Here is a 54872-nt window from a genome sequence, read left to right on the forward strand (position 1 = left end):
CGCGGCTTTGCCGTGGTAGCCGATGAAGTGCGTAGCCTGGCATCGCGCACTCGTCAGGCCACCGACGAGATCTCCGGCATGATCGCCAGCATCCAGCAGCAGACCGGCAACGCCATCAGCACCATGCAGCAGGGCAACGTCCTGATGCAGGAAGGCCTGTCGCGTAACGCCAAGGTTGCCGCTGCACTGGCCCAGATCGACGAACAAAGCCGCTCCGCCGGTCACCAGTTCGCGGCGATCACTACCGCCACGCAAGAGCAGAGCAGCACCGCGACCATGCTCAGCAGCAACCTGCAAAGCATCGCCATGGCCAACAGCGAACAGCGCGAAGTGGTGTCCAACCTGGCAATCACCGCCGAAGAGCTCAACTCGCTGGCATCTGAATTGCGCCTGGAAGTTGACCGCTTCCGCTGATACCTGAAAGCGCGTCAGGACCTGCAAGAGCCCCGGCTCGCCTCTTCATGACATGTTCATCAAGAGGCAACCGGGGCTTTTTCATGCCTGTAACAAGCTCAGGCCGCCATCAACCTGCGGGCTGAGTCTTGAAGCGGCTGCGACCGTACAGCACGGCAATCGCCAGCAATGCAACCGCCTGCGCGCTGAGCGAATAGGCATCGGCGTGAATCCCCAGCCAGTCGAACTCGAAGAACGGCACTGGCCGGGTGCCAAAGATACCGGCTTCCTGCAGCGCCTTGACGCCATGCCCGGCGAATACCACCGACAACGCACACAGCAGCGCAGCGTTGATCCCGAAGAACAACGACAACGGCAGTTTTGCCGAACCACGCAGGATCACCCAGGCCAGCCCGACCAGCAGCACCAGCGCCGTGGCGCCCCCGGCCAATACCGCGTTGTGCCCGGCGGGACCGGCCTGCAGCCACAGGGTTTCGTAAAACAGAATGACCTCGAACAACTCGCGATAAACCGAGAAGAACGCCAGCACGGCGAAACCGAAACGCCCACCGCCGCCGACCAGACTGCTTTTCACGTAATCCTGCCAGGCCGCAGCATGGCGACGATCATGCATCCAGACGCCCAGCCACAACACCATGACGCTGGCAAACAACGCCGTCGCGCCTTCCAGCAGTTCACGCTGGGCGCCGCTGACATCAATCACGTAAGCCGCCAGCGCCCAGGTCGCCAGGCCGGCCAACAGCGCCAGCCCCCAACCGACGTTGACGCTACGCACTGCCGATTGCTGACCGGTGTTGCGCAGGAAAGCCAGGATCGCCGCCAGCACCAGAATCGCTTCCAGCCCTTCGCGCAGCAGAATCAGCAGGCCGGAAATGTAGCTCAGGGAAACACTCAGGCCATCGCTGCCCAGCAGGTCGGCGGACGCCTTGAGCCTGGCCTTGGCCACTTCCAGCTTCTGCGCCGCCTGCGCCAGCGGCAGACCGTCCTGCAAGGACTGCCGGTAAGCCATCAGCGCCTTTTCAGTGTCCTTGCGTACGTTGGCATCGACGTTGTCCAGCGAGCTTTCGACCAGCTCGAAGCCTTCCAGATACGCGGCAACCGACAGGTCGTAAGCCTGTTCATGATCGCCGGCAGCGTAGGCCGCCAGACTCTTGTCCAGCGTGGTGCCGGTGTAGTCGAGCAGTTGCGCCGGGCCGCGCTGGACCTGCGGCGGTTGTGCCCGCTGGGCACGGAAGGTCGCGGCAGCCTCAGGGCCTTCTGCGGCACTGACTTCCGCTGGAGTCTGGCGAGCCAGATCGGCGAGATTGAAAGTCTTGGCCGGCGTACTCAGCGGCTGCGCACTGAAACCGGCAATGTAGGTGGCGATATCCCAACGCTGGCGATCATCCAGCTGGTCGGCAAACGCTGGCATATCGGTGCCGGTTACCCCAAGCCCGAGGGTGTTGTAGATATCGTAGAGACTCAGGCGATCCAGCCGCGCCGCATCCCGCAGATTGGCGGGTGGCGGTGTCAGGCCAATGCCTGCCGGACCATCGCCCGCGCCGGCATCGCCATGGCAGACCGAGCAATTCTGCGCATACAACGGCGCGCCCCGCGCCGGATCAGGCGTAATGACCGGTGCCTGGCTGACTTCATAGGCCACCGCCAGCTTCGCTCCCAACTGACGAGCCTGGCGAGCGACCAGCGCACCATCCTGGCGCTGGTTCACGGCGTCCTGCAGAGCGGCGATGCCCTGCTCCAGCGATTCACGTTCCGCACGCTGTGGCAGGGTGACGATCAGGCCCTGCAAGGCACCGAGAAACTCCACCTGCTCCCGATACTCAGACTCATCAATGACTTTGCCGTCCGCCACCGTGGCCGGGTAATCGGCGCCAATATAGTCCAGCAGATGCAGCGCCTGGGCGGCGCCATCGACGGGGTCGGCCAACAGGATGGAACTGCCCAGCGCAAGCAGGGGCAGCAACAGCCAGGCCATGAAACGGGAACGCGAAGGCATGGGTAAATCTCGACAGGAATGCAATGCGCTGCATTGTTCCCTTCCCTCTGCCTCGACTCAATACTCGGCCCGCATATTTGTGACAAAACATTACTAACAGCTTGAAGCTGAACAGCAGGCTCGCCGTAACGCAATCGCACCCAATGACATCAAAATGACATTGCAAGCCCGAACACGAAGCCTATAATCGCCCGGCTTTTTCGAGACACATACTTATGTAGCACCTTGCTGCATGTCCAAACGGACTTAATTAGCCCTTCCCGGCTATCGATTGACGGAAATAATCCCATGCCCCTGCGTTTCTTGACCGTGCTGGCGCTGATCGCCTCTGTCCAGCTGGCCGGTTGCTCCGTGTTCCGCAGCTATGACTCGGAGTTGAAGGAAACCAGCCAGCAACTGTCTGGCGGCAATGTCGATGCTGCCCTGGGCACCCTGGAAAAGAACAACCAGGGCGAAGACAAAGACCTGCTCTATTACTTCGAGAAAGGCGAACTGCTGCGCTCCAAGGGTGATTTCGCCGGTAGCCAGGCCGCCTGGCGTACAGCCGATCAGGTCGTATTCCGGTGGGAAGAATCGGTCAAGCTCGACACCGACAAATACCTCGCCCAGTTCGGCAGCTTCCTGATCAACGACAAGGTGCGTCGCTACGAAGGCTATGACTATGAAAAGGTCATGCTGACCACGCAGATGGCGCTCAACCTGCTGGGCCAGAATGACTTCGACGGCGCCCGCAGCGAAATCAAGAAAACCCATGAACGGGAAGCGGTGATCGCCGACCTGCGCGACAAGGAATACCTCAAGAGCGAACAGGCCGCCGAAAGCAAAGGCATGAAAACCCGGTTCATCGACCTCAAGGGTTACCCGGTCGAGTCGCTGGATGCCCCGGAAGTCGTCGCTCTGAAAAACAGTTACCAGAGTGCGTTCAGCCATTATCTGGCCGGTTTCGTCTACGAAGCGCTGGGGGAAAAAGACCTCGCGGCGCCGGGCTATCGCAAGGCTGCCGAATTGCGCCCCAATACCCCATTGCTGGAAAAGTCCCTGGCCGACCTTGATGCCGCCGCCAGCAAGGATGGCAACAGCGAAGTATTGTTGGTGGTCCAGAGCGGCTTCGCTCCGGCGCGTGACTCGGTGAATATTCCATTGCCACTGCCGATCAGCGGCAATCTGGTCATCACCCCGCTGTCGTTCCCGGTCATCAAGCCCGATACCGGCACCCCGGTATTCAACCAGATCAGCCTGGATGGCCAGCCGCTCAACCTGACGCTGCTCAACAGCACCACCGACATGTCACGCCGTGCCCTGCGCGACGACATGCCGGGCATCATCCTGCGCACCACGGTGCGTGCCATCAGCCGTGGCGTGGCGCAGAAGCAGATCAACGACGTCAATCCGCTGGCCGGCCTGGCCCTCGGTATCGCCTCGGCGATTACCGAAGGCGCCGACACCCGCACCTGGCGCACCCTGCCGGACAACACGCTGGTGGCGCGACTGCGCCTGACCCAGGGCAAGCATCAGGTCGTATTGCCCAGCGCTCTGGGCGGTACCCACGTCGAGGTAAACGTCGATCAGCGCTATCAGGTCGTCACTCTGCGTGCGCTGGGCAATCAGGTCTTCACCAATGGCCTCGCCGCTCATGTCATTCCAACGAATGTTCCGCAAGCCCTTGCCACTACCAAACAACCCTGAACGGAGATACCCCATGCGTATCAAGATCTTCGGCGCGCTGGCCCTTGCCCTGCTCGCAGGCTGCGCGACACCGCCACCTCCGGCACCGGGCAGCGCTGCCAGCAAGGTAGTAGTGCTGGGCGACAAGGACAACATTGAAGTCGGCGCCATCCGTGTGGCTCGCGAAAACGGCTTCCTGACCGTCAAGGTCCAGTTGACCAACACCAGCAGCCGTAACAGGACGATGTACTACCGCTTCGCCTGGCTGGGTAACGACGGTTTCCCTGTCGCGGACGAGGAAAGCTGGAAAAGCCTGATGCTCTACGGCACGCAAGGCACCACCCTGCCAGCTATCGCGCCGGTTCCGCAGGCCACCGATTTCCGCATTGAAATCAACACGCCTTGATCCGCTCCCTGCCCAGCTCAGCCAAAAAGAGTCCAGACATGCTGCTTATCCGCATTTGCTCCATCGCCGCCGTCGCCCTTCTGGCCAGCGGTTGCGCCAATAACTCTCCGGTTCTTGGCAGCAAGAACATCAGCTACGGCGACACCAAGGCCGTGGAAACGATTACCAACGAATTCGGCTCCACCGACCTGCACATGATCGCCGAGAGCATGACCCGCTCCCTGGCGCAGTCCGGCATCCTGCAGGGTCGTCCGGTGGTTCAGGTCTACGACGTGAAGAACAAGACCAGCGAGTACATCGACACTCGCGAAATCACCACCTCCATCAAGACCCAACTGATGAAGAGCGGCGTGGCCCGCTTCGCCAGCGACAACACGGCCATGCAGAACCAGGTCGATCAGTTGAAGCTGCAGAACCAGAGCGGCCTGTACAAGCAGAGCACCGTCGCCAAGACCGGCAACATGATCGCGGCCAAGTATCGTCTGGAAGGCTCGATCAGCTCCATCGTCAAGCGCAGTGAGGATTACAAGGACGTCTTCTATAAATTCAGCCTGCAATTGATCGACGTCGAGAGCGGTCTGTCCGAGTGGATGGACGAGAAAGAAATCCGCAAGACCACGGAGCGTTAAGTGATGCGTGCATGGATTGGCATTATCGGCATGGCCTGCGCCTTCGCCGCGCAGGCAGCGCCAAAAATCGCAGTGACCGGCATGGCCTATCAGGAACGTGTGGAGCAATACATCCACACCGTTTCGGCGCACAGCAACTCGAAGTCGAGTTACTACAGCGAAAGTGGCTCGTCGAGCTATGAAGAGTACGAAGCACGCACCAGCTACATCGAACAGAGCGAGCTGCAGAAATTCAGTGGCGACATCAAGGGCGAGATACTCAAGTCCGGGCTGTTCCAGCTGGTGCAGGGCACGCCCTACAAGACCGGCGCGAAAGAAGACGTCTACGACGTCATCGCCCGCATCAAGAGCGGCAGCTTCAAGGGCGCTGACTACGTATTGTTCGGCACCCTGTCGGACATCGACTTCCGTCAGGACGTGGGCGAGATTGCCAATACCGACAGCTATTCGGCAATCATGGGGCTGACCGTCGTCGGCGACTTCAGCCTGATCAACACCCGCACCTACGAAATCACCTCGGCGTTTACTGCCATGGGTGAAGCGCAGGACACCAAGCTGGTCAACAGCCGCGACGTTAAGATCACCCTTAACCGCGGTCGTGTGGTGCGTGATGCATCAAAGTCGATCGGTGTCGATGTAGCGCGTCAGCTACGCGAGCAACTGCGCGGCGAAGTGGAATACACCGGCCAGAGCACGCCACAGAATCTGCCAAGGGATGAAGCACCGCGAATCCTGCGCTAAGTACGCCCCCGTCGCAGATCCGCGTAGTAAGCAAATTCATTCGCGAGAGGCCGGTAAAGCCGATAAATCCTTACCGGTCGCCTCACGTTTGAAGATTTCAGGCGCGATGCAAAGTCGCCAGAAAACCCGCAGCACCGACGAACAGGCTGGCAAAGGTACGGTTCAGACGACGTTGCTGCTTTGGCGTTTTCAGCAGGCGCAGGACCCGGGACGCCAGCCCGGTATAGCCGGCCATCACGATCGAATCCACTGCCACCATGGTCAACGCGATGATCACGTACTGCGCCAGCAGAGGTTCGGCGGGATCAATGAACTGCGGCAGGATCGCCAGCATGAACACCAGCGCCTTGGGGTTGCTGATGTTGACCAGGAAACCGCGAAACACCAGGCTCAGCGGCTTGCCGATGGGACGAATGGCCGACTCATCGGACAGGTCGCCAGGCAGCGCCCGCCATTGCTTGATGCCCAGGTAAACCAGATAGGCCACGCCAAACCATTTGATCAGGTTGAAGGCCAGCTCGGAGGCACCCAATACCGCGCCCAGACCAGCCGCGACAATCGCGATCTGCGCCACCAGCGCGATTTGCAGGCCCAGCGCATTCCAGTAGCCGCGCCAGAAACCGTATTGCAGGCCACAGGACATCGACGCAATCGCGCCGGCCCCGGGCGAAAGACTGATAATCCAGCAAGCGGCAAAGAAAGCCAGCCACGTTTCGAGCGCCATCACACACCTCAAGCCCAGCAAATCCAATGACCGCTAACTTAGTGCCTAACGTGAATGATGACTAATTATTTCTGCTCGCCCAGCGGCTTTTCAACAATCATCTGCGGAATCACATCGCTGCCACGCCAGCGGCGAACGGCCTTCTGAAAGAACTGGCTGTTCGGTACCTGCACCAGCGCACCACCCGCCTCGGGCATTTCGATCAAGGTAGTGAACATCAGGTTGATCGCCACGACCCGGCCTTTGACGCCCGGCTTGTCCAGGGTATCGACCAGTTCGACCACATCGCCGATGCGGAAAGGGCCGATGGTGAAGATCAGGATCGCGCAGAGCAGGTTGGAGAGCACACTCCACATGGCGAAGAACGCCACGGCCGCTACCGCGACAAAACCCGACAGCGCGGTCCACAGCACGGTAGCCGAAACACCGAGCCGGCCCAGTACGACAACGAACGCGCTGCCCATGATCAACCAGCGCAAGCCGCCCCTGACCGGCACAAGCAACTCTGGCGGCAGCGGATAACGCTCGCCAAGCCCGGTCAGAAAACGCCCTATCAAGCGCTGTAAAACGTAACCCGCCAGCAGGATCAACAGGATCTGTATGCCCAGCCAGAGCGGCTCGATCCAATAGGCCGTCAGTGGCAACCCGAAAAATTCCATCGACTCCTCACTTCTCTTACGACAATGCTTCCAGTTCGGCCTGCATTGTCTCCAGCAGTTCCAGCGCTTCCATCCACGACTCTTCCAGCTCGGCCTCACGCGCCTTCAGCCTGGCCTGTTCGGCCAGCAGATCGCGCAGCTTGTCCTTGCTGGCCGCTTCGTAGTTGGCACTGTCGGCCAGTGCCGCTTCGACCTTGGCAAGTTTCTCGTGCAGGGTTCCCAGCTCTCGTTCGAGCTTGTCGGCTTCACGCTTGTGCGGAGCCAGTTGCTGCCTCAAGGCTGCCGCTTGCTGGCGCTGGGCTTTCTTGTCGGTCTTGTCGGCATTGACCGGCGTGTTGCTGACCGGCGCATTGCGCAGGCGGTAATCGGCCAGCCAGCGCGTGTAGTCGTCCAGGTCGCCATCGAACTCCTGCACGCAACCGTCGGCCACCAGCAGGAAGTCATCGGTAGTGCTTTTGAGCAAATGACGATCGTGGGAAACCACCAGTACCGCGCCACTGAATTCCTGCAGGGCCATGGTCAACGCCAGGCGCATCTCCAGATCCAGATGGTTGGTCGGTTCGTCGAGCAGCAACAGGTTGGGTTTTTCCCAGGCAATCAGGGCCAGCGCCAGACGCGCCTTTTCGCCACCGGAGAAATTCACTACAGGCTCATCCAGGCGCGCGCCACGGAAATCGAAGCCGCCCAGGAAATCGCGCAAGGTTTGCTCACGCTCGGTAGGCGCCAGACGCTGCAAGTGCAGCAACGGGTTGGCCTTGGCATCCAGCGAGTCGAGCTGATGCTGGGCAAAATAGCCAACCGTAAGGTTCTCGCCGCGCACCAGACGCCCACTCAGTGGTTCAAGCTCGCCTGCGAGATTCTTGATCAGGGTCGACTTGCCCGCACCGTTGGGGCCGAGCAGACCGATCCGCGCACCCGGCGTCAGTTGCAGCTTGACCTTCTCCAGGATGGTCTTGTCGCCATACCCCAGACGCGCTTCGGACAAGTCCAGCAACGGGCTGGAGATCTTGTCGGACTCACGGAAAACGAAGTTGAACGGCGAGTCCACATGCGCGGCGGACAGCTCTTCCATGCGCTCAAGTGCCTTGATCCGGCTCTGGGCCTGGCGAGCCTTGGTGGCCTGGGCCTTGAAGCGTGCGATGTATTTTTCCATGTGCGCACGCTGCACCTGCTGCTTCTCGTAGGCCTGTTGCTGCTGGGCCAGTCGTTCGGCGCGGGCACGCTCGAAAGCGCTGTAGCCGCCACGGTAAAGCGTGATCTTGCGCTGCTCGACGTGGGCGATGTGATCGACCACCGCGTCGAGGAAGTCACGGTCGTGGGAAATCAGCAGCAAGGTGCCGGGATAACTCTTGAGCCAGTCTTCCAGCCACAGGATGGCGTCGAGATCCAGGTGGTTGGTCGGTTCATCGAGCAACAACAGATCCGAAGGACACATCAGCGCTTGCGCCAGGTTCAGGCGCATCCGCCAGCCGCCGGAGAAGCTGCCGACCGGACGTTCCATCTGCTCGTTGGTGAAACCCAGACCGGCGAGCAATTTGCGGGCGCGGGCATCGGCGGTATAACCGTCGGCGCTGTCGAGCTCCGCATGCAGGCGCGCCTGGGCCGCTCCGTCCTGAGCCGCTTCGGCTTCGGCAAGCAGACGCTGAACCTCGCGCAGGTGCAGGTCGCCGTCCAGAACGTAGTCCACGCCCAGCCGTTCAAGGGTATCGACCTCTTGACGCATGTGCGCGATACGCCAATCGGCAGGCAGCAGGCAATCGCCGGAGTCGGGCGTCAACTCGCCGCGCAACAAGGCAAAGAGGCTGGATTTACCGGCGCCGTTGGCACCGATCAGGCCGGCTTTCTGGCCGGCGTGCAGGGTCAGCTCGGCGTCTTCTAGCAGACGTTGCGGACCACGCTGTAAGGTAAGGCTTTGAAGTCGAATCATAATGGCGGCGGAGTCTACCAGCTTCGTCTCAAACAGGTAGATCACTATGCCTTCTGACCTTTGGAGTTTCACCCTCGATTTCTATGCAAGGCCCGGTGTCGAGGAAGCCTGTTTGCGCCTGCAAGGCAACGGGGCCAACGTGTGCATGCTGCTGTGTGGCGTCTGGCTGGGCAAGCGTGGCGTCAAATGCGATACGCAGCGATTACAGGAAATCGGACAGTTGGCGACGCCATGGCACGATGAAGTGGTGCGTCCCTTGCGCGAGCTGCGCAGCCAATGGCGCAGCGCAGCCCAATTCGATGCCTCGTTGGGCTCGTTGCGTGAGCGCGTGAAAGCACTGGAACTGGAAGCCGAGCAGACATTGCTTGAAAGGTTGCAGGCACTGACTCAGGACTGGTCAGGCGAAGGTGCGGATGATTTGCCCAACTGGCTGCAAGGACTGGCCGCAGAAGCCGCCGATAAGGACCGCGACGCGCTGCATGTGCTGCGCGTCGCGGCGGATCAAACCACTAACCGGACTTAGGAAGCGCTGGTTGGCGTAGCGCCATTGGCTGGCGATGCAGCAACTGGCGCGGCGGCCGCAGCAGGTGCTGGAGCAGGCTTGGCAGCAGGCGTCGGCGTTGCCGGCTTGGCGGCGGTCGGCTTGGCAACTGCCGGTTTTGCAGCAGGTTTAGCCGCCGTCTTTGCCGCTGGCCTGGCAGCAGGTTTCGCTGCAACCTTGGCTGGCGCTTTCGCTGCTGGCTTGGCCGCGCTTGCCGCAGCAGGTTTGGCCGCTGCAGTTTTAGCCGCTGGCTTGACCGCAGCTTTTGCCGCTGCCGGCTTGGCGGCCGCAGTTTTAGCTGGCGCTTTTACCGGTGCCTTGGCGGCTGCTGGTTTGGCGGCAGTTGCCCGTGCGGTAGTCGGCGCTTTCGCGGCGGCTGGCTTGGCCGCTGGTTTTGCGGCAGGTTTGGCAGCGGCAGATGCAGCTTTGGCAACCGGTTTGGCTGCAGGCTTGGCGGCAGCTTTGGCAGGGCCCTTGGCAACTGGCGCTTTTGCTACGGCTTTGCTTGCAGCAGGAGTCTTGGCTGGCGTCGCTGGTTTGGCAGCGCGGGAGGTCAGCACCTTGCTGACGGCTTCCTTGACGCGACCAACACCCTGGGCAAGCTTCAGGCTCTCTTGTGCATCACGCTTGAGTTGCAGAATGTAGGTGCGGGTTTCGGTCTGGCGATCCTTGAGTGCGTCGAGCAAGTCTTCCAGCTCGGCTACGGCACTCTTGGCCTTGGTTTGGGCCTTGGACTTGCCGGCAGTGGCAGCGTCCTGCAGTTTGGTGCGGGACTTGTGCAGTTTTTCCTGCGCTTTACCACGTTGTTTTTCGAGCTTGGCGAGCAGTTTCTCGGCATCGGACAAGGCTTGGGAGCAGGCGTCTTCCAGATGTTCGAGCAAGCTGCCCGAAAGTTGTTGGAGCAAATGCAATGGAGTGTTTACTGGCTTCTTTTTGGCCGACATGACTTACCTCCTGGCTGACGAAATTGCGGCCCATACTAGACCTCTGTCCGAAGCGCCGCTAGGGCATCTTGACAGCGTAAGGTGCACCCTGTTGCATACGACAACAAATGATTAACGCAACTGTTGCGGGAGCAATACGAAATTCACTTGCCCAGAGCCATCACGGCACGCCCTTGCACTGGCATAATCGCTGACTTCCCAGGCCGGAGAGCATTCATGTCGCGCTACCTGTTAACGTCGTTGTTCTTCTTGCTACCCCTGGCACACGCCAGCGAAACCGCTCCGGGGAAAGACTCCCATGATCTGGCTTACAGCCTGGGCGCAAGCCTGGGTGAGCGCCTGCATCAGGAGGTTCCTGACCTGGACCTGACGGCACTGATGGAAGGGTTGAAGCAGGCCTACCAGGGCAAGCCTCTGGCACTCAAACAAGAGCGCATCGATCAGATTCTTAGAGAGCATGACGCGGCCCTGACGCAAGCCGAAGCATCAGGCACCGACGCACAGAGCGAAGCGGCGCTGAGTGCGGAGCGGCGCTTCATGGACAGCGAAAAAGCCAAGCCCGGCGTGAAGACCCTGGCCGACGGCATTCTGATGACCGAGCTGACCGCAGGGACCGGCCCCAAGCCTGAAGCCAATGGCCGGGTAGAAGTACGCTATATCGGACGCCTGCCCGACGGCACGATCTTCGATCAAAGCACCCAGCCGCAATGGTTCCGGCTCGACAGCGTGATCAGTGGCTGGACCACGGCCCTGCAAGGGATGCCGGTAGGCGCAAAATGGCGGCTGGTGATTCCTTCGGCGCAGGCGTATGGCGCTGAAGGCGCAGGCGACCTGATCGATCCGTTCACACCGCTGGTGTTTGAAATCGAGCTGGTCGCTGTTTCGCAATAAGCCGACACCGAACGCAGATCCAGAAATGCAAAAGGGTGCAAAAGCACCCTTGGCAATACACACGTTTCGACAACAACAAGGATGACTCAGGCCTGGGAAGTGGCCTCTTCCTTGTGCGAGGTGTGCAGGACTTCGATCAGGCAATCTTCCAGCTCGAAGCGCTCATGCAACAAGCCACCGAGTTTCTTGAACTCGTTGGCAAAGCCTGCGCCATCCGAGCAATCGCCTTTCTCGCAGCGGTCATTGAACGCCAGCGCAAGCTTGGTAATACCTTCCAGGCGCGGGTAGATCGTATCGGCCAGCTCAAGCCCGCGCTCATCGTTGAACGCCTGGGCCTCGCTGTTCAGTTGTTCATAGATCTCGAAGTGACCCGCTGAAACGTAGTCGACCAGAATTTCACAAAATTTCAGCAGCGCGTCACGATCTGCGGCTAGCAACTCTGGCGTATCGCCGAGAGCGTCATAGGCGCGAATCAGTTCATGACGGTCCTGTAACCAGCGGTCAATCAACAGATTGACACCACCCCAGCGTTCCTGAGCATTCCGACAACTTTCCAGCATGATGTTCTCTCTTCCCTTAAGGGGCATGCGGTCCTGTGCTGGCCTTACAGTATCGCAAGAACCTAGCCTGATGAAAGCGTCAGGACAGCATACTCCCAATGACGCGTGCGGCTCAGATTATGCCCGCACGGCAAGGCCATCAAGGTACGCAGGAGAGAAAGTTCATACAAGCGTTTAATACCCTTCGTTGCCACCGGGTGACATCCAGCGGCGTAACTCACTGAAAAGTGGGTATAACGCCAGAAAGCCCAGAATCAGAAAAGCCAGCAGACTCCACTCGGGAAGCGTGATGCCGAACAGCGACCAGTTGATTTCGGCGCACACATAGGCATCGCTTCGCAGGCGCTCGTTCCCGCCATCGCGAGACAGGGCATCGAGCAGATGTTCATAGCGATTGAAGATCGGGGCCAGCTCTTCGGCAGATGCCGTCTGCAGCCAGATCTGGATACCGGCCCCCAATGCGCCCAGCAGCGCCAGCAACAACAGGAATACGCAATAGCGACGCCAGCCGGCTGCCTGGGGAGCATGGATGAACGCCACCAGACAAAGCAGGCCACATCCGATGATGATTGCGCGCTGAAAGAAGCACAGTGCGCAAGGAGGCAATCCGAACGCTTTCTGCAGGTAGATGGCAGTACCAAGGATCAGTGCACTTGCGATGAATGCCAGGAAGAACAAGGAACGCGTGCGGGCCAGATGCATGGCAAATCCGTAACGATAAAACGAAGATAGTTACGGTAGAGGAAAGCACGCCGCGCTATCAAGGCGGCAAAGGGCGGATGTTTCGCTGTTTACATCGGAAATAAAACACCAGACAAAGAAGATTCCTTACTGGCGCACGTAGGAACAATCCAGGCCATCCTTAAGCAAAAGTGGATTCGCTGAATTGACCACGTATTACAGGCTGAAAGCCCTGAAACAGGGCTTTCAATCACCTGTTTCAGATGCTGCTCAGTGCCGGAAGCGGACGAGCCAGAAAACGCTCATCGAGCATTCCAAGGCCTTCCTGGAACAACTGATTGCTGCGATCGGTTTCACCCAGCTGGGCCAGCAGCCGGGCCAGCTCGGCACAGGTTTCCGGATTGCGCTGCAAACGCAGGCTGCTTTCCAGATAGTCACGCGCCTTGCCCCACAGACGGGCTTGCAGACAAATGCGTCCCAGGCTCAGCAGCAGGCTCGGATCTTCAGGGTGATGCTTGAGCCAGCCTTCGGCCGCCTGCAACTGTTTCGACTCGTCGCTGCCACGGACCAGCCCGTAGAGCCTGGCCAGATGGCTGTTGTAGTCCTTCTTGAGCGCAGTGCGCAGCACCTCTTCAGCCTGGGCGTCGGCACCCAGACGGCGCAACTGCTCGGCATAGGCCAGCACCAGTTGCGGTTCCTGGCGCTGGGCAGAACTCAGGCCCTTCCAGGCTTTTTCCAGCGAAGGCAGGCCGGTCAAGGCGCCATCGCCTTCCTCGCGATAAGCCGCCAGGGTCAGGTTCTCGCCCCAGGCGCGACGCTCCAGCTCGGCCAGTTCCCTGGGCGGCAACACCTTGTCCTTGCGCAGCTCGGGCATCAACCGGATCAGCTCGGACCAATCGCCCCGTTGCTGATAAAGACGTTGCAACTGGCGCAACACCTGCGGGTTGTGCGGATGCCGTTCATGCATGGCCTGCAGGGTGCTCAGCGCACCGTCGGTATCGCCACGATCCTGTTGCAGTTGTGCATGGCTCAGGGCAATCGCCAGCTCAGCCTGGGGCTGACGCTCAAGCGCACGCTCCAGCAGGCTGTCACTCTCGTCATAGCGGCCTTGCTCGTTGGCGGCCCGCGCTGCCCCCAGGTAATACAGGAGCGGCTGGGGATCCGACTCGGCGGCGCGATGCAGATGACGCTGCGCGCTGGCCCAGCGGCCCTCGGCAAGATCCATCTGGCCTTGCTCGATAGCCAGTTGCACCCGACGGCTGCGATTGCGCCGCGACCATGGATTGACCACGCCACCGGAAGTGGCGAGCAGGGTGATCAGAGTCCGGACAACGAAAACCAGCAGCAGGAGTGCCACGAACAGGCCAAGGGTCGCCCACAGGCTCGATTCATAACGGAAGTTCTGATAAGCGATCAACACATAGCCGGAGTGTTCGGCAATGGCGATGCCTATCAAGGCTGCCACGGCGATGGCGATACACAGCAACAGGTAGACGCGCTTCATGGGCTGGTCCCCGCATGGCGACGCTCAAGGTAGGCCTGCACGGCACTCAGGCTCTGCGCCAGGTCCGGCGTCACCACCGAAACCGGTTGCTTGATCAGCGTATCCAGACGCTCGCCGATCACCTTGCTTTGCGGCTCATCCTGATTGAAGTTGGCCAGCAGAACCGCCTTGGCCTCCAGCAGAGCCTGGGTGTACACCTTCGGTTCGCCATTGAGTGCGGCCCATTGCGCCTGTTCCAGCGCCAGGCTCAGAGCCAGACGGACCTGCGCCAGACTCTGGCCGGCCAGTACCGGACGAATGTCTTCGTCGGCATTGAAGTCGACGCGGAAGTAATGGGAAATATGGTTCCACCAGCGGGACCAGTAGCTGTCGTCGTTCTTGTCGGTGGCCAGGCCCAACAGCGGCTCGCCCTTGTCTTCATATTCGGGAGCCAGCCTGTTGAGCTGTACCGACTGGTCGCGCAGGGCGGCCAGTTGCAGGAACAGCCCGGTACGATCCGGCTGTTCGACACTGCGCAGGGCGGCAAGACTTTTGGCCAGTTGCTCGCGAGCGGCGAACGAACCCGGATCATCCTGTTCGCGCAGGATTTCATCGGCGCCCTGTACCAGCGCCTGGGCACTGTTGATGTCCTGCAACGCCGACAGACGCAGGCTGGCCAGACGCAACAGGTGTTCGGCTTCGGCCAGACGCCAGTCCTTGCGGCTCGCGCCCAGTACCGTTTCCAGACGCTGGCTCAGACGCTGCTGATCGCCCTGTAATTGAGCAACCAGGCGACGGCTGTCTTCCAGCTGGTCGGCAGGCGGAAACTGCGCAAGGCGGGCGCTCAGTTGCTGGTCGTTCTGGGTCAGGACCAGCGTCTGCTCGGCAATATTCTCGACCTGCCCTCGCTGCTGCAAATGACCGGCCTGCAACATACGCAGTTGCCATACTCCCCAACCGGCGACGGCAACGCCTGCAACCCCAAGCAGCAAGGCCAGGATCACCAGACCATTGCTGCGATTACCCGAGCGCACCGGGCGCACTGGATCGGCTGTGGATGTCGATGTTTTCAACACCGATTCTTCATCTTTTGGCAAGGCTGTTTCGCTCACGTATCCATCCTTTGCATTTGGGCGTAGTAGCGTAAACGACAACTCGTCGATCAATACGCCTTGACGACAGGCTGAGGCTGATCCCGCAACGCGGCCAGCAATGCCGCAGCGTTGGCGCCACGACAATCAACCACAGTTTGAGCCCCGGCGGCACGCGCCATTTCGGCGACCCGGGGACTCGGTACGAATAAAGGCAAGGCGGCCAGTTTCGGCCAGTCATCGCCTGCTAACTGAAGCAGATGTTCAAAACCCTGCCCACTGCTGACCACCAGCCCGTTCAAGCGTTCCGATTCGACGCGCTGTGAAAGGGTCGAAAGCGGATACTGTGGCAGAAAACGACGGTACAGCGGCAGGTATTCGACACCGACACCTTGCCCGCGCAGACGCTCGGCCAACAGTTCGCGGCCTTCGTCGCCACGCATGATCAGCACACGGCTGCCCGGTACGGCAATGGCTTGCTGCAGACGCGGCAGATCGAGCAAGGCTTCGCTGTCATCGCCCTGCTCGGGCCAGCTCACGCCGATCAAACCATAATCCAGGAGAATCTGCCCGGTCGCCGCTCCCACGCTGAACCAGGGCTGGATCGGCGGTTGCGGCCATATTTCATCGACCAGTTCCAGCCCCAGGCGGGCCGCAGGCTTGCTGACCACAATCACCGCGCTATAGAGATGCAGGTCGAAAATCTTCGAGCGCTGTTCGGCAGTAACCGGCAACGGTTCGATTTCAAGCAAAGGCAGACTGCTGCTGAACACGCCGGTTTCGGCCAGCACGCTGGCCAGCGCTGCCGACTCTTCGGTCGGCCGGGTCAGCAGCAGGCGCCAGTTGCTCATTCTTTCCCGGCCTCGCCATACACAGCCTGCAGAATCCTGCCGGCGCCCTGCGCCAGCAAGTCTTCAGCGACCTGCACACCCAGCTCGCGAGCCGATGCCTGCGACGCCCGGCCCTCGGCGTGCAACAGCAGGCTGCCTGCCGGATCGCCCACCAGCCCGCGCAGCCAGATCTGGTCGCCTTCAAGCACGGCGTAGCAGGCAATAGGCACCTGGCAGCCACCATTGAGGTGCTTGTTCAACGACCGTTCGGCAATCACCCGCACCGCCGTGTCGTCATGATGCAATGGCGCAAGCAGGGCGTGAATTTCGGTATCGACGCTGCGGCATTCGATCCCTACGGCGCCTTGGCCACCGGCCGGCAGGCTGTCATCGACGCTGATGGCCGAGGTGATGCGCTCTTCAAAGCCGAGGCGGATCAGGCCGGCAGCGGCCAGAATGATCGCGTCGTACTCTCCGGCATCCAGTTTGGCCAGCCGGGTATTGACGTTGCCGCGCAGGAACTGGATTTTCAGGTCCGGGCGGCGCGCCAGCAATTGAGCCTGGCGGCGCAGGCTGGAAGTGCCGACGATGCTGCCGGCCGGCAATTGCTCCAGGCTGGCGAAGGTGTTGGAAACAAATGCATCGCGCGGGTCTTCACGCTCGCAGATGCAGAACAGTCCCAGACCTGGTGGGAAGTCCATCGGCACGTCTTTCATCGAGTGCACGGCGATATCGGCTTCGTTTTCCAGAAGAGCGGTTTCCAGCTCTTTGACAAACAGGCCCTTGCCGCCGATTTTCGACAGCGGTGAGTCGAGCAGTTTGTCACCGCGACTGACCATCGGCACCAGCGTCACGATCAACCCGGGATGGGCCTGCTCAAGCCGGGCTTTGACATACTCGGCCTGCCAGAGGGCCAGCGCACTTTTACGGGTGGCAATGCGGATTTCGCGAGAGGACATGAATCAATCCGTGCTTGGTAGATGCGACGGATAATAACAGCACAACCGGAACGACTTCAGCGCTGACTCGAAAAGTAAAATCGGCTTCATGATCCGGATCAACGAAAAAGCAGTGGCTAATACGCGACTGGCTTGAAATCGGGGCACCTGGCAAGCACCCCCACACCGGTGACTATCTGCAGCCACTATTCATGCCTAAAGCTGTTGCATCATCTTGCGAACCCCGGCGACATGCCGACGGCTGACGATCAAGGCATCGCCATTGAGGCCCTTGAGGAACAACTGGAAATGCCCCAGTGGCGTGCGCTGCAAACGCTCGATCCGTTCGCGGGCCACCAGCGCATTGCGGTGGATGCGCACGAAGCGGTCACCGAACTCGTCTTCCAGCGCCTTGAGCGGCTCGTCCAGCAATACTTCGCCGCCGTCATGACGCAAGGTGACGTACTTGTGGTCGGCAATGAAAAAGATCACCTGATCCAGCGGGATCAGCTCAATGCCTTTGCGGGTACGCGCACTGATATGGCTGCGCGGACCGTTGCCACTCTCGGCAGCCGGACGAGTCATCGCTGCCAACTGCACGCGATTGGGTCGCTCGGCTTTTCTCAGCGCCTCGACAAGATTCTCGGGGCGCACAGGTTTGACCAGATAACCGACGGCACTGACCTGAAAGGCATCCAGTGCAAATTCGTCGTGCGCGGTACAAAAGACCACAGCAGGCGGTGTTTCCCGCTCGCACAGTTTCGCCGCGACCTGAAGACCGTCGAGACCCGGCATGCGGATATCGAGCAGCACGACATCTGGCTTGAGGTTTTCTATCAGCGCCAAAGCTTCTTCGCCATTGGTAGCGCTGGGTTCAAGTACCCTGTAACCCTCGATTTCACCGACCAATCGGCTTAGTCGCTCGCGGGCCAGGGGTTCGTCATCAACGATCAGGACATTCATATTGCTCTGGCTTCCTGCGTGAGTCTCGCACAAGGATAGCGTAGACAGGTGTAGTGACGACCGTCACGGCGCTCCACGCTCAGACTGGCGTGCGGGCCAAAAAGTGCCGTAATGCGTGCACCTATATTCAACAGGGCCTGTTGAGTACCGTTGGAAGTCTGCCGTGTGGCAACTTCTTCATAGGGATTGCTGACACACAATATGAACTCCCCCCCTTCATAGTTTGCCTCGACTGTAACCACGCCCCCTTCGATACGCGGGGCAATGCCATAATTCAAAGCGTTTTCCAGCAATGGCTGCAAGGTCAACTGGGGAATGGGCAAATCATCCGGAATTGCGCTCACCCTCCAGTCCAACTGTAGACGTTCGCCGAGACGATATTGCTCAATCGACAAATATCGTTTCGCCAGGGCCAGTTCCTCATGCCATGTGACCAGGGTTCCGGGCTTGGCAAGGCTGGCGCGAAAGAGGTCCGAAAGATCCAGGACAGCCTGCTCGGCCTTGACCGGATTACTGGCCACCAGGCTGGCAATACTGTTGAGCGTATTGAACAGAAAATGCGGACGAATCCGTGCCTGAAGCGATTCGATCCTGGCCCGCAGTTCACCTTGCTGCTGCTTGCGCCACTGACTCTGCAGATAAAAGTAGCGCAGCATCAGCGCAGACATGATCAACGCGATCAACGAGTAACGGATGTAGCGCTCGACTGTGCCGCCCGCTGCAATCCGGCCCAGTTGGCAGGCATCCATCACCGCCGTACATACCAAGGTTAGTCCGACTACCAGCAAACAGCTCAGAATTCCGGCCACGCCTGCCGGCAGGCGCGCCAACCAGGGGCGCAAAGCGCACAGAAGAGCGGCCGACAGCAGGACGATCCACTGTACGAACAACGACATCAGCGCCAGGCATTCCCAATCGAAAGCCGGGCGCATGGGTTCGAGCAGCACAATGACCAGCACCAGCAGCTCGGCCAGAACGACGAGCACCAGCAAGGTCTGTGGCAGGCACAGTTCAGGCAGGAAGAAGTCTTTGCCGGGATCGGCTTTGACTTTGGGGTCAACAGGGTCTTTTCGCATAGGCCCAGTCTCGGCCCTGGCGTCGTCAGCGACAAGCCACCCGAGAATAAAAAAGCAACAACCTGTTATCATCGCCCGAGCCCTTGTGTCATCAACCGGGCACGCCACTTTCAGCAGAGCAACGAGCGAATTCATGAGCACCGACAAGACCAATCAGTCCTGGGGCGGCCGCTTCAGTGAGCCCGTCGACGCCTTCGTCGCGCGCTTCACCGCCTCCGTCACCTTCGATCAACGCCTGTATCGCCACGACATCATGGGCTCCATCGCCCACGCAACGATGCTGGCTCACGTCGGCGTTCTGACCGAAGCCGAACGCGACACCATCATCGATGGCCTGAAAACCATCCAGAGCGAGATCGAAGCCGGCAGTTTCGAGTGGCGCGTCGACCTGGAAGACGTGCACATGAACATCGAGGCGCGTCTGACCGACCGCATCGGCATCACTGGCAAGAAACTGCACACCGGCCGTAGCCGCAACGATCAGGTCGCTACCGATATCCGTCTGTGGCTGCGTGACGAGATCGACCTGATCCTGAGCGAAATCACCCGCCTGCAACAAGGCCTGCTGGAGCAGGCAGGCCGTGAATCCGACACCATCATGCCGGGCTTCACTCACCTGCAGACTGCACAGCCGGTGACGTTCGGTCACCACATGCTGGCCTGGTTCGAGATGCTCAGCCGCGATTACGAGCGTCTGGTCGATTGCCGCAAGCGCCTGAACCGCATGCCGCTGGGCAGCGCTGCGCTGGCGGGCACCACTTACCCGATCGACCGCGAAATGACCTGCAAACTGCTGGGCTTCGACGCGGTGGGCGGCAACTCTCTGGACGGCGTCTCGGATCGTGACTTCGCCATCGAGTTCTGCTCTGCAGCTTCGGTGGCGATGATGCACCTGTCGCGCTTCTCCGAAGAGCTGGTGCTCTGGACCAGCGCCCAGTTCCAGTTCATCGACCTCCCGGACCGCTTCTGCACCGGCAGTTCGATCATGCCGCAGAAGAAGAACCCGGACGTACCGGAACTGGTTCGCGGCAAGAGCGGCCGTGTTTTCGGCGCACTGATGGGCCTGCTGACCCTGATGAAAGGCCAGCCGCTGGCCTACAACAAGGACAACCAGGAAGACAAGGAGCCGCTGTTCGACGCAGCCGACACCTTGCGCGACTCGCTGCGCGCCTTCGCCGACATGATCCCGGCCATCAAGCCCAGACATGCCATCATGCGCGAGGCGGCCTTGCGTGGTTTCTCCACTGCCACCGACCTGGCCGACTATCTGGTACGCCGTGGCCTGCCGTTCCGTGACTGCCACGAAATCGTGGGCCATGCCGTGAAGTACGGCGTGGAAAGCGGCAAGGACCTGGCGGAAATGAGCCTGGAAGAACTGCGTAAATTCAGCGATCAGATCGAGCAGGACGTGTTCGCCGTACTGACTCTGGAAGGCTCGGTGAATGCGCGTAACCACATTGGCGGTACCGCTCCGGAGCAAGTCCGGGCGGCTGTCGTTCGTGGGCAGGCACTGCTGGCCAGTCGTTAAATAAACACGGGCAGTTCAACCCGTGTGAGAGCGGATTTATCCGCGAAGGATTCTTCGCGAATAAATTCGCTCACAGCCTGTCGCAATTACCCTGCCTTACGCCCCACTGCCTGCACACGCGCCAGAAATGCTGGCAACTCGGCCTGCTTGTCAGCGGCTACCCGCTGCACGTTCGGATTGAGCGCCAGACGCTCAAGCAGCGCCCGTGCTCCGGGCATATCCTGCAACAGATCCAGGTCGAACAACTTTTCCCCTACTTGCTGGGCAAGATCAACGCTGTAGAGAAAGTACAGATCCGCCAGCGTGAACTTCTCACCCGCCACATAAGGTGCGAAACGCCCACGCTGGGCAAGGGCCGTAAAGCCTTTGATCAGATCGCGGCGCGCCTTGACCTTGAGCTGTTCGGGCGTAGGCCGCCCACCAAAGAACGCCTCGACATAACACACCCGCGCTGGCAGTTCGATATACAGCTCGATTTCCTTGGCCAGGGTCCAGACCTGGGCGCGGGAGAATGCGTCTTCGGGAAGCAGCTTCGGGCCAGGCTGGGTTTCTTCGATGTACCGCAGAATGACATCTGTTTCGCTGATGAAACCCTTTCCGGTTTCCAGTATCGGCACCTTGCCTCGAGCGCTGATCGCCAAAACCTCCGGATTCTGGCAGCCATGTAGCGCAACGACTTCAAAGGGCAGTTGTTTCTCCAGTAGTGCCAGTTTGACCATATTGAAATAGTTGCTGGCAGCAAAACCATAGAGTTTCAGCATCGTCGGCCTCCTTGACCTTGTGGTTATCGATGGCGGTACTTTTATATATTTTTCTATTAATGTCAGTGAGTTAAGGTAACCCCACGCAACTTAAAGACCGTTCTGACAGGCAACTCCAACCGAACCTGACACTGCTCGGGTAAAAGAAATCCAGTTAAACTGCTGGCCTTAACCGAGGATTCACCATGACCGACCCAATCGATAATGATGAAGAAGAGTTCACTGCATCGACCCTGATCGAAGCGATCGAAAACCAGATCGAGGCTGATAACCCGCCAGCCGCCAAGGCCACCTACAACAAGCTGACGCTGGTCGGTTATGAGCGCGAAGACATCCTCGAGCTGATGGCCCACGTACTGGCAATCGAGATCGACTCGATGCTTGAAGAAGACCGGCCATTCAATACCCAGTGGTATGAAACCGCCCTGCGCGCCTTGCCGGAACTGCCGCCGGAAGCCTGATTTCCAGGACGCGGCAAGAGAATGCTGCAAAAGATCCAGCGACTGGCTACACTGCAAAAGCCCCTCTGCCGCTAAATTCCGGGGGCTTTCATGCAAGCTGGCGTTAACGGTCATACAGAACCGACGTGCAAAACAGCCTTGTCGATTCTGTCCCTCCTCCAAGCCAGCGAAGCGTATTCCTACAAAAGTCTGGAGTCCCTATGTCGTATACCCCTGAGCTGGTTGCCGAACTGGAAATCCTCGCACTGTTCAACCTGGGCAATACCCAGGAAGGCCTCAAAGTCCACCATGTGGCGGCCCCGACAGCGATTGCGGCTGCACAAAGACTCTTTGAAAAAGGACTCACGACTCAAGTCGATGGAGGCTATCTGACCAGCCTTGGACTGGAAGCCGCCAAGCACGCCCAGTCACTGTTGACCATCCTGAACGTCTCCGAAGAAGCGGCCTGAAAAACCGCCGGGCCTGCCAGCGCAAACAAATAGGTGCAGCAGGCCCTCCATTTATGGGAATGTAAGCCGATAGAAAACCGGCGCCAGAATAATATCCCGACCGTTCATGCATCCTCTCGGCAGTAGTCTTCTTCGCCCTCCGCTCACTATTTCCACGCCTGCGCAGGCTGCTGCTTGAGTTGCGATGACGCGTAATCTTGAAATTCGCCCCGACCTGGATGAGGGCATCGACCGCAAGGTACTCAGCCAGCTACGTAACCGCTTCCTGACTCTCAATGACGGGCGGTATGCGCGCGCCATGGAAGGGCTGTCGACCCGCCAGCAGAGCGTCCTGACGCTGCTGCCGCTGTGCTTTCATGTCAATCATCCGCTGTTGCCCGGTTATGTATCCGGCAGCACGCCAGCGGGGGTATCGCATTACGAACCCGACGCCCAGGCCCTGGCAGAAGCACAACGGCTGACCCGTTCCTTTTCCTATAAAGCCCGCCACGGCAATCCGCCACAGCCTATTCACGGCCTGTTCCTGATGGGCAGCCTCGGCACGCTGGCGCAGGCCGAGCAAAGCGATATGGACGTCTGGGTCTGTCACGACTCGGAGCTTTCCCCCGATGCCATCGCAGAGCTGCGCAAGAAGTGCCAGGCCCTGGAAGCCTGGGCAGCGTCCATGGGCGCCGAAGCGCATTTCTTCCTGATCGACCCGCAGCGCTTCCGAACCGGGGATCGCGATACCCAGCTCAGCTCCGACGATTGCGGCACAAGCCAGCACTATCTATTGCTGGACGAGTTCTACCGCACCGCCATCTGGCTCGCGGGGCGTACCCCGATGTGGTGGCTGGTGCCGGTCTATGAAGAAGAGCGCTATGCCGAGTACACCCACACGCTGCTGTCCAAGCGTTTCATCCGCGCCGACGAAGTACTCGACCTGGGTCCAATGACTCACATTCCGCCGGGAGAATTCATCGGCGCAGGACTGTGGCAACTGTTCAAGGGCATCGAATCGCCCTACAAGTCCGTGCTCAAGCTGCTGCTGATCGAGGTTTATTCCAGCGAACACCCCAGCGTCCAGTGCCTGAGCCTGCGCTTCAAACAGGCGGTGTTCGCCAACCAGCTGGATCTGGACGAGCTGGATCCGTACATGGTCGTGTATCACCGGATCGAAGAGCATCTGCAGGCGCGCAACGAAGTTGAGCGTCTGGCGCTGGTACGCCGCAGTCTGTATCTGAAGGTCAACAAGAAACTCACCGGTCCGGCCCGCCAGCGCAGCAATAGCTGGCAGCGCCTGTTGCTGGAGCGCCTGACCCGCGAATGGGGCTGGGATGAGCGCCAATTGGCGTTGCTCGACAGCCGCAGCCAGTGGAAGGTCAGACAGGTCGCCCACGAGCGGCGGGCGTTGGTCAACGAGCTGAATTACAGCTATCGCTTTCTGGTGCAGTTCGCCCGCCTGCAAAACGCCCCCAACGCGATCACCGCCCGCGACGTAAGCGTCCTGGGCCGACGCCTGTATGCCGCGTTCGAGCGCAAGGCCGGCAAGGTCGAGTTCATCAATCCCGGCATCGCCCCGGACCTGGCCGAGGACACTCTGACGCTGGTGAACTCGCCCAACAAGCGCGAACCGGGGAAAAACCAGTGGGCCTTGTACAACGGCAATCTGGGTGCACATGAGTGGCAGAACTTCTCGCCGATCAAGCGCAGCCGGGAATTGCTCGAACTGCTGACCTGGTGCCATCGCAACGGCGTGATCGACACCACCACCCGCCTGGCCCTGCACCCCGGCGCCAGCGATCTGAGCGAGCTTGAGCTGTTCAACCTGATGGGAGCCCTGCAGCAGACAATCCCGCTGCCCCTCAAGGACGTCAGCGACGAACACCTGCTCACTCCGAGCGTACCCAATGAAATACTGCTGCTGGTGAACGTGGGCGTCGACCCGCTCCGCCACCATCGCGAACTGAACATTCTGATGACGACCGAGCGCACCGACTCGCTCAGTTATGCCGGGGTCCGGGAAAATCTGGTCCTGACGCTGGATCAGGTCACCCTGAACAGCTGGAACGAAACACTGGTCAGCCGCTACGACGGCCCCCATGCCCTGCTCGACTGCCTGAGCGAACTGCTCAGCAACATGCCAGAAGGCCAGCCACACCCGCGCATCCGTGTGCGCTGCTTCTGCCACAACCGGGCCCCGGCCATCGCCCAGCGGGTCGAAGAGTTGATCAATACCGCGCAGTTACTGCTCGCCAGAAACCTCAATCATCGCTACCTGATCCAGGTGCAGCAGCAGTACCACGTACTGAAAATGATTCCCGGCCAGGTCGGCCATGTGGTGGTCAACAGCCTGCCAGGGCTGTTCAATTATCTGGGAGAGGAATCGCCCCGCTACAGCCCGCTGCACCTGGACCCGCAAGCCCTGGACGATCACGATCTGGCACTGATCCTGCCGTATGGGCAGCCGGAGTGCATCCAGGTTTTCTATCGGGTCAACGAGCCTGACGCCGACCTGTATGTACTCGACGAACACAATTCGCTCTGGCACCAGCGTTTGCCGTATCACGACGAACAGAGCCTGCTGATGCCCTTGCAGCGTTTCTTCCATTCGCTGGTTTATCGGCGCGGCGCATCGCTGCCACTGGATAACCCGGCAGAGCCGGTCCTGCTGGAAACCCTGTATTACCAGATACTGCCTTCCGGCGCAGGCCGCGCCCGGCGTATCGAGCCGCGCACCGCGCCGACTGCGGCAGACAAGCCGTTCTATGACGTGCAGGCGATTATCGAAGAAACCTCACCGGGACAGATCAACGCCACGCTGTATTGCGATAACAGCGAGTTTTCCGAACTGGAACATGGCGACCAACTGTTTGCCGTAGTCGCCCAGCAAATCCTCGACCGACGCCGGGAAACGCAGCGCTATCGCTGCTACATCACCGACCTCGACCTTTCCGGGCTGCTGGACGATGGCCACGGGCAAAGCATCCTGTTCCTGCGCTACAAGGCCGAACTGGAGAAATCGCTGAACGACGCGATGGATGAGTGTCAGAGGTAGCGAAAAAAGCTACAAGCGGCAAGCCTACAAATATTCGCCTGCCGCTTCCGGCTGATATTCCACCGCCAGCAAGGTGAGCTTGAGCGTCTTGCCGCCCGGTGCGGGCCAGTCGATGTGCTGGCCGACCTGCAGGCCCAGCAATGCCGAGCCAACCGGGGCCAGCACCGAAACCGTACCTTCACCACCTGCATCCTGCGGATAGACCAGCGTGAGGTGGTAATCCTTGCCACTGCTTTCCTCTCGGCAATGCACCCGCGAGTTCATGGTGACAAGTCCGGCAGGCACTTCATCGTGGCCGACGACCTGTTCGGCGCGGTCCAGTTCGGCCTGTAGCGCCACAATGCCCGGGCTGGATTGCGTCTGGCTATCGATGAGCCGCTCAAGACGCTGGACATCGAGCCGGGTGAGGATGATGGAAGGTGCGGTGTTCATGATTCAGGCAGTCTCCTTTTTTCTGCGCGACAAAAGCAAAACCCCGCCGAACCGACGGGGTTTTGACAGGCCTCTCTATCTAGAGAAGCAGGTTCTGACATTAACATCAGCCAATAAATACACAACCCGACGGGACGTTGACCCGCCATCCGGTGTTACCCGGCAAGCGCTCTGCGCTGGTCGGCGTTATGGCGAATCTGGCGGCGCCGCTCATCGTCGGCAGAGCGCCATTCGCGAATGTCTTCCACATGGCGAAAGCAGCCCAGACAGACCTTCTGCTCATCGAGCCGACACAAACTGATACAAGGTGACGGCACAGCAGGACTGACATTGCTGAACAGCGGCTTGGGTGGCCGGGCGGGTGTGGTGTTATCGCGAAATCCAGTTCGACGCCAGCCTGTTCCTGGGTGATGCGTACCAGCATCTCGGCCAGCAGCTCGTCGCTGCTGTCGCATACCCAACGACCGGTTTCTTCGTCGTAGTCAAAATGAAAACCGCCCGAACGCGCAGCCAGCCACAGCTGACGCAGCGGTTCCTGGCGGCTGAAGATGATCTGGGTGCCGTTCTCGAACTTCACGGTCAGGACGCCAGCAGAGTTTTCAAGGTCCAGATCAAGATCGCTCTCGTCGAAAATGTCTTCCAGCGCTTGCTGGGTAGCATCCACCAGATCGTGAAAGCGGGCTTCGGTCAAACTCATTGCGGGAACCTCGAAAAATGTCTGCTTATGGCACAGAGTCGCAAGATACGGACGCCGCAAGGCAAATGCAAAACATACCCGCCAGACGCGCCACGCAGCCCCGATAATCGCGGGCCGCAAGGATGATGCCCGAACGATAACCTCGAAGGCCCGCCAGACGGGTGGGCGCCTGCATAGGCAAGCTGCCGGGTGGCCGGTATACTCGGGCGCAATTAATGCTTTTACAAAGGATTTCGCCATGAAGCGCCTGATCTCTTCGCTTGCTGCGCTCGTCGCGGTCGCTTGTCTTGTTACTGCGTGCGGCCAGAAAGGCCCGCTCTACCTGCCCGATGACAACAAATCATCCGACGAACAAGCCAAATCGCAATCGCACAAGCATCTTTAAGGGAATCACATGGACGCCTTCAACTACCGCGACGGTGAGCTGTTCGCGGAAGGAGTAGCATTGTCTGCCATTGCCGAGCGTTTCGGCACGCCGACCTATGTCTATTCCCGCGCTCATATCGAAGCGCAGTACCGTGCCTATGCCGACGCCCTGAGCGGCATGCCGCATCTGGTGTGCTTTGCGGTAAAAGCCAACTCCAACCTGGGTGTACTCAATGTCCTGGCGCGCCTGGGTGCCGGTTTCGACATCGTGTCGCGTGGCGAACTGGAGCGCGTGCTGGCAGCCGGCGGCAAGGCCGACAAGATCGTCTTCTCCGGTGTCGGCAAGACCCGTGAAGACATGCGTCGCGCCCTGGAAGTGGGCGTGCACTGCTTCAACGTCGAGTCCACCGATGAACTCGAACGCCTGCAGATCGTAGCGGCGGAGCTGGGCGTTCGTGCGCCGATCTCGCTGCGCGTCAACCCGGATGTGGATGCGGGCACTCACCCGTACATTTCCACCGGCCTGAAGGAAAACAAGTTCGGTATCGCCATTGCCGATGCAGAGGACGTCTACGTTCGCGCCTCGCAGTTGCCGAACCTGGAAGTGCTGGGTGTCGACTGCCACATCGGCTCGCAACTGACCACCCTGGAACCGTTCATCGATGCCCTCGACCGCCTGCTGGATCTGGTCGATCGCCTTGGCGACTGCGGCATTCACCTGCGCCACATCGATCTGGGCGGCGGCCTGGGCGTGCGTTATCGCGATGAAGAGCCACCGCTGGCAGCCGACTACATCAAGGCCGTGCGCGAGCGTCTTGCCGGTCGTGATCTGGGGCTGATGTTCGAGCCGGGCCGCTTCATCGTGGCCAATGCCGGTGTATTGCTGACCCAGGTCGAGTACCTCAAGCACACCGAGCACAAGGATTTCGCCATCGTCGACGCGGCCATGAACGACCTGATCCGCCCGGCGCTGTATCAGGCCTGGATGGACGTTACCGCCGTGCGCCCACGTGACGGCGCAACACGCAATTACGACATCGTCGGCCCGATCTGCGAAACCGGCGACTTCCTGGCCAAGAACCGCGAGCTGGCTCTGGCCGAAGGCGATCTGCTGGCCGTGCATTCGGCTGGCGCCTATGGCTTTGTGATGAGCTCGAACTACAACACTCGCGGCCGCACTGCCGAAGTGCTGGTCGATGGCTCGCAAGCCTTTGAAGTCCGTCGTCGCGAAACCGTGACCGAGCTGTTCGCTGGCGAAAGCCTGCTGCCGGAGTAATCCCATGCTGCTGCGTTTTACCAAGATGCATGGGCTGGGTAATGACTTCATGGTCCTGGACCTGGTGAGTCAGCACGCACATATCTTGCCCAAGCACGCCAAACAATGGGGCGATCGACACACCGGCATCGGTTTCGACCAGTTGCTGATCGTCGAGGCGCCGAGCAATCCGGACGTGGATTTCCGTTATCGGATCTTCAACTCCGACGGTTCCGAAGTGGAGCAGTGCGGCAACGGTGCCCGCTGCTTCGCCCGCTTCGTGCTGGACAAGCGCCTGACCGCCAAACGCCAGATCCGCGTCGAAACCAAGAGCGGCATCATCGAGCTGGATATCCGTAACGACGGGCAGATCAGCGTCGACATGGGGCCGCCACGCCTGGTCCCGCAAGAGATTCCGTTCACGGCCCCGGCCCAGGCGCTGAGCTATACCGTCGATGTCGATGGACAGAACGTCGAGCTGGCCGCAGTTTCCATGGGTAACCCCCATGCGGTACTGCGAGTGGAAGACATCAACGGTGCACCGGTGCATGAACTGGGCCCGAAGATCGAACATCACCCGCGCTTCCCGGCCCGGGTCAACGTGGGCTTCCTTCACGTCATCGATCGCCAGCGCGCGCAACTGCGTGTCTGGGAGCGCGGCGCGGGTGAAACCCAGGCTTGCGGCACCGGCGCCTGCGCGGCGGCTGTCGCGGCCATCAGCCAGGGCTGGATGGATTCGCCGCTGCTGATCGATCTGCCCGGCGGGCGCCTGTCCATAGAATGGGCAGGTCCGGGGCATCCCGTGATGATGACCGGCCCGGCAGTACGGGTTTACGAAGGCCAAGTTCGTCTATGAGTGAGCAAATGCGATGACCGATCAGCCTCCGGCTTCAACCGACAACACCAGCGTATCGACTGCCGATAGCGCAGTGCCAAACCTTGAAGCAGAGGCGGTCATCGCTTTCCTGCTCAAACAACCGGACTTCTTCGCCGAGCACGACGAGTTGCTGGTATCGATGCGCATCCCTCACCAGCGTGGCGATACCGTCTCGCTGGTCGAGCGTCAGCTCAAGCTGCTGCGCGAGCGCAATATCGAAATGCGCCATCGGCTCTCGCAGTTGATGGATGTAGCCCGCGACAATGATCGCCTGTTCGAGAAAACCCGACGCCTCAACCTTGCCATGATGGACGCCACCAGCCTGGATGAACTGATCATCGCGGTGGAAGACAGCCTGCGTCAGGAGTTCCAGGTGCCGTTTGTCAGCCTGGTCCTGTTCAGCGACAACCCCATGCCGGTAGGCCGCTGGGTCAGCAGTGCCGATGCACAGAAAGCCATCGGCGGCCTGATTGGCGAGAAGACCGTATGCGGCGCCTTGCGCGAACATGAACTGACCTTCCTGTTCGGCGCCGAGCAAAGCAAGGAAGTGGGCTCTACCGCCATCGTCACCCTGAACCATCTGGGCCTGCATGGCGTACTCGCGATTGGCAGTCGCGATCCGCAGCATTACAAAAGCTCGGTCGGCACCCTGTTCCTCGGTTATATCGCTGACGTGCTGAGCCGCTTGCTGCCACGCTTCACCCATTCATTACGCTCGGTTCGCTGACCATGGAACAGCATCTGGACGCCTACTGCACTCACCTGCGCAGTGAGCGTCAGGTGTCGCCTCACACGCTGGATGCCTATCGACGCGACTTGAACACGGTCCTCGAATACAGCCGCAAGGCACAGATTTCAAGCTGGGTGGATCTGGACATCCAGCATCTGCGCAGCTTCATTGCCCGTCAGCATCAGAAGGGCCAGTCCTCGCGCAGCCTGGCACGCATGCTCTCGGCGGTGCGTGGTTTCTATAAATACCTGTGTCGCGAAGGCCTCTGCGAGCACGATCCTGCCAACGGTCTGGCGCCGCCCAAGGGCGAGCGACGGCTGCCCAAGACCCTCGACACCGACCGCACCGCGCAACTGCTCGATGGCGCCATCGAAGATGACTTCCTGGCCCATCGCGATCAGGCCATCCTCGAACTGCTCTACTCCTCGGGTCTACGCCTGTCGGAACTGACCAGCCTGAACCTCGATCAGCTGGATTTGCGCGACGGACTGGTTCAAGTGCTCGGCAAGGGCAGCAAGACCCGCGTACTGCCGGTGGGCAGTAAAGCCCGTCAGGCACTGGAAAGCTGGCTGCCCCTGCGCGCCCTGGCCAACCCGCCGGACGATGCGGTGTTCGTCAGCCAGCAAGGCCGGCGCCTGGGGCCTCGGGCGATCCAGAAGCGGGTCAAGATCGCCGGGGAACGCGAACTGGGGCAAAACCTGCACCCGCACATGCTGCGTCATTCATTCGCCAGCCATCTGCTGGAGTCTTCGCAGGACCTGCGCGCCGTGCAGGAACTGCTCGGCCATGCCGACATCAAGACCACACAGATCTATACCCACCTGGACTTTCAGCACCTGGCCAGCGTGTACGACAGCGCCCACCCTCGCGCCAGACGCAAAGGATCTGCCGATGATTAAGCTCATTACCTTCGACCTCGATGACACCTTGTGGGACACGGCTCCAGCCATCGTCAGCGCCGAAGCGGTGCTGCGCGACTGGCTGAGCGAACATGCTCCAAGGCTCGGGCCGATACCGGTCGAGCACCTGTGGGAGATTCGCGCACGGCTGATCGAAGCCGAACCGACCCTCAAACACCGCATCAGCGCCCTGAGACGCCGGGTGCTGTTTCATGCGCTGCAAGATGCGGGGTATGAGGATTCGCAGGCACAGGAACTGGCCGACCAGAGCTTTGAGGTGTTCCTGCACGCCCGTCATCAGGTGCAGATATTCCCGGAGGTGCAGCCGACCCTGGAAATCCTCGCCAAGACGTTCACTCTGGGCGTCATAACCAACGGCAATGCCGATGTACGCCGCCTGGGGCTGGCGGACTATTTCGCTTTCGCGCTGTGCGCCGAAGACCTGGGCATCGGCAAACCCGATCCGGCCCCGTTCCTGGAAGCGCTCAAGCGCGGCAACTGCGACGCCAGCAACGCCATCCACATCGGCGACCACCCCTGTGACGACATCGAAGGCGCCCAACGCGCCGGCATGCGGGCCATCTGGTACAACCCGCTAGGCAAGGCCTGGGAATCCGACACCCTGCCGGATGCCGAGATCAGCAGCCTGAGCCAGCTACCTGAAATCCTGAAGCGCCTGTAGGAGCCTCCCACAAGCTCAACACAGCAAAAACCATCACCCAAGAAAAAGCCCGCAGCGACAGCGGGCTTTTTCTCATACGGCCATTGCCCCCTTAGATAGGGCGGCTACCGTATTTGTTATCCGGCTTCTTGGGCGGATCGGCGACCACATTGGCCTCCACTTCCTGCACCTTGCCACCACGCGCGAGGAATTCTTCCATCGCACGGGCCAGAGCATCGCGCTCTTTGTTCTTGGCTTCTACGCTGGGCAGCTCATCGACCGAAACAGCAGCCTTGGACTTGCCCTTGGCAGGTGTAGCCGAGACTTCGGCACCTTCGTCAGAGTCGGCAGCGTCATCTTCCGGAGCAGCAGCAAGCTCCTCGCCGTCTTCCTCACCTTCCAGATCGTCTACCAGATCGTCGTTATCGTTGTCGTCGTCGCTCATGTTCTACCTCATGACTTGCGAAAGCAGATTAGTTATAGCCCAGCAGCCCCAAAAATCGAAGGCTGTCGGAAAAAATTCAACAACCGCTGAAACCCAGCGGTCATGTCCATTCACCCTGAAGGGTTGCCAGGACATTGCGAGCACCGCCAGCATCTCGATGCTCACCCAAATAAACACCTTGCCAGGTGCCTAACGCCAATCGCCCCGCCGTAACCGGTAAAACCAACTGGCAGCCCAGCAGACTGGCCTTGAAATGCGCCGGCAGATCGTCAGGACCTTCGTCGTCATGCTCATATCCGTTGGCACCCTCTGGCACCAGGCGACTGAAGAAACGCTCGAAATCGCGACGCACAGCCGGGTCGGCATTCTCGTTGACGGTCAACGAAGCCGAGGTATGTTGCAACCACAAATGCAGCAATCCGACTCGACAATCACGCAGCTCGGGCAAGCCAGCCAGGATCTCGTCCGTTACCAGATGAAACCCGCGTGGCCTTGCCCGGAGGGTAATTCTGGATTGATGCCACATACCGTTCTCCGCACGTTCGGCGCGCATTCTAACTCGACTGAGAAAAAAGCAAAGCGCGCAATAAACAAGCTGCACTACCCGTTGATGATCATCCCCGCGACAACATTGCGACCACTGCATCGATAAGCCGCAATCATTGGCAACGGCACTGACAATGGAAGCTGGAATGTTCAGATGGTTCACAAAATCCGGATAAAAAAAATGCCCGGAGACCGGGCATTTCTTTCTGCAGCGACGGCTGATTACAAGTTGTAGCCACGCTCGTTGTGTTGCGCAAGGTCCAGACCCACAGACTCTTCTTCCTCGGTGACGCGCAGGCCCATTACGGCATCCAGCACCTTGAGGATGATGAAGGTCACGATGGCGGTGTAGACCACGGTGAAGGCAACGCCCTTGAACTGAATCCAGACTTGCGTACCGATGTCGGTCACAGTGCCGAAGCCGCCCAGCGCAGGTGCAGCGAACACACCGGTAAGAAGTGCACCGACGATACCGCCGACACCGTGAACACCGAAGGCGTCCAGGGAGTCATCATAGCCCAGCTTGCGTTTCAGGCTGGTAGCGCAGAAGAAGCAGATCACGCCAGACGCCAGACCAATGATCAGCGCGCCCATCGGGCCTACGGTGCCAGCAGCAGGAGTGACGGCAACCAGACCGGCAACCACACCCGAAGCGATGCCCAGAGCGCTTGGCTTGCCGTGCGTCAGCCACTCGGCAAACATCCAGCCCAGTGCAGCGGCAGCGGTGGCGATCTGGGTGACCAGCATGGCCATACCGGCAGTGCCGTTTGCAGCAGCAGCGGAGCCGGCGTTGAAGCCGAACCAGCCGATCCACAGCATCGCCGCGCCGATCAGGGTGTAACCCAGGTTGTGCGGGGCCATTGGGGTAGTCGGGAAGCCTTTACGCTTGCCCAGTACCAGACAGGCAACCAGACCAGCGATACCGGCGTTGATGTGAACAACGGTGCCGCCTGCGAAGTCCAGAACGCCCCAGTCCCACATCAGGCCACCGACGCCGCCCCAGACCATGTGCGCGATTGGCGCGTAGACCAGGGTGAACCAGACGCCCATGAAGATCAGCATCGCGGAGAACTTCATGCGTTCTGCGAAAGCACCGACGATCAGGGCTGGAGTGATGATGGCGAAGGTCATCTGGAAGGTGACGAACACCGCTTCAGGGAACAACGCCGCAGAACCGGTGATGCTCGAAGGCGTGATGCCGGCCAGGAACGCCTTGCCCATGCCGCCGAAGAAGGAATTGAAGTTGACGACGCCAGCTTCCATACCTGTGGTATCGAACGCAATGCTGTAGCCGTAGACAACCCACAGAATGCTGATCAGACCCGTGATGGCGAAACATTGCATCATCACGGAAAGAATATTCTTGGAGCGGACCATGCCGCCGTAGAACAAGGCAAGACCTGGAATGGTCATGAACAGCACCAGCGCGGTGGCTGTCAGCATCCAGGCGGTATCGCCGGAATTGAGAACAGGGGCTGCAACTTCCTCTGCCGCCATGGCAAGGCCAGGGGTTACGAGGGACAACAGGGCTCCTAGCCCTGCGAATTGACGCAGAGTCATATTGTTTTCTCCTGGGGCGTGGGGGTTTGGCGGCTTAAATGGCGTCGGTATCGGTTTCGCCGGTACGGATGCGGATGGCCTGTTCCAGATTGACAACGAAAATTTTGCCGTCCCCGATCTTGCCGGTGTTGGCAGCCTTGGTTATGGCCTCGATGACGCGATCCAGATCCTTGTCATCGATAGCGACATCGATCTTCACTTTTGGAAGGAAGTCGACGACGTATTCAGCACCGCGATACAGCTCGGTGTGACCTTTCTGGCGACCGAAACCTTTGACCTCGGTAACAGTGATGCCCTGCACGCCGATTTCGGACAGCGACTCGCGCACGTCGTCCAGTTTGAACGGCTTGATGATGGCAGTGACTAGCTTCATGAAAACTTTCTCCCGAATTGGTGGACTTGCCCCAGGAAAACAAACCCGACTCAAGTCTAAGCGCAGTGCCTGGCTTTGTAACGCGTCGGTCGCCAGTTAAAGGCCCGACCAACTCCAGAAAACCGCTTCTGACGAAACACATCCCCGCTCCGCCTGCCGCACTGCATTCGTCACAGCGACTGCATCAGTGCATGGGTCATAAGCCCTTAAGCAGAAAGCTTGCCATCTCGTGAAAAATCATCAAATACAGGGCCTTGAGTACTTTTTCGCTCCTCGAAGCCGCTCTACCCGCCCACCAATGCACAACTACAGTGCACTCGTGCACGCCCCGACGCTCAATAATCGTGCACCGTTGATCCCCTGAAAATGACTATAGACGCTGCGTGCTACACTGCCGCCCATCTGATTCAGGAAAAACATCATGCTCGCGCCCAAAGCTTTCCTCGACGCCCTGAGCGGCCACGCCTCCCGCATGTTCAATGGCGAAACGCCGCTGCCACGCAACGAATTTGAAACCCAGTTCAAGGCACTGCTGCAAAGCGGCTTCAGCAAACTGGATCTGGTCAGCCGCGAAGAGTTCGACAGCCAGATGGCCGTCCTCGCCCGCACCCGCGCGCGCCTTGAGGCACTGGAGGCCAAGGTGGCGGAGATGGAAGAGAGGCTGGGAGCGGCTGCGCGGGAGTAATCGGGCACCACGTAACAGAAACCACGAGAAATACCTTCCCGCCTGGCAGTGACAACCAGTCGGGAAATGCCAGCCAGCGCAATGCTAGTGCTGGCCGTTACCCCCCAAACCCCACAACCTGAATGATGACCGCCCACCCGCCAAGCAAAACCCAGAAAATCGCAAAGATCCAGGGCGTTCGCATGGAGAACAGCAGCGCCTTGCGATAGCCCTTGTGCGTTGACTCATGCTCATTGAACAGCGGCGACTCGTCATACGCGATGCCCATGATCGGCTCGCTGCGCAGCAGCTCGCTTTGCTTGTAATGCCAATGGTCGATGATGTCGTAGGCAGCGCGAATACCCGGCCAGGCATTCAAGGAACTCAACGCCCCCAGCAGCGCCAGAAACGGCGGGACAAACAGCGTGAACAGCTTGCCCCAGTCCGGATTGAGATTGGCCATGCTAGAAGCGAAAGCAATCACCAGAAAGGACTGCGCGGCTAGATAGGCATCCGTCCGATTGGCCAGAATGGTTGTTTCGTACTGAATTTCCTTGCGGTAGAAATCCAGACGATCCTTGGGCGATCCAAACATCTTGGCATCATGCTCGCTGGCGCTGGTGCCCGTATCAATGCTCTGAGAAGTCAAAATTCGTGACAAGGTCCACCTCCATCCGGTCCAGGCTATTCGCACTCATGGCCCTGACCTTGCGGTATTCAGGAGATGATGGCGGCCCCCCATGCGTTATTCGCAAGTGAGCCTTGTGCGGCACTCCATGCACAGATAACTGCGCCATGCACCTAAAGGGACCCATATCGAGGGGCGGTGTTCCAAGGGCTTTGAAAACGATAGATGAAACACCAGCCGGATTGAGCTGAAGCTGGGGAGCCAACCGGAAGGGCAGCTCTGACAGAGGGTGCTTTAGAGATGAGCGAAATCATGACATCGCATAAAAATAAAAATGTTCATATATGGCAATTTATGCATAAATATTGCTTTTAATTGATCACATATGAACACTTTACATTTATGATTTCATTTCAAAGCGTGCAGAACTGAAAATATCTATATATGAGCAAAATAGACCTTTTTTCCTCTATAAATAGTCATATATAGGCGCTATTGGAAGATTTCTGGAGGCCCAGCCATGTCGTTCATGCACCTGCTCTATTCGCCCGCCGAGGTGGCCCGGGAGGTCGGCGAAAACGCGAAAACCCTTCGGCTCTCAAAAAACCTCTCACGAAAGACCCTCGCTGAAAAATCGGGCGTTTCGGAGTCGACGATCAGACGATTCGAAATGACCGGGGTGGTGACCCTTGAGGCGCTGATCCTGATGGCCACTGCGCTTGATGAACTGGCTTCGGTAACCAGGCTCTTCAAACCTGAACATCCGAATACCTACGAAGAATTGAAGAATGCCAAGCGCAAGCGAGGGATGAAGTGATGACCAAAAGGTTCAAGCACATAGAAGCCCTCACAGTGCTGAAAGAAGGCGTCAAGGTCGGAGATCTCTACAGAGCCGAAGGGAAAGGCATTTACTTCACATACGACCCGGGCTGGATCGCGACAGGATTCAATCTTTCACCGATTACCAATATTTCAGGTAATGACGAATAGTACCGCTCAGAAAAGCAGGAATCGGAAGGGCGCGATGCCACTCTCAATTTCGGACTGGGTTCTCCATTCGGCATGAGACAGATCCAAAAGCAGAAAGTATTTTTTCTATTTCCTGCGGTTTTACAAAAAGCACTTTCAGAAACATACCGAAGAACTTCCACCCCGGCCTCCCGCCGCACACTGACTATCCTTGAAAACGCCGCAGGAAGCGGCTGCCGTTTTCAAGGAAGATCATGTCTCTCGCCATCGTCCACAGCCGCGCCCAGGTTGGCGTGGAAGCACCCGCCGTTACGGTCGAAGCTCATCTGGCCAACGGCCTGCCCACCCTGACACTGGTGGGGTTGCCGGAAGGTGCGGTCAAGGAAAGCAAGGATCGGGTGCGCAGTGCCATTCTCAATTCCGGACTGGATTTTCCGGCGCGGCGGATCACGCTTAACCTCGCTCCGGCGGATTTGCCCAAGGATGGTGGCCGGTTCGATCTGGCAATTGCGCTGGGATTACTGGGAGCCAGTGGGCAATTGCCGTTGATTGCATTGCAGGATGTTGAATGCCTCGGCGAACTGGCGTTGTCGGGGGCGATTCGGCCGATTCAGGGCGTGTTGCCTGCGGCATTGGCCGCCCGGGAAGCGGAACGCACCTTGATCGTACCGGCAGCCAATGCCGAGGAAGCGTGCCTGGCTTCAGGCTTGCGGGTAATTGCCGTGAATCATCTGCTGGAGCTGGTCGCGCACTTCAACGGGCGCACGCCCATCAAGCCGTATCAGTCCAGCGGGCTTTTGCATCAGCCCAAGCCTTATCCGGACTTGAGCGAAGTCCAGGGCCAGACTGCCGCCAAGCGCGCGTTGGTGGTTGCCGCGGCCGGGGCGCACAACCTGCTTTTCAGCGGGCCGCCCGGCACTGGCAAGACGTTGCTCGCCAGTCGCCTGCCAGGCCTGTTACCGCCGCTGGATGAGTATGAAGCGCTGGAAGTTGCGGCGATTCAATCGGTGGCCAGCCAGGTGCCGCTGAGCAGTTGGCCGCAGCGACCTTTTCGTCAACCTCACCATTCTGCATCCGGGCCGGCGCTGGTCGGAGGGGGTAGTCGTCCTCAGCCCGGGGAAATCACATTGGCCCATCACGGAATTCTGTTCCTTGATGAGTTACCCGAGTTCGACCGCCGTGTTCTGGAGGTTTTGCGGGAGCCGCTGGAATCCGGCCATATCGTGATTTCCCGGGCACGGGATCGGGTACGCTTTCCAGCGCGCTTCCAACTGGTCGCGGCCATGAACCCTTGTCCGTGCGGCTATATGGGCGAGCCCACAGGCCGCTGTCGGTGCTCGACCGAACAAGTCCAGCGCTACCGCAACAAGCTTTCCGGGCCATTACTGGACCGTATCGACCTGCACCTGACCGTCGCCCGCGAAGCCACTGCCCTCAACCCGGCACCACAAACCGGCGATGACACCGCCAGCGCCGCCGCTCTGGTCGCCAAGGCCCGCGACCGCCAACAAAAACGCCAGGGCTGCGCCAATGCCTTTCTCGACCTGCCGGGTTTGCGCGAGCATTGTGGGTTGTCTACGGCGGATGAAACCTGGCTGGAGACTGCCTGTGAGCGTTTGACCTTGTCGCTGCGGGCAGCACATCGGTTGTTGAAAGTGGCCAGGACGCTGGCGGATCTGGAGCAGGAAGATGCGATTGATCGCCGGCATCTGGCCGAGGCATTGCAGTATCGGCCTTCGGGGAGTTGAGGTTTGTGGGAGACCTTGGGGCCATCTTTTCGCGAATAAACTCGTTCCCACAGATTGAAACTCATCTCGTGGGAGCGGATTTATCCGCGAAGACGGCATTCAAGGCGACACGTTTCCTGTAGATACCCTGGCCCTTCGTGAATGAATTCACTCCTACCAGTGGGCTAGCCTAAGGCGCTCGTTCGACGCCAGATACTCGACCAGCTCAATCATCGGCAAGGGGCGGCTGATCAGGTAGCCCTGGACCTGATCGCAACCAAAGCTGCGCAGCAAGGCAAGCTGCTCATGGTTTTCCACACCTTCGGCTACCACTTCCAGGTTCAGGTTGTGGGCAAGGTTGATCATGGCGTGGACCAGTTTGCGGTTTTCCTCGCGCTGGTCCATTTCACCGACAAAGCTTTTGTCGATCTTGAGCAGTTCGATCGGCAGGTTGTTGAGGTGCATGAACGAGGAAAAGCCGGTGCCGAAATCATCGAGGGAGAAGCGCACGCCCAGTTGGCGCAGGGCATCCATGATCCGCCGGACCTGTTCGCTGCTGCGCATGACCGCAGTTTCAGTCAGCTCGAACTCCAGCCAGTGCGCATCGATGGCGTGTTCGGTAATCAGGCGGCTCAGGGTCGGTAGCAACTGGCTGTCCTGAAACTGCCGGAACGACAGGTTGATCGCCATATGCAGCGGGGCGATTCCTTGTTCGCGCAAGGCCTGCATATCACGCAAGGCCCTGAAGATGACCCAGTATCCCAGCGGGACGATCATGCCGCTCTGTTCGGCCAGGGGCACGAATTCGCTGGGCTGTAACAGACCGCGCTTGCTGTGGCGCCAGCGCACCAGCGCTTCAAGGCCGACCACACTGCCGGTACTCAGACACCGACGAGGCTGGTAATGCAGTTCCAGTTCGTCATTGCGCAGTGCCTTGCGCAGGTCGGCTTCAAGGTCGGCAAGGCTGCGCACGTTGCGGCTGATGCTGTCGTCGAAAAGATGAAAGGTGCAGCCCTGCAGGCTCTTGGCCTGGCGCATCGCGATATGGGCGTGCCACATCAATGGGTCGACGCCAGCTTCGGCCCGTGCATGAGCGACGCCGAGGCTACAGCCGATCAGCAGGCTTTCTCGCTCGATCCAGTAAGGCTCGGACAGCGCATCGGTAATACGCTCGGCAATCAGGGCCGCCCGCTGCGGGCCACGACTGGTGTCGATCAGCACAGCGAATTCATCGCCTCCCAGACGTGCAAGCTGGTCGGCAGCGTCGAGCTGGCTCTTGAGCCGCGCAACCACTTGCAGAATCAGCTGGTCACCAGCCTGATGGCCCAGTGCATCGTTGGCCCGACGGAAGTTATCGAGGTCCAGGTGTGCCAGCGCAAAAGCCGAGCCTTCAGCCAGCCGGGCAGCCAGCAAGGTCTGGAAACCCTGGCGATTGGCGATCCCGGTCAGCGGGTCTTGCCCGGCCATACGTTGCAAGGTGTCTTCCAGCACACCACGCTCGCGCACATGCCGCAGGCAGCGACGGACGGTATCGGGCGTGAGGCTGTCACGTACCAGCCAGTCGCAGGTCCCGAGCGGAGCGACGAACGGTTCCTCTTCAAGCAGCATCACCATCGGCAAGGTGCAACTTCCGACTGGCGGTTGCAGTTCGGGAGTTGTCAGCAGCAAGGTCGGGGGCTCATCGCCAGGCTGGCTGCGGAACGCGCTCCAGTCAGCGGCCTGATACACAATGACCTCATCGCCCAGCGGCGCCAGACAACGGCTCAATAGCGCTCGCCATGCAGGCTCGCGGGCCAACAGCAGCAATCGTAAGGGCTCGACAGGCACAGGCACGCTAACTCCCTAACGGCAAAGGAAAAACCGATCACCCCCCACTCGAACGGGTGTGACCGACGGACGCATCTTCGCGCTGCGGGCAAATGTAACAAAAACAAAAAAATTAGATAGCCGTCACTGCCGTGCAACGATCAGCACTGCATAAATGTCCGGGCCTGTTAAAATGCCCGACCTTTTCGCAACCGACTCTCTATACCGCCATGTCCCGACTCAATCCTCGGCAGCAGGAAGCCGTGAACTATGTCGGCGGCCCTCTTTTGGTGCTCGCCGGTGCTGGCTCCGGCAAGACCAGCGTAATTACGCGCAAGATCGCCCATCTGATCCAGAACTGCGGCATTCGTGCGCAGTACATCGTGGCCATGACCTTTACCAACAAGGCCGCGCGGGAAATGAAGGAGCGGGTCGGCACCCTGCTCAAGGGCGGCGAAGGTCGCGGCCTGACCGTCTCGACGTTCCACAACCTGGGCCTGAACATCATCCGCAAGGAGCATGCACGGCTGGGCTACAAGCCGGGTTTCTCGATTTTCGACGAAACCGACGTCAAGGCCCTGATGACCGACATCATGCAGAAAGAGTATTCGGGCGACGATGGCGTCGACGAGATCAAGAACATGATCGGCGCCTGGAAGAACGACCTGATCCTGCCTCCCGAAGCGCTGGCCAATGCCCGCAACCCCAAGGAGCAGACCGCCGCCATCGTCTATACCCACTATCAGCGCACGCTCAAGGCGTACAACGCGGTGGACTTCGACGACCTGATCCTGCTGCCGGTCAAGCTGTTTCAGGAACATGCCGACATTCTGGAAAAGTGGCAGAACAAGGTCCGCTATCTGCTGGTGGACGAATATCAGGACACCAACGCCAGCCAGTACCTGCTGGTCAAGCTGCTGATCGGTACCCGCCATCAGTTCACGGTGGTAGGCGACGACGACCAGTCGATCTATGCCTGGCGCGGTGCGCGGCCGGAAAACCTGATGCTGCTCAAGGAAGACTATCCGTCGCTGAAAGTCGTGATGCTGGAGCAGAACTACCGCTCCACCAGCCGCATTCTGCGCTGTGCCAACGTGCTGATTTCCAACAACCCGCACGCCTTCGAGAAGCAGTTGTGGAGCGAGATGGGGCACGGCGATGAAATCCGCGTGATCCGCTGCCGCAACGAAGACGCCGAAGCCGAACGGGTGGCGATGGAAATCCTCACCCTGCACTTGCGCACCGACCGCCCGTACAGCGATTTCGCCATCCTCTATCGCGGTAACTATCAGGCCAAGCTGATCGAGCTGAAACTGCAGCATCATCAGGTTCCCTATCGCCTGTCTGGCGGCAACAGCTTCTTTGGCCGCCAGGAAGTGAAGGACCTGATGGCCTACTTCCGTCTGCTGGTGAACCCGGACGACGACAACGCCTTCCTGCGCGTGATCAACGTGCCGCGTCGGGAAATCGGCTCAACGACCCTGGAAAAACTCGGTAACTACGCCACCGAGCGCAAGGTGTCGATGTACGCCGCCACCGAGGAAATCGGCCTGGGCGAACATCTGGACAGCCGTTTCACCGACCGCCTGCAACGCTTCAAGCGCTGGATGGACGGCGTGCGTCAGCAATGTGCGCAGAACGACCCGATTGCCGCCTTGCGCAGCATGGTCATGGACATCGACTACGAGAACTGGCTGCGCCAGAACAGCTCCAGCGACAAGGCCGCCGACTACCGGATGGGCAACGTCTGGTTCCTGATCGAGGCGCTGAAGAACACCCTGGAAAAAGACGAAGATGGCGGCATGACCATCGAAGAGGCCATCGGCAAACTGGTCTTGCGCGACATGCTTGAACGTCAGCAGGAAGAGGAAGACGGCGCCGAAGGTGTGCAGATGATGACCCTGCATGCTTCCAAGGGCCTGGAGTTTCCTTACGTGTTCATCATGGGCATGGAAGAAGAGATTCTCCCGCACCGCTCCAGCATCGAGGCCGACACCATCGAAGAAGAGCGCCGTCTGGCTTACGTTGGCATTACCCGTGCCCGGCAGACACTGGCGTTCACCTTTGCCGCCAAGCGCAAGCAGTATGGCGAAATCATCGATTGCGCGCCCAGCCGCTTCCTCGATGAACTGCCACCGGACGATCTGGCCTGGGAAGGCAACGATGACACGCCGACTGAAGTGAAAGCGGTGCGCGGCAATACGGCACTGGCGGATATCCGCGCCATGCTCAAGCGCTGAAACCTGTACAAAAATCGATCAATCAAGGCGCCCGGGCGCACCCAAGGAACTGAAGTGGAAGCACTGCACAAGAAAATTCGCGAAGAAGGCATCGTACTTTCCGATCAAGTCTTGAAGGTCGATGCGTTTCTCAATCATCAGATCGACCCGGCACTGATGAAAGCCATCGGTGACGAGTTCGCCCGGCGGTTCGCGGATGCAGGCATTACCAAGATCGTGACCATCGAAGCCTCGGGCATTGCGCCAGCGGTGATGACCGGCCTGAACCTCGGCGTGCCGGTGATCTTCGCCCGCAAGCATCAGTCGCTGACCCTGACGGAGAACCTGCTGTCGGCAACCGTGTATTCCTTCACCAAGCAGACCGAAAGCACGGTGGTGATCTCGCCACGGCATCTGAACAGCAACGATAACGTGCTGATCATCGATGACTTCCTGGCCAACGGCAAAGCGTCGCAGGCGCTGATTTCCATCATCCAGCAAGCCGACGCCAAAGTGGCCGGGCTCGGCATCGTGATTGAAAAGTCCTTCCAGGGCGGCCGTGCCGAGCTGGATGCGCTGGGCTATCGCGTAGAGTCCCTGGCGCGAGTGGAATCGCTGGCCGGTGGCATGGTGACCTTCAAGTAAGGCTCAGTCCGTCACACCGAGCGCACGCAAGCGTCGATACAAAGTGCGCTCGCTCAAACCCAGCTCCCTGGCCAGTTCGCTGCGTGAACCCTTGAACACGCTCAGCGCATGGGCCAGTTGCTCCAGCCCGTCGTCCTTGCGGCGATAGCCCGGCAAGCCGGATTCGGCACGGCCCTGCACTTGCGCGGGCAAATCCTCGACGCGGATGATCCCGTCGTCGGTAAACAGCCGGGCGCGCTCCAGGATATTGCGCAGTTCGCGAATGTTGCCGGGATAACCGTACAGGCAAAGCTGTTTCATCGCCGCCGGATCGATGCGCGGCACAACGCCTTGCGCCGAACGCTGCAACAGGCTGTCGATCAGCAGCGGCAAGTCCTCGCTGCGCTCGCGCAAGGCGGGCAGGCGGATCGGAAAACCGCTGATGCGATAGAACAGGTCCTGGCGGAAACTGCCTTCGGCGACCATTTCCTGAAGTGGCTTGTGGGTGGCGCAGACCAGTCGGAAGTCGGAGTGCACGGTCCTCAAACTACCGACGGGCCGAAAGCTGCCGGACTCGATCAGCCGCAACAGCTTGACCTGCATGGCCAGCGGCACTTCGCCGATTTCATCGAGAAACAGCGTGCCGCCATGGGCAGCTTCGGCCAGACCGGTCTTGCGTTGCAACGCACCGGTGAAGGCGCCTTTCTCGTAGCCGAACAGTTCGCTTTCCAGCAAGGTTTCCGTCAGCCCGGTGCAATCGACCACCACCAGCGGACCATTGACCCTTGAACTGCTGGCATGCAGGGCGCGGGCGAACAGTTCCTTGCCGGTGCCCGACTCGCCCTGAAGCAGGACCGGAATCTGCGCCGGCGCGGCGCGCTGCAGCTCGGCCAGCACCCGCTTGAAAGCGGGCGAGCGCCCCACCAGCCCATGTTGCTGCGGCAGGACCGAAGCTACGGCTACGCTGCTCAGCCGCTCGACATAGGCAATCACTGCGCCGTTGTCGTCGAGTATCGGCCGCAACTCCACATCCACATGTTCGGGACCGCGTGGCGTATGGTGAATATGCAGCAGTCGTTCCGGCAGACGGGTTTCATGGGCCTTGCGCATCGGGCAGTGCTCGCCGGCCTGATCGCAGGGCACGGCGAACTGATGGGAAACCCGATAGCACTTCTCGCCGACATGCGGCCGGCCCTCGACGCCGAACTGGCGCTGATAGGCCGTGTTGGCAGCAATGATGTTGTAGTGCGTGTCCAGGACGATGGTTGGCCGCTCGTCATGCTCAAGGTACGACACCAGGGATTGCATCTGACTGCCGGGAAACTGGCTGGCGATAAGTGACATGGGCGCTCCTGCTGATTCTGCGCACAGAGTAACCCGGTTGACTGCCAGAGACTGCCAATCACTGCCACCCGACTGCCAGAAACTGGCAGTCCATGCAGATTGGCAGAGTCCGCAACGCTCTGCTCAACTGATCAGGATCAAGCATTCATTGGGCAATTCGTCCACCTGACCGATTGGCATGCTTATTGGAATGAATACAGCAGACTGCCAATCGCTGCCTGCCTGCGCTTGTGTGGGTGACAGCCATTTACAGCCATGGGGACACAGCAATGATCATTGGGGAAAGGCTGTACATCGAAGCACTCTTCGACAGCCATACATGGACTGTCAGCTATCTGCTGATGGACCTTGTCGAGCGGCAATGCGCGCTGATCGACAGCGTGCTCGATTACGACCCGAAGTCCGGGCGCACCCGCACCGACTCGGCCGACCGCCTGATCGAGCGGGTCAAGGCGCTGAATGCATCGGTGCAGTGGATACTGGAAACCCACGTGCATGCCGACCATGTTTCTGCCGCGCCTTACCTGAAGCGGCAACTGGGCGGACAGATCGCCATCGGCAGCCATATCACCGCAGTACAGAAGGTGTTTGGCGAGCTGTTCAACGCGCCGCCGGACTTTGCCCGCGACGGCACTCAGTTCGATGCGCTACTGGATGACGATGCCGTGTTTGCCATCGGCGCGCTTCAGGCCCGCGCCCTGCACACGCCCGGCCACACCCCTGCCTGCATGACATATATGGTGCAGATCGGCGACGAAACTGTCGCGTTCGTCGGCGATACCCTGTTCATGCCCGATTACGGTACGGCCCGCTGCGACTTTCCCGGTGCCGATGCGCGCACGCTGTATCGCTCCATCCAGAGGATTCTGAGCCTGCCGCCAGAAACCCGGCTATTCATGTGCCATGACTACCTGCCCAATGGCCGCGAACTGCAATACATGACCAGCGTCGGCGAACAGCGCGCCCACAACATCCATGTGCATGAAGGTATCGACGAAGACGCCTTTGTCAGCATGCGCGAAGCCCGCGATGCAACTCTGGAAATGCCGGTCCTGATGCTGCCGTCGGTGCAGATCAACATGCGCTGCGGGCACTTTCCCGAGCCGGAAGACAACGGCATCCGCTACCTGAAAATCCCGCTTAACGTTCTTTGAATCGCTGCCTGCGTGTGGAAAACCTGCCATGAGCCTGACCAACCCCTTCCACCAGATACTGATCGTCGGAGCCGGTGCTGCCGGACTCGCGACCGCTGCGAGCCTGCTGGCCCGTGATGCCTCGCTGGACATCGCCATCATCGATCCGGCTGACACGCACTATTACCAGCCGGGCTGGACGCTGGTCGGTGCGGGCGTGTTCACGCCGCAATCGACCGCGCGCAGCATGGCGTCGCTGATCCCCAAGGGCGTGCAGTGGATCAAGGCCGCCGTGGCCGGCTTCGAGCCCCACAGCAACAGCGTGACGCTGGAAGACGGCCGCACTGTCGGCTACCGGCAACTGGTGGTCTGTCCCGGCCTGAAGCTGGACTGGGCCGCCATCGACGGTCTGCCGGAAACTCTCGGCAGCAACGGGGTTACCTCCAATTATCGCTGTGACCTGGCGTCCTACACCTGGGAGCTGGTTCAGGGACTCAAGGCCGGGCAGGCGCTGTTCACCCAGCCGCCGATGCCGATCAAATGCGCCGGCGCGCCACAGAAGGCCATGTATCTGTCCTGCGATCACTGGCTAAGATCCGGCCATCTGGCGCAGATCAACACCCGCTTCTACAACGCCGGGGCCGTGCTGTTCGGCGTGCCGGAGTATGTGCCCGCCTTGATGAAATACGTCGAGCGCTACGCCATCGACCTGCAGTTCGGCCAGCGGCTGGTAGCGGTCAACGGCCCGGCCAGACGCGCCACGTTTATCCAGACCCGAGCCGACGGCAGCAGCCAGACCATCGAGCAGGATTTCGACATGCTGCATGTGGTGCCGCCCCAGACCGCACCGGATTTCATTCGCTCAAGCCCACTGGCCGATGCGGCAGGCTGGCTGGATGTCGACCCGGCGACCCTCAGGCACCGCTCGTTCGGCAATATTTTCTGCCTGGGCGACGCCACCAACACCAGCAACGCCAAGACCGCGGCAGCCGCCCGCAAACAGGCACCGGTGGTAGCCACTAACGTGCTAGTGGCGCTGGGCCGCGCAAAGCAACAGGCGGTCTATGACGGCTACGGCTCCTGCCCGCTCACCGTCGAACGCGGCAAGATTGTGCTGGCCGAATTCACTTATGGCGGCAAGGTCGCACCGAGCTTTCCGCTCTGGCTGTTCGATGGCCGTCAGCCGACACGCCTGGCCTGGTGGCTGAAAGAGCGCGTGCTGCCACCGCTCTACTGGCACGGAATGCTCAAAGGCCGCGAATGGCTGGCAAGGCCGCAAGTGGTTGTCAGCGCCCATGGATGAGCATCAACTGCTCGGTGCAGGTCTGGGTGCGATCATTGGTGCAGTGCTGGCGCTGACCGGCGCAGGCGGAGGGATTCTGGCCGTGCCGCTGCTGGTGTTCGGGCTTGGGCTGTCGATGGTCGAATCTGCGCCCATCGGCCTGCTGGCCGTGGGCCTGGCAGCGGCGCTCGGCGCCATTCTGGGTTTGCGCCAGGGCATTGTCCGCTACCGGGCCGCGCTGTATATCGCCGGAATCGGCGTCCTCATGGCGCCATTGGGCCTGTGGCTTGCCCACCGTGTACCCAATACACCGCTGCTGCTGATCTTCTCCGTCGTGATGCTCTATGCCTGTGGGCGGATTTTCATCAAGGCCAGCCACGAGTTGAAGCACGGGCCGCCAACCTGTCGTCAGGAAGTCTTGCCGTGTGTGCTCAACCCACTACGAGGCCGGTTACGCTGGACCATGCCCTGCATCCGGGCGCTGACGCTGACCGGCATGACCTCGGGCCTGCTGTCGGGTTTGCTGGGCGTGGGCGGCGGTTTTGTCATCATCCCGGCACTGACCCGCTACAGCGACCTGAACCTGAAAAGCGTGGTCGCCACCTCACTGGCAGTCATTGCGCTGGTATCGACCGGCAGCGTTATCAGCGCATCGCTGGCGGGCGTGATGCACTGGGCTGTCGGCGCACCGTTCGCCGCGGGAGCCATTATCGGCCTGCTAGGCGGCAGACAGGTTTCCCGCTACCTTGCAGGTCCTCGCTTGCAGCAACTGTTCGCCATCGCCGGGTGGGTTGCCGCAGCCATGCTCATTTCAGCACCCTGGCTTGAAAGGACGATCGCAATGGTTATCGACTGGCTTCACTTCACGCCCTGGTCGGCACTTGCCGGGGGCCTGCTGATCGGACTGGCCGCCAGCCTGTTCGTGCTGGCCAACGGACGCATCACGGGCATCAGCGGCTTGCTGGGCAGCCTGTTGCAGTCCGGCGAAGGCCGTACCGAAAAAGCGCTGTTCCTTGTCGGCCTGCTGCTGGCGCCGCTGATCTGGGGACTGTTCAGCGTGCTGCCTGCAATGTCGTTTGATATTTCATGGCCCGGCCTGATCGTGGCCGGCCTGCTGGTCGGCATCGGCACCCGTTATGGCTCCGGCTGCACCAGCGGCCATGGCGTATGCGGCATCGCCCGCCTGTCGCCCCGCTCGATGCTGGCGACCGTGACTTTCATGCTGGCAGGCTTCAGCACCGTATTCATTATTCGGCACTTGTTGGGGAACTGAGCATGCGCAAATTCACCGCATTGCTGGCTGGCGTTCTATTTGGCATCGGCCTGTTGCTGGCCGGCATGACCAACCCCGCCAAGGTGTTGGGCTTTCTCGATATCGCCGGGCTTTGGGATCCGTCCCTGGCGCTGGTGATGGTCGGTGCGATCGCGGTGGCTTTCCTGCCGTTTCGCTGGGCCGGCAAACGCAGTCAGTCGCTGCTCGGCGCACCGATGCAACTGCCGGTCAGCCGCTCGCTGGACAAGCGTTTGATCGGCGGCAGCCTGCTGTTCGGCGTCGGCTGGGGGATTGCCGGGCTGTGTCCGGGACCCGCCGTCGCCCTGCTGCTGACACTGCAGTGGCAACCACTGGTTTTCGTGCTCTCGATGCTGGCGGGCATGTTGATATTCCGGGCCCTGGAAAACCGCTCAAAGCGCTGATTCGACCGAACTCTGCAAGCCGGCCAGCAACAGACGCTGATACAGCTCTTCGCGCAGGCCTTCGGGCTGATCGAGTTGCATGCGCTGCAGGTGCGCGGCATAAGCCGAAGGCTCGGGCGCATCCAGGGTGGCCTTGCCCAGTTCCAGAAGTTCGGTGAGCTTGAATTTGCTCTTGAGCCAGTTCAAGGCCCGCAACAGATCGCGCTCCTGCGAGGTGAAGTCGCAGCCCAGCGGGTATTCGGTGAACAACGCCGGGTAACGGGATGCGATGTCCTGCAAACGTGCGGGCGTGTTCTGGGTAAAGCGCGGATCGAGATGAAAATCCTTCGGCAGCTTGCCGGCTTTTTGCGCCTGCTCGATCAGGCCGCTCTGAAAGCGCGAGTCACTGATATTCAGCAGGCGCTCGATCACCGTGGCATCGGTCTGGCCACGCAGGTCGGCAATACCGTATTCGGTCACGACGACATCGCGCAAATGGCGCGGAATGGTCGTATGACCATACTCCCAGACAATATTGGAACTGACCTCGCCACCCGACTCACGCCAACTACGCAGGATCAGGATGGAACGGGCGTCTTGCAGTGCATGCGCCTGGGCCACAAAGTTGTACTGGCCGCCAACCCCGCTGAGCACTCGCCCGTCTTCCAGTTGGTCGGAAACGGCAGCCCCCATCAGGGTCATGGTAAAGGCGCTGTTGATAAAGCGCGCATCGCGACGTTGCAGGCGCTTGAGCTCTTCATTGCCGTACAGCTCGTTGATGTAGCTGATGGCGGTCATGTTGAACTGTGCCAGCCGCTCGGCCGGCAACTCACGCAAGCGCTCATAAAAGCTCAGCGGCCCCAGGAAGAAGCCGCCGTGCAGCACCACGCCATTGGGGTGAGCACTCTCGTCGAGGGTGCCGAGGTTGGCCAGCCGTTGCAGCTCGGCATCGGCATACACCTTGCGCCGGATAATTCCGGCATCAGCCAGCACCAGCAGCCCGTTGACGAACATCTCGCTGCATCCGTACAACCCGTTGGCAAACGGCTGAACGCCGCCTTCGCGGTCGATCATGGTTTGCCAGTTGCTCATGTTCAGCTCGGCCAGCAGCCCGCGATAGGTTTCGTTATTGGCCTGGCGAGCCAACAAGGCGGCAGTCAGCGCATCGCCCATGGAGCCGATGCCGATCTGCAGGGTGCCGCCATCGCGCACCAGGGTACTGGCATGCAGACCGATGAAATGGTCCTGAAAGCCCACCGGCATATTCGGAGTCGAGAACAGCACGCTGCGCTCTTCCTCCTCCAGCAGCAAATCGAAAGCCTCGACATCCAGCTCCGAATCTCCCGGCATATACGGCAGATCGGCATGGACCTGCCCCAGCAGCAGAATCGTCTCGCCCGCAGCCCGTCGCCTGGCGATCATCGGCAGCAGGTCGAGGGTCACGTCAGGGTTGCAGCTCAGGCTGAGCTTGCCGGGCTGCCGCTCATCGCGGGCCACCAGTTGGCCGATGAGGTTCAGGCCGCTGGCGTTGATATCCCGCGCTGCATGGCTGTAATTGCTGCTGATATAGCTCTGCTGGGCCGCATCGCTATTGAGCAGGCTGCCCGGCTGCATGAAGAACTGCTGGATGTGAATGTTCGGCGGCAGGTTGTCACGGCGTAGCGCAGCCAGAAAATCCAGCTCCGGATAATCGCCGAACACCCGCTCCAGAAACGGCTCCAGAAACCGCGCCTGCAATCCCTCGCCTGCCGTCGGCCGCCCCAGGCTCAAGGCGGTGTAGATCGTCAGTTGCCGCTCGGGAAGCTGTTGGATGCGCTCGTACAGCGCATTGACGAACCGGTTGGGCTTGCCCAGCCCCAAAGGCATGCCCATATGAATGTGCTCGGGCAACTGCGCGAGCACATGATCGACGGCTTGCTCGATGGAACAGGACTGCGGCATCCGAACTCTCCGGGATTGTGACGAGATGGAGGTTGGACCTTGTTCAGGGAATAGCGTTGCGCGCCTGGGGTGGATTTCTTGCACATGCCTGAAAATCAGGAATGTGCAACGACTCTGGCCTGCAGTTCCACCCCCATGGCACGCATCACCTTGATAATGGTATCGAAGCGCGGCTTGGCGCCCGGCGCAAGCGCCTTATAAAGGCTGGCACGCCCCAGACCCGAATCTCTGGCAATCTGCGCCATACCACGTGCTTTCGCCACATGACCAACGGCACGTATCAGTTCATCGGTGTCGCCTTCGGCCAGAACCTGGGTAAGGTATTCGGTTATTGCTTCATCGCTGTCCAACAGTGATGCCATGTCAAAAGGCACGAGGATCTCATTCATCATCAAACCTCCTTAGCCATTGTTTTGGCCCGCTTTATATCGGCAGGCTGGGTTGATTTATCGCCTCCCACCAGAAGAACGATGAGCGTCCTGTCGCGAGTCGTAAAATAGACACGGTAGCCAACACCTACATCTACGCGCATTTCGGAAACACCTTCTCCGATTGGCTTCACATCGCCAAGATTACCCCCCACTGGCCCGTTCGATGCGCCGGGCAATGGCGATTTTTGCGCGTATATCACGCAAGGCTGCATGCCATGAAGCAAAGGTTCTGGTTTGCTGAACGATATAAGTCATGGCACAAGTGTATCCATATGGAGACAAAAGTATCATGAAATACTGTAAGAAAGTCTGCCGTTCAGCTTCTGGCTCTCATCACCCACAAAAAAGCCGCCGAGGCTCAGGCTTCCACGGCGGCTTGATGTGCAGCGTACGGCTTACTTGAGGCCGGACATTTTTTCGATGGCGCCCTTGAGTTCGGCATCGGAACAATCGCCGCAGGTGCCTTTGGGTGGCATGGCGTTGAGGCCGGTGATGGCCTTGGCCAGCAGGCCGTCCAGGCCGCCTTCTTTCTTGGCGCGTTCTTCCCAGGCGGCTTTGTCGCCGATCTTTGGCGCATTCAGCAGGCCAACGCTGTGGCAGGCCGTGCAGTGTTTGGCGATGACATCATCGGGAGATTTCGCGCTGCCGCCAGCGGCGGATGCCGTGACTGCCATACCTGCGCATTCCTTACCTTGAACACAGACCTGCCCGACTGGCTCAAGTCGCTTGGCAATTTCATCATTCGTCGCTGCCTGAGCGTTGAATGCCCAAAAAGCCAACATGGCAGCCACTGCCAGTATCTTGTTTATCAGGTTCACGCTTACACCCTCATGGTGACTAATCACGCCCGCGACCACGGTCTGGCAGGCTGGCGAATTATAGCGACTAGCCCTTTGCCCCGAAACACCCCTACAAGAAGAATGGTTATTAACCTGCCTGCTCGTTTGAGGTGTCTCTGGCCAGCCAGCCCGCGTACATGAGGCGATTGCGTACTTTCTGATTAAAAATTGGCCGGGGTGGCTGCGCTGATTAGTCGCGCCGGCACATCGAACGGATTGCGGAATCGATGCGGTCTGGTGCTCTCGAAATAGTAGCTGTCGCCAGCTTCGAGGATGTAGGTGTCCAGACCGACGACCAGTTCCAGCCGTCCCTCGACCAGAATTCCGGTTTCCTCGCCTTCGTGGACCAGCATTTCTTCACCGGTATCGGCGCCCGGGGGATAGATTTCGTTGAGAAAGGCGATGGCCCGGCCGGGATGCGACTTGCCGACCAGTTTCATGGTCACCGCGCCGTCGGAAATATCGATCAACTCGCTGGCCTTGTAGACCACCTGGGCAGGATTTTCGGGCTCAAGCTCTTCGGAAAAGAACTCGACCATGGACATGGGAATACCGCCGAGCACCTTGCGCAGAGAGCTGATCGAGGGGCTGACGCTATTTTTCTCGATCATGGAAATGGTGCTGTTGGTCACACCGGCCCGCTTGGCGAGTTCACGCTGGGACAGGCCCTTGAGCTTGCGAATGGATTGCAGTCGTTCACCGACGTCCAATGCGGCATTCCCCCTGATTCGGTAAGGTTAAAGTCGAGATGGACGCCATGATGGCAACAGCGTCAAGTATTTACAACACTTCGGACTTTTAACCTTATACCCCGCAGGATCAGCGGACTCAGTCTGGCGAATAGACCCGCGGCACGCGCCGCAGATTGCAGAAGATCTGGTAGGGAATGGTGCCGGCACGCGCCGCGACATCACTGGCCAGCACGTTCTTGCCCCACAGCTCGACCTGGCTGCCCAGCCCGGCCTGCGGCAGATCGGTGAGGTCCACGCAAAGCATGTCCATGGACACCCGCCCCAGCAGCTGGCTTGGCCGACCGTCGACCCACACCGGCGTGCCTGTCGGAGCCTGGCGTGGATAACCATCGGCATAACCCACAGCGACCACACCAATACGGGTCGGGCGCTCGGTGACAAAGAGCGCGCCATAGCCCACCGGCTCGCCAGCGGGCAGCTCACGCACGCTGATGACTTTCGATTCCAGGGTCATGACCGGCTGCAGGCGGTCGGCCAGCGCCTGAGGTTGGTCGAATGGCGTTGCGCCGTACAGCATGATGCCGGGGCGCACCCAGTCACTGGAGATATGCGGCAATCCCAGCACGGCAGGCGAGTTACGCAGGCTGACTTCGGCCATCAGGCCCTGACGGGCGGCCTCGAATACCGCCACCTGCTCATCGCTTCGAGCACAAGCCAGTTCGTCGGCACGTGCGAAGTGGCTCATCAGGACGATCTTTGCCACTTTGCCGCTCGCCAGCAGACGCTGGTAAGCGGCCTGATATTCGGACGGATGCAGGCCCACGCGATGCATGCCGGTATCCAGCTTGAGCCAGACGGTCAGCGGCTTGCCGATACTGGCCTTTTCGATGGCTTCCAGTTGCCACAGAGAATGCACGACGAACCACAGGTCATGCTCGACGATCAGCGCCAGCTCGTCGGCCTCGAAAAAACCTTCCAGCAACAGGATCGGCGCAGCAATACCTGCCGCGCGCAGCTCAAGCGCCTCTTCGATGCAGGCCACGGCAAAACCGTTGGCCTCGGCTTCCAGCGCCTGTGCCACGCGCACCGCGCCATGCCCATAAGCGTCGGCCTTGATGACGGCAAGCGCCTTGGCACCGGTTGTTTCGCGGGCCAGTCGGTAATTGTGACGCAGGGCTTGCAGATCAATCAGGGCGCGGGATGGACGCATGGCAAAAAATTCTGAGGTAGGAAAATTAAAACGGCTTATGTAGCCATGCACAGGAGTCACGCCCGTGCAGGAGCGAATTCATTCGCGAAGAAACCCACCTCGTCCATCCCTGACGTATGCGTTTCTATCTGCGCGAATGAACATAGCCTTTGGTTATGGCAATGCAGCGACCACTGACAGCTCGACCAGAATCTCCGGCTCGCACAGCCTGGCCTCGACCGTCGCACGCGCTGGGGCGACACCTTTTGGCAGCCATTTGTCCCAGACGCTGTTCATGCCGGCAAAATGAGCATCGATGTCTTTCAGGTAAATCGTGACGGACAGGATACGGCTTTTGGTAGTACCCGCCAGGTCCAGCAAGCGCTCGATGCTGTCGAGCGTTTCCTGGGTCTGCTGTTCGATTCCGGCCGTCATGTCATCGCCCACCTGCCCCGCAAGATAAACGGTGCCATTGTGGACGACGATCTGACTCATGCGCTCATTGGTGAGCTGGCGCTGGATTGACATGTTGTGCGTTCTCCCTGGTACTGCCGTAACGAGAAATATCGAGGCCTGCTGCGCTGATCTGCGGTTTTTCGCTGGCCATTAGGTCAGCCAGCAAACGCCCGGAGCCGCAAGCCATGGTCCAGCCCAGGGTTCCATGGCCGGTATTGAGGAACAGATTGCGCAATGGCGTTGCGCCCACGATCGGCGTGCCGTCCGGCGTGGTTGGCCGCAGCCCGGTCCAGAAACTGGCCTGGCTCAGATCGCCACCCCGAGGATAGAGGTCGTTGACGATCATCTCCAGCGTTTCGCGACGGCGCGGGTTGAGCGACAGGTCATAACCGGCGATTTCCGCCATGCCGCCCACCCGGATGCGGTTGTCGAAACGGGTGATGGCGACCTTGTAGGTTTCATCGAGAATGGTCGAGGTCGGTGCCATGTCCGCATCGGTGATCGGCACGGTCAGCGAATAACCCTTGAGCGGGTACACAGGAGCGCGGATCCCCAACGGCTTGAGCAATTGCGGCGAATAGCTGCCCAGCGCCAGCACGTAGCGATCCGCAGTTTCGAGTTTGCCGTCGATCCACACACCCTTGATGCGGTCACCGTCCTGCTCAAGACGCTCGATGGATTGCCCGTAACGGAACTCGACGCCCAGTTGCACGGCCATTTCCGCCAGGCGGGAAGTGAACAACTGGCAATCACCAGTCTGGTCGTTGGGCAGGCGCAAGGCGCCGCTCAGAATATTGGTGACGCCGGCCAGAGCCGGTTCAACCCGGGCAATGCCTTCGCGGTCCAGCAGCTCATAGGGCACACCGGATTGTTCGAGGACGGCGATGTCCTTGGCGGCGTTGTCCAGTTGCTCCTGGGTACGGAACAACTGGGTCGTGCCCAGGCGGCGGCCTTCGTAGGCGATACCGGTTTCGACGCGCAGTTCGTCGAGGCAGTCGCGGCTGTACTCGGACAGTCG

At 59.9% G+C, this 54872-nt stretch carries 57 protein-coding genes and 3 pseudogenes (1 of these 60 running past the window's edge); 28 read left to right on the forward strand and 32 right to left on the reverse strand.

The annotated features are described in order from the left end of the window. Positions 1 to 414: methyl-accepting chemotaxis protein (locus ALQ04_RS04860; protein WP_259644905.1), on the forward strand; the 414-nt coding region annotated here is incomplete at its 5' end. 109 nt (positions 415 to 523) lie between these two features. Here ALQ04_RS04860 and ALQ04_RS04865 read toward each other — a convergent pair. Then, positions 524 to 2410: a cytochrome c/FTR1 family iron permease gene (locus ALQ04_RS04865; RefSeq protein WP_122314729.1), complete on the reverse strand. Its 1887-nt coding sequence runs from the start codon at positions 2408 to 2410 to the stop codon at positions 524 to 526. Positions 2411 to 2698: 288 nt separating this feature from the next. Here ALQ04_RS04865 and ALQ04_RS04870 point away from each other — a divergent pair, with 288 nt between their 5' ends. From ALQ04_RS04870 to ALQ04_RS04885, 4 genes are read left to right on the forward strand one after another with little or no spacing between them, the layout of a single operon-like run. Then, positions 2699 to 4096, forward strand: coding sequence for a COG3014 family protein (locus ALQ04_RS04870; protein ID WP_122314730.1), 1398 nt, complete (start codon positions 2699 to 2701; stop codon positions 4094 to 4096). 13 nt (positions 4097 to 4109) lie between these two features. Then, positions 4110 to 4481, forward strand: a complete 372-nt coding sequence (locus ALQ04_RS04875) for a YcfL family protein (protein WP_122314731.1) — start codon at positions 4110 to 4112, stop codon at positions 4479 to 4481. 38 nt (positions 4482 to 4519) lie between these two features. After that, complete coding sequence (lpoB, locus tag ALQ04_RS04880; RefSeq protein WP_122314732.1) at positions 4520 to 5110, forward strand: penicillin-binding protein activator LpoB; 591 nt, start codon at positions 4520 to 4522, stop codon at positions 5108 to 5110. A 3-nt stretch (positions 5111 to 5113) separates the two neighbouring features. Next, positions 5114 to 5851 (forward strand): penicillin-binding protein activator LpoB, encoded by a 738-nt coding sequence (locus ALQ04_RS04885; RefSeq protein ID WP_122314733.1) that lies wholly within the window; start codon positions 5114 to 5116, stop codon positions 5849 to 5851. A gap of 97 nt (positions 5852 to 5948) precedes the next feature. Here ALQ04_RS04885 and ALQ04_RS04890 read toward each other — a convergent pair whose 3' ends face one another. From ALQ04_RS04890 to ALQ04_RS04900, 3 genes are all read right to left on the reverse strand, one after another. Beyond that, positions 5949 to 6575 (reverse strand): LysE family transporter, encoded by a 627-nt coding sequence (locus tag ALQ04_RS04890; RefSeq protein ID WP_122314734.1) that lies wholly within the window; start codon positions 6573 to 6575, stop codon positions 5949 to 5951. 65 nt (positions 6576 to 6640) lie between these two features. Then, positions 6641 to 7234, reverse strand: coding sequence for a mechanosensitive ion channel family protein (locus ALQ04_RS04895; RefSeq protein WP_122314735.1), 594 nt, complete (start codon positions 7232 to 7234; stop codon positions 6641 to 6643). Between the two features lie 16 nt (positions 7235 to 7250). Further along, complete coding sequence (locus tag ALQ04_RS04900) at positions 7251 to 9161, reverse strand: ATP-binding cassette domain-containing protein (RefSeq protein WP_122314896.1); 1911 nt, start codon at positions 9159 to 9161, stop codon at positions 7251 to 7253. Positions 9162 to 9207: 46 nt separating this feature from the next. Here ALQ04_RS04900 and ALQ04_RS04905 point away from each other — a divergent pair, with 46 nt between their 5' ends. Then, positions 9208 to 9684 carry a TIGR02444 family protein gene (locus ALQ04_RS04905; RefSeq protein WP_122314736.1) on the forward strand — a complete coding sequence of 159 codons (477 nt, stop codon included), beginning with the start codon at positions 9208 to 9210 and terminating at the stop codon, positions 9682 to 9684. On the opposite strand, the gene ALQ04_RS04910 is transcribed toward ALQ04_RS04905, so the two are convergent. Next, entirely contained in the window at positions 9681 to 10646 is a 966-nt protein-coding gene (locus ALQ04_RS04910) for an AlgP family protein (protein ID WP_122314737.1), read from the reverse strand. The genes ALQ04_RS04905 and ALQ04_RS04910 overlap by 4 nt on opposite strands. A 216-nt stretch (positions 10647 to 10862) precedes the next feature. On the opposite strand from ALQ04_RS04910, the gene ALQ04_RS04915 reads away from it, so the two are divergent. After that, complete coding sequence (locus tag ALQ04_RS04915; protein WP_122314738.1) at positions 10863 to 11537, forward strand: FKBP-type peptidyl-prolyl cis-trans isomerase; 675 nt, start codon at positions 10863 to 10865, stop codon at positions 11535 to 11537. Positions 11538 to 11623: 86 nt separating this feature from the next. On the opposite strand, the gene rsd is transcribed toward ALQ04_RS04915, so the two are convergent. From rsd to ALQ04_RS04960, 8 genes are all read right to left on the reverse strand, one after another. After that, positions 11624 to 12097 (reverse strand): sigma D regulator, encoded by a 474-nt coding sequence (rsd, locus tag ALQ04_RS04920; protein WP_122314739.1) that lies wholly within the window; start codon positions 12095 to 12097, stop codon positions 11624 to 11626. Between the two features lie 174 nt (positions 12098 to 12271). Beyond that, positions 12272 to 12799, reverse strand: coding sequence for a disulfide bond formation protein B (locus ALQ04_RS04930; RefSeq protein WP_122314740.1), 528 nt, complete (start codon positions 12797 to 12799; stop codon positions 12272 to 12274). A 238-nt stretch (positions 12800 to 13037) separates the two neighbouring features. After that, a complete protein-coding gene (locus tag ALQ04_RS04935; protein WP_122314741.1) occupies positions 13038 to 14282 on the reverse strand; it encodes a heme biosynthesis protein HemY in 1245 nt (414 codons plus the stop codon). Continuing rightward, positions 14279 to 15373 carry a uroporphyrinogen-III C-methyltransferase gene (locus tag ALQ04_RS04940; RefSeq protein ID WP_122314742.1) on the reverse strand — a complete coding sequence of 365 codons (1095 nt, stop codon included), beginning with the start codon at positions 15371 to 15373 and terminating at the stop codon, positions 14279 to 14281. The genes ALQ04_RS04935 and ALQ04_RS04940 overlap by 4 nt, the downstream gene beginning before the upstream one ends. A 50-nt stretch (positions 15374 to 15423) precedes the next feature. After that, positions 15424 to 16203, reverse strand: a complete 780-nt coding sequence (locus tag ALQ04_RS04945; protein WP_122314743.1) for a uroporphyrinogen-III synthase — start codon at positions 16201 to 16203, stop codon at positions 15424 to 15426. Then, the gene (hemC, locus tag ALQ04_RS04950; protein WP_122314744.1) at positions 16200 to 17141 is read right to left on the reverse strand and encodes a hydroxymethylbilane synthase; all 942 of its coding nucleotides are present in this window, start codon (positions 17139 to 17141) and stop codon (positions 16200 to 16202) included. The genes ALQ04_RS04945 and hemC overlap by 4 nt, the downstream gene beginning before the upstream one ends. 195 nt (positions 17142 to 17336) lie before the next feature. After that, the gene (locus ALQ04_RS04955; protein ID WP_122314745.1) at positions 17337 to 18083 is read right to left on the reverse strand and encodes a LytTR family DNA-binding domain-containing protein; all 747 of its coding nucleotides are present in this window, start codon (positions 18081 to 18083) and stop codon (positions 17337 to 17339) included. After that, a complete protein-coding gene (locus ALQ04_RS04960; protein WP_122314746.1) occupies positions 18080 to 19159 on the reverse strand; it encodes a sensor histidine kinase in 1080 nt (359 codons plus the stop codon). The genes ALQ04_RS04955 and ALQ04_RS04960 overlap by 4 nt, the downstream gene beginning before the upstream one ends. A gap of 133 nt (positions 19160 to 19292) precedes the next feature. Here ALQ04_RS04960 and argH point away from each other — a divergent pair, with 133 nt between their 5' ends. Next, positions 19293 to 20687: an argininosuccinate lyase gene (gene argH / locus ALQ04_RS04965; RefSeq protein ID WP_122314747.1), complete on the forward strand. Its 1395-nt coding sequence runs from the start codon at positions 19293 to 19295 to the stop codon at positions 20685 to 20687. A gap of 86 nt (positions 20688 to 20773) precedes the next feature. Here the strand turns inward: argH and ALQ04_RS04970 are convergent, their stop codons facing one another. Then, entirely contained in the window at positions 20774 to 21448 is a 675-nt protein-coding gene (locus tag ALQ04_RS04970) for a glutathione S-transferase family protein (RefSeq protein WP_122314748.1), read from the reverse strand. A gap of 185 nt (positions 21449 to 21633) precedes the next feature. Between ALQ04_RS04970 and ALQ04_RS04975 the strand changes: the two genes are divergently transcribed. From ALQ04_RS04975 to ALQ04_RS04985, 3 genes are all read left to right on the forward strand, one after another. Further along, the gene (locus ALQ04_RS04975) at positions 21634 to 21909 is read left to right on the forward strand and encodes a hypothetical protein (RefSeq protein ID WP_122314749.1); all 276 of its coding nucleotides are present in this window, start codon (positions 21634 to 21636) and stop codon (positions 21907 to 21909) included. A 200-nt stretch (positions 21910 to 22109) separates the two neighbouring features. Next, positions 22110 to 22358, forward strand: coding sequence for a TIGR02647 family protein (locus tag ALQ04_RS04980; RefSeq protein WP_122314750.1), 249 nt, complete (start codon positions 22110 to 22112; stop codon positions 22356 to 22358). A gap of 184 nt (positions 22359 to 22542) precedes the next feature. Further along, the gene (locus ALQ04_RS04985; RefSeq protein WP_122314751.1) at positions 22543 to 25395 is read left to right on the forward strand and encodes a class I adenylate cyclase; all 2853 of its coding nucleotides are present in this window, start codon (positions 22543 to 22545) and stop codon (positions 25393 to 25395) included. Positions 25396 to 25419: 24 nt separating this feature from the next. Here the strand turns inward: ALQ04_RS04985 and rnk are convergent, their stop codons facing one another. From rnk to cyaY, 3 genes and pseudogenes are all read right to left on the reverse strand, one after another. Next, complete coding sequence (gene rnk, locus ALQ04_RS04990; protein ID WP_122314752.1) at positions 25420 to 25827, reverse strand: nucleoside diphosphate kinase regulator; 408 nt, start codon at positions 25825 to 25827, stop codon at positions 25420 to 25422. A 155-nt stretch (positions 25828 to 25982) separates the two neighbouring features. Next, entirely contained in the window at positions 25983 to 26168 is a 186-nt protein-coding gene (locus ALQ04_RS04995; RefSeq protein WP_122314898.1) for a DUF1289 domain-containing protein, read from the reverse strand. A 35-nt stretch (positions 26169 to 26203) separates the two neighbouring features. Continuing rightward, positions 26204 to 26524: pseudogene (gene cyaY / locus ALQ04_RS05000) on the reverse strand (iron donor protein CyaY); the annotation flags it as partial. Positions 26525 to 26762: 238 nt separating this feature from the next. On the opposite strand from cyaY, the gene lptM reads away from it, so the two are divergent. From lptM to ALQ04_RS05030, 6 genes are read left to right on the forward strand one after another with little or no spacing between them, the layout of a single operon-like run. After that, the gene (gene lptM, locus ALQ04_RS05005) at positions 26763 to 26909 is read left to right on the forward strand and encodes an LPS translocon maturation chaperone LptM (protein WP_117163743.1); all 147 of its coding nucleotides are present in this window, start codon (positions 26763 to 26765) and stop codon (positions 26907 to 26909) included. 9 nt (positions 26910 to 26918) lie between these two features. Beyond that, positions 26919 to 28166, forward strand: coding sequence for a diaminopimelate decarboxylase (lysA, locus tag ALQ04_RS05010; RefSeq protein ID WP_122314753.1), 1248 nt, complete (start codon positions 26919 to 26921; stop codon positions 28164 to 28166). Positions 28167 to 28170: 4 nt separating this feature from the next. Continuing rightward, positions 28171 to 29001, forward strand: a complete 831-nt coding sequence (gene dapF / locus ALQ04_RS05015) for a diaminopimelate epimerase (protein ID WP_122314754.1) — start codon at positions 28171 to 28173, stop codon at positions 28999 to 29001. 13 nt (positions 29002 to 29014) lie between these two features. Beyond that, a complete protein-coding gene (locus ALQ04_RS05020; RefSeq protein ID WP_122314755.1) occupies positions 29015 to 29749 on the forward strand; it encodes a DUF484 family protein in 735 nt (244 codons plus the stop codon). A gap of 2 nt (positions 29750 to 29751) precedes the next feature. Further along, a complete protein-coding gene (xerC, locus tag ALQ04_RS05025; RefSeq protein ID WP_122314756.1) occupies positions 29752 to 30651 on the forward strand; it encodes a tyrosine recombinase XerC in 900 nt (299 codons plus the stop codon). Further along, entirely contained in the window at positions 30644 to 31333 is a 690-nt protein-coding gene (locus ALQ04_RS05030; protein WP_122314757.1) for an HAD family hydrolase, read from the forward strand. The genes xerC and ALQ04_RS05030 overlap by 8 nt, the downstream gene beginning before the upstream one ends. 91 nt (positions 31334 to 31424) lie before the next feature. On the opposite strand, the gene sutA is transcribed toward ALQ04_RS05030, so the two are convergent. The 4 genes from sutA to glnK form a co-directional block, all read right to left on the reverse strand. After that, the gene (gene sutA / locus ALQ04_RS05035) at positions 31425 to 31757 is read right to left on the reverse strand and encodes a transcriptional regulator SutA (protein ID WP_122314758.1); all 333 of its coding nucleotides are present in this window, start codon (positions 31755 to 31757) and stop codon (positions 31425 to 31427) included. Positions 31758 to 31857: 100 nt separating this feature from the next. Next, complete coding sequence (locus ALQ04_RS05040; protein ID WP_122314899.1) at positions 31858 to 32283, reverse strand: secondary thiamine-phosphate synthase enzyme YjbQ; 426 nt, start codon at positions 32281 to 32283, stop codon at positions 31858 to 31860. A gap of 242 nt (positions 32284 to 32525) precedes the next feature. Beyond that, positions 32526 to 33863: an ammonium transporter gene (locus ALQ04_RS05050; RefSeq protein ID WP_122314759.1), complete on the reverse strand. Its 1338-nt coding sequence runs from the start codon at positions 33861 to 33863 to the stop codon at positions 32526 to 32528. Between the two features lie 34 nt (positions 33864 to 33897). Next, the gene (glnK, locus tag ALQ04_RS05055) at positions 33898 to 34236 is read right to left on the reverse strand and encodes a P-II family nitrogen regulator (RefSeq protein ID WP_002555808.1); all 339 of its coding nucleotides are present in this window, start codon (positions 34234 to 34236) and stop codon (positions 33898 to 33900) included. Between the two features lie 421 nt (positions 34237 to 34657). Between glnK and ALQ04_RS05060 the strand changes: the two genes are divergently transcribed. Next, the gene (locus tag ALQ04_RS05060) at positions 34658 to 34921 is read left to right on the forward strand and encodes an accessory factor UbiK family protein (RefSeq protein ID WP_122314760.1); all 264 of its coding nucleotides are present in this window, start codon (positions 34658 to 34660) and stop codon (positions 34919 to 34921) included. A 97-nt stretch (positions 34922 to 35018) separates the two neighbouring features. On the opposite strand, the gene ALQ04_RS05065 is transcribed toward ALQ04_RS05060, so the two are convergent. Continuing rightward, positions 35019 to 35561 (reverse strand): hypothetical protein, encoded by a 543-nt coding sequence (locus tag ALQ04_RS05065; RefSeq protein ID WP_122314761.1) that lies wholly within the window; start codon positions 35559 to 35561, stop codon positions 35019 to 35021. Between the two features lie 487 nt (positions 35562 to 36048). Here ALQ04_RS05065 and ALQ04_RS05070 point away from each other — a divergent pair, with 487 nt between their 5' ends. The 3 genes from ALQ04_RS05070 (at position 36049) to ALQ04_RS05080 (ending at position 38245) form a co-directional block, all read left to right on the forward strand. After that, entirely contained in the window at positions 36049 to 36345 is a 297-nt protein-coding gene (locus ALQ04_RS05070; RefSeq protein WP_122314762.1) for a helix-turn-helix transcriptional regulator, read from the forward strand. Then, positions 36345 to 36518 (forward strand): HipA N-terminal domain-containing protein, encoded by a 174-nt coding sequence (locus ALQ04_RS05075; RefSeq protein WP_259644910.1) that lies wholly within the window; start codon positions 36345 to 36347, stop codon positions 36516 to 36518. The genes ALQ04_RS05070 and ALQ04_RS05075 overlap by 1 nt, the downstream gene beginning before the upstream one ends. A gap of 233 nt (positions 36519 to 36751) precedes the next feature. Then, positions 36752 to 38245 carry a YifB family Mg chelatase-like AAA ATPase gene (locus ALQ04_RS05080; protein WP_122314763.1) on the forward strand — a complete coding sequence of 498 codons (1494 nt, stop codon included), beginning with the start codon at positions 36752 to 36754 and terminating at the stop codon, positions 38243 to 38245. Between the two features lie 153 nt (positions 38246 to 38398). Here the strand turns inward: ALQ04_RS05080 and ALQ04_RS05085 are convergent, their stop codons facing one another. Then, positions 38399 to 40057, reverse strand: coding sequence for a bifunctional diguanylate cyclase/phosphodiesterase (locus tag ALQ04_RS05085; RefSeq protein WP_122314764.1), 1659 nt, complete (start codon positions 40055 to 40057; stop codon positions 38399 to 38401). Between the two features lie 203 nt (positions 40058 to 40260). On the opposite strand from ALQ04_RS05085, the gene rep reads away from it, so the two are divergent. Both rep and ALQ04_RS05095 read left to right on the forward strand, forming a co-directional pair. Continuing rightward, the gene (gene rep, locus ALQ04_RS05090; protein ID WP_122314765.1) at positions 40261 to 42270 is read left to right on the forward strand and encodes a DNA helicase Rep; all 2010 of its coding nucleotides are present in this window, start codon (positions 40261 to 40263) and stop codon (positions 42268 to 42270) included. Between the two features lie 54 nt (positions 42271 to 42324). Next, the gene (locus tag ALQ04_RS05095; protein WP_122314766.1) at positions 42325 to 42894 is read left to right on the forward strand and encodes a xanthine phosphoribosyltransferase; all 570 of its coding nucleotides are present in this window, start codon (positions 42325 to 42327) and stop codon (positions 42892 to 42894) included. A gap of 3 nt (positions 42895 to 42897) precedes the next feature. Here the strand turns inward: ALQ04_RS05095 and ALQ04_RS05100 are convergent, their stop codons facing one another. After that, entirely contained in the window at positions 42898 to 44217 is a 1320-nt protein-coding gene (locus ALQ04_RS05100) for a sigma-54-dependent Fis family transcriptional regulator (RefSeq protein ID WP_122314767.1), read from the reverse strand. 269 nt (positions 44218 to 44486) lie between these two features. On the opposite strand from ALQ04_RS05100, the gene ALQ04_RS05105 reads away from it, so the two are divergent. From ALQ04_RS05105 to ALQ04_RS05120, 5 genes and pseudogenes are all read left to right on the forward strand, one after another. Continuing rightward, entirely contained in the window at positions 44487 to 45371 is an 885-nt protein-coding gene (locus ALQ04_RS05105) for an MBL fold metallo-hydrolase (RefSeq protein WP_122314768.1), read from the forward strand. A 28-nt stretch (positions 45372 to 45399) separates the two neighbouring features. Next, on the forward strand, positions 45400 to 46653 hold the full coding sequence (locus ALQ04_RS05110; RefSeq protein WP_122314769.1) for an FAD/NAD(P)-binding oxidoreductase: 1254 nt from the start codon (positions 45400 to 45402) through the stop codon (positions 46651 to 46653). After that, positions 46646 to 47449 (forward strand): annotated as a pseudogene (locus tag ALQ04_RS05115) (sulfite exporter TauE/SafE family protein); the annotation flags it as partial. The gene ALQ04_RS05110 and the pseudogene ALQ04_RS05115, both read left to right, overlap by 8 nt. A 24-nt stretch (positions 47450 to 47473) precedes the next feature. Then, positions 47474 to 47905 (forward strand): YeeE/YedE family protein, encoded by a 432-nt coding sequence (locus tag ALQ04_RS27010; RefSeq protein ID WP_221033387.1) that lies wholly within the window; start codon positions 47474 to 47476, stop codon positions 47903 to 47905. Between the two features lie 2 nt (positions 47906 to 47907). Further along, positions 47908 to 48327: a DUF6691 family protein gene (locus ALQ04_RS05120; RefSeq protein ID WP_122314770.1), complete on the forward strand. Its 420-nt coding sequence runs from the start codon at positions 47908 to 47910 to the stop codon at positions 48325 to 48327. Here ALQ04_RS05120 and ALQ04_RS05125 read toward each other — a convergent pair. The 8 genes and pseudogenes from ALQ04_RS05125 to dadA all read right to left on the reverse strand — a co-directional run. Then, entirely contained in the window at positions 48316 to 50247 is a 1932-nt protein-coding gene (locus ALQ04_RS05125; protein WP_122314771.1) for an acetyl-CoA hydrolase/transferase C-terminal domain-containing protein, read from the reverse strand. The two genes, ALQ04_RS05120 and ALQ04_RS05125, sit on opposite strands and share 12 nt — an antisense overlap. 95 nt (positions 50248 to 50342) lie before the next feature. Then, positions 50343 to 50636, reverse strand: a complete 294-nt coding sequence (locus ALQ04_RS05130; protein WP_122314772.1) for an addiction module antidote protein — start codon at positions 50634 to 50636, stop codon at positions 50343 to 50345. A 2-nt stretch (positions 50637 to 50638) separates the two neighbouring features. Then, positions 50639 to 50933: pseudogene (locus ALQ04_RS05135) on the reverse strand (type II toxin-antitoxin system RelE/ParE family toxin). A 140-nt stretch (positions 50934 to 51073) separates the two neighbouring features. Continuing rightward, entirely contained in the window at positions 51074 to 51496 is a 423-nt protein-coding gene (locus tag ALQ04_RS05140) for a cytochrome c5 family protein (RefSeq protein ID WP_122314773.1), read from the reverse strand. 182 nt (positions 51497 to 51678) lie between these two features. Beyond that, complete coding sequence (locus tag ALQ04_RS05145; protein ID WP_122314774.1) at positions 51679 to 52227, reverse strand: cupin domain-containing protein; 549 nt, start codon at positions 52225 to 52227, stop codon at positions 51679 to 51681. A gap of 118 nt (positions 52228 to 52345) precedes the next feature. After that, on the reverse strand, positions 52346 to 53419 hold the full coding sequence (alr, locus tag ALQ04_RS05150; RefSeq protein ID WP_122314775.1) for an alanine racemase: 1074 nt from the start codon (positions 53417 to 53419) through the stop codon (positions 52346 to 52348). A 153-nt stretch (positions 53420 to 53572) separates the two neighbouring features. Then, on the reverse strand, positions 53573 to 53926 hold the full coding sequence (locus ALQ04_RS05155) for a RidA family protein (protein ID WP_122314776.1): 354 nt from the start codon (positions 53924 to 53926) through the stop codon (positions 53573 to 53575). Next, positions 53898 to 54872 carry the 3' portion of a D-amino acid dehydrogenase gene (gene dadA, locus ALQ04_RS05160; protein WP_122314900.1) on the reverse strand. The gene runs 327 nt beyond the window's last position, so only the last 975 of its 1302 coding nucleotides appear in the window; its start codon lies beyond the right edge, outside the window; the stop codon is at positions 53898 to 53900. Before dadA ends, ALQ04_RS05155 begins: the two co-directional genes overlap by 29 nt.

Source organism: Pseudomonas cichorii, from assembly GCF_003700275.1.
In the GTDB taxonomy this organism is placed as follows: domain Bacteria; phylum Pseudomonadota; class Gammaproteobacteria; order Pseudomonadales; family Pseudomonadaceae; genus Aquipseudomonas; species Aquipseudomonas cichorii_B.

What these genes read in the sequence shown, in the direction of transcription:
- lptM (WP_117163743.1), top strand. Translation starts at nt 26,763, where the DNA reads ATGAAGCGCCTGATCTCTTCGCTTGCTGCGCTCGTCGCGGTCGCTTGT.
- ALQ04_RS04985 (WP_122314751.1), top strand. Translation starts at nt 22,543, where the DNA reads ATGACGCGTAATCTTGAAATTCGCCCCGACCTGGATGAGGGCATCGAC.
- ALQ04_RS05050 (WP_122314759.1), bottom strand. Translation starts at nt 33,863, where the DNA reads ATGACTCTGCGTCAATTCGCAGGGCTAGGAGCCCTGTTGTCCCTCGTA.
- sutA (WP_122314758.1), bottom strand. Translation starts at nt 31,757, where the DNA reads ATGAGCGACGACGACAACGATAACGACGATCTGGTAGACGATCTGGAA.
- rsd (WP_122314739.1), bottom strand. Translation starts at nt 12,097, where the DNA reads ATGCTGGAAAGTTGTCGGAATGCTCAGGAACGCTGGGGTGGTGTCAAT.
- ALQ04_RS04955 (WP_122314745.1), bottom strand. Translation starts at nt 18,083, where the DNA reads ATGAATGTCCTGATCGTTGATGACGAACCCCTGGCCCGCGAGCGACTA.
- ALQ04_RS05075 (WP_259644910.1), top strand. Translation starts at nt 36,345, where the DNA reads ATGACCAAAAGGTTCAAGCACATAGAAGCCCTCACAGTGCTGAAAGAA.
- ALQ04_RS04895 (WP_122314735.1), bottom strand. Translation starts at nt 7,234, where the DNA reads ATGGAATTTTTCGGGTTGCCACTGACGGCCTATTGGATCGAGCCGCTC.
- ALQ04_RS05100 (WP_122314767.1), bottom strand. Translation starts at nt 44,217, where the DNA reads ATGTCACTTATCGCCAGCCAGTTTCCCGGCAGTCAGATGCAATCCCTG.
- xerC (WP_122314756.1), top strand. Translation starts at nt 29,752, where the DNA reads ATGGAACAGCATCTGGACGCCTACTGCACTCACCTGCGCAGTGAGCGT.
- argH (WP_122314747.1), top strand. Translation starts at nt 19,293, where the DNA reads ATGAGCACCGACAAGACCAATCAGTCCTGGGGCGGCCGCTTCAGTGAG.
- ALQ04_RS04865 (WP_122314729.1), bottom strand. Translation starts at nt 2,410, where the DNA reads ATGCCTTCGCGTTCCCGTTTCATGGCCTGGCTGTTGCTGCCCCTGCTT.
- ALQ04_RS04910 (WP_122314737.1), bottom strand. Translation starts at nt 10,646, where the DNA reads ATGTCGGCCAAAAAGAAGCCAGTAAACACTCCATTGCATTTGCTCCAA.
- ALQ04_RS05120 (WP_122314770.1), top strand. Translation starts at nt 47,908, where the DNA reads ATGCGCAAATTCACCGCATTGCTGGCTGGCGTTCTATTTGGCATCGGC.
- ALQ04_RS04960 (WP_122314746.1), bottom strand. Translation starts at nt 19,159, where the DNA reads ATGCGAAAAGACCCTGTTGACCCCAAAGTCAAAGCCGATCCCGGCAAA.
- ALQ04_RS05110 (WP_122314769.1), top strand. Translation starts at nt 45,400, where the DNA reads ATGAGCCTGACCAACCCCTTCCACCAGATACTGATCGTCGGAGCCGGT.
- alr (WP_122314775.1), bottom strand. Translation starts at nt 53,419, where the DNA reads ATGCGTCCATCCCGCGCCCTGATTGATCTGCAAGCCCTGCGTCACAAT.
- ALQ04_RS04875 (WP_122314731.1), top strand. Translation starts at nt 4,110, where the DNA reads ATGCGTATCAAGATCTTCGGCGCGCTGGCCCTTGCCCTGCTCGCAGGC.
- ALQ04_RS04885 (WP_122314733.1), top strand. Translation starts at nt 5,114, where the DNA reads ATGCGTGCATGGATTGGCATTATCGGCATGGCCTGCGCCTTCGCCGCG.
- lysA (WP_122314753.1), top strand. Translation starts at nt 26,919, where the DNA reads ATGGACGCCTTCAACTACCGCGACGGTGAGCTGTTCGCGGAAGGAGTA.
- rep (WP_122314765.1), top strand. Translation starts at nt 40,261, where the DNA reads ATGTCCCGACTCAATCCTCGGCAGCAGGAAGCCGTGAACTATGTCGGC.
- ALQ04_RS04890 (WP_122314734.1), bottom strand. Translation starts at nt 6,575, where the DNA reads ATGGCGCTCGAAACGTGGCTGGCTTTCTTTGCCGCTTGCTGGATTATC.
- ALQ04_RS04975 (WP_122314749.1), top strand. Translation starts at nt 21,634, where the DNA reads ATGACCGACCCAATCGATAATGATGAAGAAGAGTTCACTGCATCGACC.
- ALQ04_RS04915 (WP_122314738.1), top strand. Translation starts at nt 10,863, where the DNA reads ATGTCGCGCTACCTGTTAACGTCGTTGTTCTTCTTGCTACCCCTGGCA.
- ALQ04_RS05105 (WP_122314768.1), top strand. Translation starts at nt 44,487, where the DNA reads ATGATCATTGGGGAAAGGCTGTACATCGAAGCACTCTTCGACAGCCAT.
- ALQ04_RS04905 (WP_122314736.1), top strand. Translation starts at nt 9,208, where the DNA reads ATGCCTTCTGACCTTTGGAGTTTCACCCTCGATTTCTATGCAAGGCCC.
- ALQ04_RS05130 (WP_122314772.1), bottom strand. Translation starts at nt 50,636, where the DNA reads ATGAATGAGATCCTCGTGCCTTTTGACATGGCATCACTGTTGGACAGC.
- hemC (WP_122314744.1), bottom strand. Translation starts at nt 17,141, where the DNA reads ATGTCCTCTCGCGAAATCCGCATTGCCACCCGTAAAAGTGCGCTGGCC.
- ALQ04_RS05080 (WP_122314763.1), top strand. Translation starts at nt 36,752, where the DNA reads ATGTCTCTCGCCATCGTCCACAGCCGCGCCCAGGTTGGCGTGGAAGCA.
- ALQ04_RS05125 (WP_122314771.1), bottom strand. Translation starts at nt 50,247, where the DNA reads ATGCCGCAGTCCTGTTCCATCGAGCAAGCCGTCGATCATGTGCTCGCG.
- ALQ04_RS04980 (WP_122314750.1), top strand. Translation starts at nt 22,110, where the DNA reads ATGTCGTATACCCCTGAGCTGGTTGCCGAACTGGAAATCCTCGCACTG.
- rnk (WP_122314752.1), bottom strand. Translation starts at nt 25,827, where the DNA reads ATGAACACCGCACCTTCCATCATCCTCACCCGGCTCGATGTCCAGCGT.
- glnK (WP_002555808.1), bottom strand. Translation starts at nt 34,236, where the DNA reads ATGAAGCTAGTCACTGCCATCATCAAGCCGTTCAAACTGGACGACGTG.
- ALQ04_RS05040 (WP_122314899.1), bottom strand. Translation starts at nt 32,283, where the DNA reads ATGTGGCATCAATCCAGAATTACCCTCCGGGCAAGGCCACGCGGGTTT.
- ALQ04_RS04900 (WP_122314896.1), bottom strand. Translation starts at nt 9,161, where the DNA reads ATGATTCGACTTCAAAGCCTTACCTTACAGCGTGGTCCGCAACGTCTG.
- ALQ04_RS05155 (WP_122314776.1), bottom strand. Translation starts at nt 53,926, where the DNA reads ATGTCAATCCAGCGCCAGCTCACCAATGAGCGCATGAGTCAGATCGTC.
- ALQ04_RS04970 (WP_122314748.1), bottom strand. Translation starts at nt 21,448, where the DNA reads ATGCTGAAACTCTATGGTTTTGCTGCCAGCAACTATTTCAATATGGTC.
- lpoB (WP_122314732.1), top strand. Translation starts at nt 4,520, where the DNA reads ATGCTGCTTATCCGCATTTGCTCCATCGCCGCCGTCGCCCTTCTGGCC.
- ALQ04_RS05020 (WP_122314755.1), top strand. Translation starts at nt 29,015, where the DNA reads ATGACCGATCAGCCTCCGGCTTCAACCGACAACACCAGCGTATCGACT.
- ALQ04_RS04930 (WP_122314740.1), bottom strand. Translation starts at nt 12,799, where the DNA reads ATGCATCTGGCCCGCACGCGTTCCTTGTTCTTCCTGGCATTCATCGCA.
- ALQ04_RS05060 (WP_122314760.1), top strand. Translation starts at nt 34,658, where the DNA reads ATGCTCGCGCCCAAAGCTTTCCTCGACGCCCTGAGCGGCCACGCCTCC.
- ALQ04_RS05070 (WP_122314762.1), top strand. Translation starts at nt 36,049, where the DNA reads ATGTCGTTCATGCACCTGCTCTATTCGCCCGCCGAGGTGGCCCGGGAG.
- ALQ04_RS27010 (WP_221033387.1), top strand. Translation starts at nt 47,474, where the DNA reads ATGGTTATCGACTGGCTTCACTTCACGCCCTGGTCGGCACTTGCCGGG.
- ALQ04_RS05030 (WP_122314757.1), top strand. Translation starts at nt 30,644, where the DNA reads ATGATTAAGCTCATTACCTTCGACCTCGATGACACCTTGTGGGACACG.
- ALQ04_RS04870 (WP_122314730.1), top strand. Translation starts at nt 2,699, where the DNA reads ATGCCCCTGCGTTTCTTGACCGTGCTGGCGCTGATCGCCTCTGTCCAG.
- dapF (WP_122314754.1), top strand. Translation starts at nt 28,171, where the DNA reads ATGCTGCTGCGTTTTACCAAGATGCATGGGCTGGGTAATGACTTCATG.
- ALQ04_RS04945 (WP_122314743.1), bottom strand. Translation starts at nt 16,203, where the DNA reads ATGAGCAACTGGCGCCTGCTGCTGACCCGGCCGACCGAAGAGTCGGCA.
- ALQ04_RS04935 (WP_122314741.1), bottom strand. Translation starts at nt 14,282, where the DNA reads ATGAAGCGCGTCTACCTGTTGCTGTGTATCGCCATCGCCGTGGCAGCC.